General features: G+C 52.6%; 50 protein-coding genes (2 of these 50 only partly in view). 29 read left to right on the forward strand and 21 right to left on the reverse strand.

Going from position 1 to position 57,671, the window contains the following annotated elements:
* The 4 genes from U740_RS08535 to xseA form a co-directional block, all read right to left on the reverse strand.
* A protein-coding gene (locus tag U740_RS08535) for an alginate export family protein (protein WP_036860199.1) crosses the window boundary here: on the reverse strand, positions 1-603 show its 5' end (the start). 606 nt of this gene lie to the left of the window's left edge; only the first 603 of its 1,209 coding nucleotides appear in the window; its start codon is at positions 601-603; its stop codon lies off the left edge, out of view.
* A gap of 407 nt (positions 604-1,010) precedes the next feature.
* Positions 1,011-1,340: an EF-hand domain-containing protein gene (locus tag U740_RS08540; RefSeq protein WP_036860200.1), complete on the reverse strand. Its 330-nt coding sequence runs from the start codon at positions 1,338-1,340 to the stop codon at positions 1,011-1,013.
* 116 nt (positions 1,341-1,456) lie between these two features.
* A complete protein-coding gene (pepF, locus tag U740_RS08545) occupies positions 1,457-3,352 on the reverse strand; it encodes an oligoendopeptidase F (protein WP_036860201.1) in 1,896 nt (631 codons plus the stop codon).
* Entirely contained in the window at positions 3,349-4,692 is a 1,344-nt protein-coding gene (gene xseA, locus U740_RS08550) for an exodeoxyribonuclease VII large subunit (RefSeq protein WP_036860202.1), read from the reverse strand. Before xseA ends, pepF begins: the two co-directional genes overlap by 4 nt.
* A gap of 215 nt (positions 4,693-4,907) precedes the next feature.
* On the opposite strand from xseA, the gene guaB reads away from it, so the two are divergent.
* Both guaB and guaA read left to right on the forward strand, forming a co-directional pair.
* Positions 4,908-6,377, forward strand: a complete 1,470-nt coding sequence (gene guaB, locus U740_RS08555; RefSeq protein ID WP_036860203.1) for an IMP dehydrogenase — start codon at positions 4,908-4,910, stop codon at positions 6,375-6,377.
* Between the two features lie 73 nt (positions 6,378-6,450).
* Positions 6,451-8,025 (forward strand): glutamine-hydrolyzing GMP synthase, encoded by a 1,575-nt coding sequence (gene guaA / locus U740_RS08560; RefSeq protein ID WP_036860204.1) that lies wholly within the window; start codon positions 6,451-6,453, stop codon positions 8,023-8,025.
* Positions 8,026-8,237: 212 nt separating this feature from the next.
* Here the strand turns inward: guaA and U740_RS08565 are convergent, their stop codons facing one another.
* From U740_RS08565 to U740_RS08575, 3 genes are read right to left on the reverse strand one after another with little or no spacing between them, the layout of a single operon-like run.
* Positions 8,238-9,203 (reverse strand): DMT family transporter, encoded by a 966-nt coding sequence (locus U740_RS08565; RefSeq protein ID WP_051921333.1) that lies wholly within the window; start codon positions 9,201-9,203, stop codon positions 8,238-8,240.
* Positions 9,203-10,225, reverse strand: coding sequence for a cyclase family protein (locus U740_RS08570; RefSeq protein WP_081890893.1), 1,023 nt, complete (start codon positions 10,223-10,225; stop codon positions 9,203-9,205). The genes U740_RS08565 and U740_RS08570 overlap by 1 nt, the downstream gene beginning before the upstream one ends.
* A 30-nt stretch (positions 10,226-10,255) precedes the next feature.
* Positions 10,256-10,897: an NAD(P)-dependent oxidoreductase gene (locus U740_RS08575; protein ID WP_036860205.1), complete on the reverse strand. Its 642-nt coding sequence runs from the start codon at positions 10,895-10,897 to the stop codon at positions 10,256-10,258.
* A 119-nt stretch (positions 10,898-11,016) separates the two neighbouring features.
* Here U740_RS08575 and U740_RS08580 point away from each other — a divergent pair, with 119 nt between their 5' ends.
* From U740_RS08580 to drt3b, 7 genes are all read left to right on the forward strand, one after another.
* The gene (locus U740_RS08580) at positions 11,017-11,940 is read left to right on the forward strand and encodes a LysR family transcriptional regulator (protein ID WP_036860206.1); all 924 of its coding nucleotides are present in this window, start codon (positions 11,017-11,019) and stop codon (positions 11,938-11,940) included.
* Between the two features lie 664 nt (positions 11,941-12,604).
* Entirely contained in the window at positions 12,605-13,240 is a 636-nt protein-coding gene (locus tag U740_RS08585; RefSeq protein WP_036860208.1) for a hypothetical protein, read from the forward strand.
* Between the two features lie 324 nt (positions 13,241-13,564).
* Positions 13,565-13,966 (forward strand): MbcA/ParS/Xre antitoxin family protein, encoded by a 402-nt coding sequence (locus U740_RS08590; RefSeq protein ID WP_036860209.1) that lies wholly within the window; start codon positions 13,565-13,567, stop codon positions 13,964-13,966.
* Entirely contained in the window at positions 13,963-14,667 is a 705-nt protein-coding gene (locus U740_RS08595) for an RES family NAD+ phosphorylase (protein ID WP_036860210.1), read from the forward strand. Before U740_RS08590 ends, U740_RS08595 begins: the two co-directional genes overlap by 4 nt.
* A 5-nt stretch (positions 14,668-14,672) precedes the next feature.
* A complete protein-coding gene (locus tag U740_RS08600; RefSeq protein WP_036861718.1) occupies positions 14,673-15,269 on the forward strand; it encodes a 3'-5' exonuclease in 597 nt (198 codons plus the stop codon).
* Positions 15,270-15,602: 333 nt separating this feature from the next.
* Positions 15,603-16,949 (forward strand): antiviral reverse transcriptase Drt3a, encoded by a 1,347-nt coding sequence (gene drt3a, locus U740_RS08605; protein ID WP_036860211.1) that lies wholly within the window; start codon positions 15,603-15,605, stop codon positions 16,947-16,949.
* The gene (gene drt3b, locus U740_RS08610) at positions 16,942-19,008 is read left to right on the forward strand and encodes an antiviral reverse transcriptase Drt3b (protein WP_051921336.1); all 2,067 of its coding nucleotides are present in this window, start codon (positions 16,942-16,944) and stop codon (positions 19,006-19,008) included. The genes drt3a and drt3b overlap by 8 nt, the downstream gene beginning before the upstream one ends.
* A gap of 617 nt (positions 19,009-19,625) precedes the next feature.
* Here drt3b and U740_RS08615 read toward each other — a convergent pair.
* The 6 genes from U740_RS08615 to U740_RS08640 form a co-directional block, all read right to left on the reverse strand.
* Positions 19,626-20,987, reverse strand: a complete 1,362-nt coding sequence (locus tag U740_RS08615) for an NAD-dependent succinate-semialdehyde dehydrogenase (RefSeq protein ID WP_036860213.1) — start codon at positions 20,985-20,987, stop codon at positions 19,626-19,628.
* A gap of 7 nt (positions 20,988-20,994) precedes the next feature.
* Complete coding sequence (gene doeA, locus U740_RS08620; RefSeq protein WP_036860215.1) at positions 20,995-22,251, reverse strand: ectoine hydrolase; 1,257 nt, start codon at positions 22,249-22,251, stop codon at positions 20,995-20,997.
* A complete protein-coding gene (locus tag U740_RS08625) occupies positions 22,248-23,525 on the reverse strand; it encodes an aspartate aminotransferase family protein (protein ID WP_036860216.1) in 1,278 nt (425 codons plus the stop codon). The genes doeA and U740_RS08625 overlap by 4 nt, the downstream gene beginning before the upstream one ends.
* Positions 23,526-23,543: 18 nt before the next feature.
* Positions 23,544-24,728 carry a N(2)-acetyl-L-2,4-diaminobutanoate deacetylase DoeB2 gene (doeB2, locus tag U740_RS08630; RefSeq protein WP_036860218.1) on the reverse strand — a complete coding sequence of 395 codons (1,185 nt, stop codon included), beginning with the start codon at positions 24,726-24,728 and terminating at the stop codon, positions 23,544-23,546.
* A gap of 222 nt (positions 24,729-24,950) precedes the next feature.
* A complete protein-coding gene (locus tag U740_RS08635; protein WP_235189847.1) occupies positions 24,951-26,447 on the reverse strand; it encodes a phospholipase D-like domain-containing protein in 1,497 nt (498 codons plus the stop codon).
* A gap of 258 nt (positions 26,448-26,705) precedes the next feature.
* Positions 26,706-27,953, reverse strand: a complete 1,248-nt coding sequence (locus U740_RS08640) for an MgtC/SapB family protein (protein ID WP_036860224.1) — start codon at positions 27,951-27,953, stop codon at positions 26,706-26,708.
* 452 nt (positions 27,954-28,405) lie between these two features.
* Here U740_RS08640 and U740_RS08645 point away from each other — a divergent pair, with 452 nt between their 5' ends.
* The 16 genes from U740_RS08645 (at position 28,406) to U740_RS08720 (ending at position 44,151) form a co-directional block, all read left to right on the forward strand.
* Positions 28,406-28,930 carry an Rrf2 family transcriptional regulator gene (locus U740_RS08645; RefSeq protein ID WP_081890894.1) on the forward strand — a complete coding sequence of 175 codons (525 nt, stop codon included), beginning with the start codon at positions 28,406-28,408 and terminating at the stop codon, positions 28,928-28,930.
* Positions 28,931-28,934: 4 nt separating this feature from the next.
* Positions 28,935-30,371 carry a Fe-S cluster assembly protein SufB gene (gene sufB / locus U740_RS08650; protein ID WP_036860226.1) on the forward strand — a complete coding sequence of 479 codons (1,437 nt, stop codon included), beginning with the start codon at positions 28,935-28,937 and terminating at the stop codon, positions 30,369-30,371.
* 43 nt (positions 30,372-30,414) lie between these two features.
* On the forward strand, positions 30,415-31,164 hold the full coding sequence (gene sufC / locus U740_RS08655) for a Fe-S cluster assembly ATPase SufC (protein WP_036860228.1): 750 nt from the start codon (positions 30,415-30,417) through the stop codon (positions 31,162-31,164).
* A complete protein-coding gene (gene sufD, locus U740_RS08660; RefSeq protein WP_036860229.1) occupies positions 31,164-32,489 on the forward strand; it encodes a Fe-S cluster assembly protein SufD in 1,326 nt (441 codons plus the stop codon). Before sufC ends, sufD begins: the two co-directional genes overlap by 1 nt.
* Positions 32,490-32,493: 4 nt before the next feature.
* Positions 32,494-33,750 (forward strand): aminotransferase class V-fold PLP-dependent enzyme, encoded by a 1,257-nt coding sequence (locus U740_RS08665; protein WP_036860231.1) that lies wholly within the window; start codon positions 32,494-32,496, stop codon positions 33,748-33,750.
* A 68-nt stretch (positions 33,751-33,818) separates the two neighbouring features.
* Entirely contained in the window at positions 33,819-34,184 is a 366-nt protein-coding gene (locus U740_RS08670; RefSeq protein WP_036860233.1) for a HesB/IscA family protein, read from the forward strand.
* Positions 34,181-34,720 (forward strand): putative Fe-S cluster assembly protein SufT, encoded by a 540-nt coding sequence (gene sufT / locus U740_RS08675; RefSeq protein ID WP_036860234.1) that lies wholly within the window; start codon positions 34,181-34,183, stop codon positions 34,718-34,720. The genes U740_RS08670 and sufT overlap by 4 nt, the downstream gene beginning before the upstream one ends.
* Before the next feature lie 30 nt (positions 34,721-34,750).
* Positions 34,751-35,212, forward strand: a complete 462-nt coding sequence (locus U740_RS08680; protein ID WP_407674731.1) for a SufE family protein — start codon at positions 34,751-34,753, stop codon at positions 35,210-35,212.
* Positions 35,213-35,311: 99 nt separating this feature from the next.
* Positions 35,312-36,562 (forward strand): hypothetical protein, encoded by a 1,251-nt coding sequence (locus tag U740_RS08685; RefSeq protein WP_036860236.1) that lies wholly within the window; start codon positions 35,312-35,314, stop codon positions 36,560-36,562.
* Positions 36,540-37,580 carry a substrate-binding periplasmic protein gene (locus tag U740_RS08690; protein WP_152556814.1) on the forward strand — a complete coding sequence of 347 codons (1,041 nt, stop codon included), beginning with the start codon at positions 36,540-36,542 and terminating at the stop codon, positions 37,578-37,580. The genes U740_RS08685 and U740_RS08690 overlap by 23 nt, the downstream gene beginning before the upstream one ends.
* A gap of 2 nt (positions 37,581-37,582) precedes the next feature.
* Complete coding sequence (locus U740_RS08695; protein ID WP_036860240.1) at positions 37,583-38,158, forward strand: CBU_0592 family membrane protein; 576 nt, start codon at positions 37,583-37,585, stop codon at positions 38,156-38,158.
* 220 nt (positions 38,159-38,378) lie between these two features.
* Complete coding sequence (locus U740_RS11875; protein WP_051921338.1) at positions 38,379-38,852, forward strand: GtrA family protein; 474 nt, start codon at positions 38,379-38,381, stop codon at positions 38,850-38,852.
* The gene (locus U740_RS08705; protein ID WP_051921339.1) at positions 38,849-40,015 is read left to right on the forward strand and encodes a sulfotransferase; all 1,167 of its coding nucleotides are present in this window, start codon (positions 38,849-38,851) and stop codon (positions 40,013-40,015) included. The genes U740_RS11875 and U740_RS08705 overlap by 4 nt, the downstream gene beginning before the upstream one ends.
* On the forward strand, positions 40,012-41,166 hold the full coding sequence (locus U740_RS08710) for a glycosyltransferase (protein WP_235189848.1): 1,155 nt from the start codon (positions 40,012-40,014) through the stop codon (positions 41,164-41,166). The genes U740_RS08705 and U740_RS08710 overlap by 4 nt, the downstream gene beginning before the upstream one ends.
* On the forward strand, positions 41,163-41,867 hold the full coding sequence (locus U740_RS08715; RefSeq protein ID WP_036860243.1) for a polysaccharide deacetylase family protein: 705 nt from the start codon (positions 41,163-41,165) through the stop codon (positions 41,865-41,867). The genes U740_RS08710 and U740_RS08715 overlap by 4 nt, the downstream gene beginning before the upstream one ends.
* 397 nt (positions 41,868-42,264) lie before the next feature.
* Positions 42,265-44,151 carry a cytochrome c/FTR1 family iron permease gene (locus U740_RS08720; RefSeq protein ID WP_235189849.1) on the forward strand — a complete coding sequence of 629 codons (1,887 nt, stop codon included), beginning with the start codon at positions 42,265-42,267 and terminating at the stop codon, positions 44,149-44,151.
* A 36-nt stretch (positions 44,152-44,187) separates the two neighbouring features.
* Here the strand turns inward: U740_RS08720 and U740_RS08725 are convergent, their stop codons facing one another.
* Both U740_RS08725 and U740_RS08730 read right to left on the reverse strand, forming a co-directional pair.
* Positions 44,188-45,990 carry a cation:proton antiporter gene (locus U740_RS08725; RefSeq protein ID WP_051921343.1) on the reverse strand — a complete coding sequence of 601 codons (1,803 nt, stop codon included), beginning with the start codon at positions 45,988-45,990 and terminating at the stop codon, positions 44,188-44,190.
* A gap of 359 nt (positions 45,991-46,349) precedes the next feature.
* On the reverse strand, positions 46,350-47,564 hold the full coding sequence (locus tag U740_RS08730) for a lytic murein transglycosylase (RefSeq protein ID WP_036860244.1): 1,215 nt from the start codon (positions 47,562-47,564) through the stop codon (positions 46,350-46,352).
* 561 nt (positions 47,565-48,125) lie between these two features.
* On the opposite strand from U740_RS08730, the gene U740_RS08735 reads away from it, so the two are divergent.
* Positions 48,126-49,322 carry an EAL and HDOD domain-containing protein gene (locus tag U740_RS08735; RefSeq protein ID WP_036860247.1) on the forward strand — a complete coding sequence of 399 codons (1,197 nt, stop codon included), beginning with the start codon at positions 48,126-48,128 and terminating at the stop codon, positions 49,320-49,322.
* Between the two features lie 392 nt (positions 49,323-49,714).
* Positions 49,715-51,199 (forward strand): sensor domain-containing diguanylate cyclase, encoded by a 1,485-nt coding sequence (locus U740_RS11880; protein ID WP_051921345.1) that lies wholly within the window; start codon positions 49,715-49,717, stop codon positions 51,197-51,199.
* A 165-nt stretch (positions 51,200-51,364) separates the two neighbouring features.
* Here the strand turns inward: U740_RS11880 and U740_RS12125 are convergent, their stop codons facing one another.
* The 4 genes from U740_RS12125 to U740_RS08760 form a co-directional block, all read right to left on the reverse strand.
* Positions 51,365-51,652 carry a hypothetical protein gene (locus U740_RS12125; protein WP_152556815.1) on the reverse strand — a complete coding sequence of 96 codons (288 nt, stop codon included), beginning with the start codon at positions 51,650-51,652 and terminating at the stop codon, positions 51,365-51,367.
* A 59-nt stretch (positions 51,653-51,711) separates the two neighbouring features.
* Positions 51,712-53,352, reverse strand: a complete 1,641-nt coding sequence (locus tag U740_RS08750) for a BCCT family transporter (RefSeq protein WP_081890895.1) — start codon at positions 53,350-53,352, stop codon at positions 51,712-51,714.
* Between the two features lie 87 nt (positions 53,353-53,439).
* Positions 53,440-54,150, reverse strand: coding sequence for a gamma-glutamyl-gamma-aminobutyrate hydrolase family protein (locus U740_RS08755; RefSeq protein WP_036860249.1), 711 nt, complete (start codon positions 54,148-54,150; stop codon positions 53,440-53,442).
* Complete coding sequence (locus tag U740_RS08760; RefSeq protein WP_200877071.1) at positions 54,135-55,367, reverse strand: amidoligase family protein; 1,233 nt, start codon at positions 55,365-55,367, stop codon at positions 54,135-54,137. Before U740_RS08760 ends, U740_RS08755 begins: the two co-directional genes overlap by 16 nt.
* Before the next feature lie 38 nt (positions 55,368-55,405).
* Here U740_RS08760 and U740_RS08765 point away from each other — a divergent pair, with 38 nt between their 5' ends.
* The gene (locus tag U740_RS08765) at positions 55,406-55,600 is read left to right on the forward strand and encodes a hypothetical protein (RefSeq protein ID WP_036860251.1); all 195 of its coding nucleotides are present in this window, start codon (positions 55,406-55,408) and stop codon (positions 55,598-55,600) included.
* A gap of 22 nt (positions 55,601-55,622) precedes the next feature.
* Positions 55,623-56,114 (forward strand): tRNA adenosine(34) deaminase TadA, encoded by a 492-nt coding sequence (tadA, locus tag U740_RS08770; protein ID WP_036860253.1) that lies wholly within the window; start codon positions 55,623-55,625, stop codon positions 56,112-56,114.
* A gap of 14 nt (positions 56,115-56,128) precedes the next feature.
* On the opposite strand, the gene mltF is transcribed toward tadA, so the two are convergent.
* Together mltF and U740_RS12130 are read right to left on the reverse strand one after the other, a co-directional pair.
* Positions 56,129-57,589, reverse strand: coding sequence for a membrane-bound lytic murein transglycosylase MltF (mltF, locus tag U740_RS08775; protein WP_051921347.1), 1,461 nt, complete (start codon positions 57,587-57,589; stop codon positions 56,129-56,131).
* A protein-coding gene (locus U740_RS12130; RefSeq protein ID WP_152556816.1) for a hypothetical protein crosses the window boundary here: on the reverse strand, positions 57,590-57,671 show its end. The gene runs 164 nt beyond the window's last position; only the last 82 of its 246 coding nucleotides appear in the window; its start codon lies beyond the right edge, outside the window; the stop codon is at positions 57,590-57,592.

Raw genomic sequence — 57,671 nt, forward strand, 5'->3', positions numbered from 1 at the left:
AGAGTCAGAGTCGTAGCGACGCGGTTGTGCACCACCGGTATCGGGTCCAAAAATTCGGTTTACATCCCAGATATAGCTGTAATCCAGTGTGACTGGCCCGATGGGCAATTGCACTCGTACTGAGTCATAGGTCTGTTCGTTCTGGCGCCAGCCCACGCCGCCGATAAACCGCTGGCCGGAATGGAGAATGCGTTGGCGACCAGCTGTACCGGTAAAGCCATCTTGTTGATACTTGAGATAGACCTGATTGATATCGGTACCATCCGGATCGGCAACAATGGGATATTCACCGACTTTCCCGTTGGAGGGTGTCGCGTAGTTTTCGCCGCCAATATGGCTTACGTCATCGACTTCCAGTAAGCCGGAAAAGCCATGATAGCTGGCCGAAGTCCAGGTTATGCGGGACTTTAGTGTGGATGCATTGGCATTTTTCTCGGCATTTTCATCATCCACATGCTCAAATCGATAACGAAAAGTAAAACTGGTATCACTCTTGGTGAATATTTCTGAAAGACTGGTGGCCTCTTCGGCATTTACCATCAGAAAAGGATGGAGGCCAAACAGTAATGCAAAAGCTGAAAGTCGAAAAGATCTCGGTTTCATGTGAAATTCCTCGAGTTTGTTTTCCCCAAAACAAAAATAAAAAAGCCCGTACGCAGGATGGTGCGTACGGGCTTCATTACCCAGTAGGATGTAGTGTCAAAAAGTTATAAGCATAACGCGTGCCATATATCGAATAATGGCTATTTCAGTTGTTATGGGTGGCCTGTAGGGCGTCGGGCGGGGAGTTTTTGTTTGAATTTGGTGCGATAAAGATGCGGGTGCGGAGTAATTTGGGGCAAGAAGCAGCCTCTGATCTTTGGTGCTTGTCCGATAGCAACAGCGGAGAATTTGGCGGGATGATACATGTACCCATGGTTGCCATGGGTGAGGCATGGCCGAGTTAACAATGATGGGCTATAAAACAACCCCGGCTATCTGATAACCGGGGTTATCGGGCACTGGCAATCCTATTTATCGGTTTTGTTGCAATGCAGGCGACGTTTTTCCTTCCATTCTGCTTTCATTCGCGTCCTGGCTTCCATAGCTTCGGTTTTGCTCACCAGTCCATTGCCATCGGCATCCATTGCGTTGAAGTGGGCCATGCGTTCTTCCATTTTTTTCCGGAGGCCCGCTTCATGCTCTGCTCTTGATATATTGCCGTCCTGGTCAGTATCCATTTTTTGAAACATGGAACCGGTATAACTTTTCCTGGTATCGGACTGATCGGATTTTATTGTTGTCTCGGCGAAGCTGGATGTGGCGAGAACAATGCCCGCCAGTAATACTAGTCGTCGCATGGTATTTCCTCATTGGTGATTAAAGACGTGATGCTTTTAACGCCAGCATAAGGATTCGGTTGACCTGCGGGCTGTATAAATTTCGAAGAAAGGGTTTCGTCGATACAACAGTATGCTCATGGGGACGTGTTCTTTGTATCCTGCCGGTCGAGAATATGCTCAACCTCGTCCATCAACCGGGTCATTCGTTGAATCATGGGACGATACGTGGCTGGATCGGCCAGATCCACTCCCGAATTTCTGAGTAGCTTGTAGGGGTAGTCAGACCCGCCCGCCTGGAGAAGGGCAAGGTATTGTTGTCGTGCGTCTTCGTCACCGGTTGTAATGCGATCAGCCAGATTGTAGGCGGCAACCATGGAGGTCGCATACTGGTATACCGAAAAGTTGCGGTAGAAATGTGGAATGGAGGCCCACTCCACCGTATAGGGTTCACTAACTTGCATGATACCCATGCTGTGGCCGGCATGACGTTTCTGGATAGACCCATACAACGTATTCAATTTATCGCCCGACAGATTGCCGCCGCTCTCAATCTGCTCATGGATAGCCAGTTCGAATTCGGCAAACTGGGCCTGTCGAAAAAAAGCACTTCGCAGAAGATTCAGTTCGCGAAACAGGTAAAACAGTTTTTCATCGTCACTTGATGCGTTGTCACGTAGATAATCAAAAAGCAGTAGTTCATTAACCGTCGAGGGGATTTCCGAAATAAAACTGGAATAGGCCGACTTGCTGAAGGGTTGATGACTGTTGGCCATCAGGGAGTGTATGGCGTGCCCCCATTCGTGAGCGTAAGTGCTGACAGAGTCAAAAGTACCCTCAAAATTCAACATCAGGAAAGGGTGGACATCATAAGCGGCACCCATCACATAAGCTCCCTTGCGCTTGCCTGGTGCGGGATAGGCATGTAGCCAGTGTTGTGTCAGCGCCTTCCTGAGGGCTTCACCATAATTCCTGCCCAGGGGCTTGAGCGCGGCCTGTGTCAGGGTGGCGGCCTCCTCCAGTGTAAATTCTCGGGGCAGAGTGACCACGGGTGTGTATAGGTCGTAGTAACGGGATTCCCCGAGGCCGAGTATTCGTTGACGCAGCCCAAGCAGGCGGTGGAGAGATGTGAGGTGCTCATTGGCGGTCGACAACAGTGTCCGGTAAACCGCTTCAGGGATGTTGTCCTGGGACAGGGCGCGATCCAGGGATGAGTCGAATCCGCGGACCCGGGCTACCATCGCCTCTTTTTTTATCTGCCCCTCCAGGGTAATGGCAAGGGTCTGACGAAAATGCTGGTAGGTACCCCAGAAGCTCTCAAATACCCGTTTTCTGTCGTTGCGGTTTGCCGATGCCCGGTGGACTTCATAGGCCATCGGGTCGAGAGTGACTTTTGCGCCATTTGACAGGGTGATTTCCGGCCAGGGGATGTCGTTGTTGACCAACACACTGTAGGTGCTTGAGGTGGACTGCAGCGCGTCTGAGGCCGCTCTGAGGACGTGTTCCCCCTCTTCACTTAGAATATGTTCAGATTGACGCAGGGTATTGCGGATAAAAAAATCGTGCTCTTGAAGTCGTGTGCTTTCATTGAGGTAGTGGTTAAGGGTTGCTTCTCCGATATGGCTGAGTTCCTGCTTTACAAAGCGTGTGGCTTCTGTGAACTCGAGAAGCAACTCCTGGGCAACCGATGCCCGTTCCTGATGCTGGATATTGCCCTGATTGGTGTCTTTGTTCAGAAAGGCATAAACGTAAAGCCTGAGCAGGGCTTTGTAGGTGTCGCTAACCTGGCTCAGGCAATCAGCCAACACACTCGCGCTGTCATCGAGAATACCTTCGCACTCACCGATGGCGCTTATTTGTGCGGTGGCATAATCCCGTGCGTCATCCCAGCTGGCGATATCCGGATACAGGTCAGAGATATCCCAGACAGAAGCAGTGGGTTCCGGCTGGGATAACGGCAGGGGTTCATCAGTTGATTCAGCCGGTGTCTGCATCGTAATCGCGAGCAGACAAAGACCGAGGTATCGTTTCATGATTGTGAATCCGGAAAAATTTTATCGACTTTGCATTCCAGGGAACCGTTCGCCAGCCGTGTGGTAATGCTGTCGCCGATTTGTACGGTTGCGACGCCCCGCAATATGTTGTGCTGCTGGTCTGTAACAATAGCATACCCGCGTTCCAGCGTTTTCAGCGGGCTCACGGCGTTGAGCAGTTGTAACGCGTTGTGCCACCGGATTTTCTTTTGCTCGAGCAGGCTACCGATGGCGCGTTCCAGCCGGTGAGTCAGCAAATTCAGTCTGTCGTTCAAATAGTCGATTCGATAACCGGGGCCCGCTTGCTCCAGGCGTGCACACAAATGCTGCAGGTGCATATCCAGCTGTTGATGTTGTCCCCAGGTGGTTCGGACCAGTCGCGCTTGCAGGGCCTGCAGCTGTTCCTCCTGCTGCTTGAGGCGCTCTCCGGGATCTCGCAATTGACGAGTCAGGCTGTCCAGGCGTTGCGAAGTAGATTGCAGCCGCCGCGAAATGGTTTCGCAAAGTAACTTTTCATAACCGCGCAATTGGTCGAGCAGTTTGTTGCCGTCGGGACTCAATACTTCGGCAGCAGCGGAGGGGGTTGGCGCGCGGTAGTCAGCAACGAAGTCGCTGATCGTGAAATCAATCTCATGACCCACCGCGCTCACAATCGGGATCCGGCTGCGGTAGATCGCTCTGGCAACGATCTCTTCGTTAAAAGGCCAGAGATCCTCGATGGAACCACCGCCACGGCCGACAATCAGTACATCACAATAATTATCGTCATTGGCCAGCTCAATGGCCGCTGCGATCTGTGCGGCAGCGGCTTTTCCCTGAACCAGCGCGGGGTAAACCCTTACTGCGATGGCCGGAAAGCGCCGTTTCAGCACCGAAAGAATATCCTTAAGCGCCGCGCCGGTGGGGGATGTGATAATACCCAGCCGCTGCGGTTGAGTTGGCAGTGGCTGTTTGTGAAAGTCGTTAAAGAGTCCTTCGGTATACAGGCGCTGCTTCAGTGCATCAAATTGACGCTGCAATGCCCCGAACCCGGCTTCTTCGAGGTGCTCAACAATCAACTGGAAGTCACCCCGGCCTTCATACAGGCTGACCCTGCAGCGTGCCAGCACATGGTTGCCATGCTCGGGGCTGAAACGGACATGGGTATTTCGATTGGCAAACATCGCACAGCGAACCTGGGCCTGTTCATCCTTGAGCGTGAAATACCAGTGTCCGGAGCCGGGACGGGAGAAATTTGATATTTCTCCCTCGACCCAGACCAGAGGAAAATGGGTTTCAAGCAACTGTCTGGCGCGACGGTTCAGTTGGGTAACGGTCAAAGTGGTTGGAATGTCAGGCATAGCGCATTGTCCATCACCGGCGAATCGAGTCAATTTAAATAATAGCTATTGGCTATAACCGATGGTCACCAGACCTATTGAAAAAAGTATTTTTTAGCCGACCATGCCTTTATAATAGCGCGCTTACTTTTATCCTTGAGCTATGGCACGGTAACGATCCGCTGTCTGATGCACAAGCGCTGAAATCCACTCCCCTGACGAGGTAAGCCATCCTGATGTTGCGAATCGCAGAAGAAGCTCTCACCTTCGATGACGTATTGCTGGTACCCGGTTATTCCGACATTACCGCAAAAGATGTTTCTCTTAAAAGCCGCCTGACGCGGAACATTGGACTGAATATTCCGCTCGTCTCTGCCGCGATGGATACCGTTACCGAGGCGCGACTCTCCATCGCGCTCGCCCAGGAAGGTGGTATCGGTATTATTCACAAAAGCATGTCCATTGAAAAACAGGCCCTGGAAGTGCGCGCCGTCAAGAAGTTCGAAAGCGGTGTGGTCAAAGACCCGATTACCATAGATGCTTCCGCCCCCGTCAGTGCATTGCTGTCCCTGACCCGTGAACACAATATCTCCGGTGTGCCCGTGCTGGATAATGGGGAGCTGGTGGGTATTGTCACCCGCCGCGACGTTCGCTTTGAACCCAGTCTGGATTTGCCGGTATCGGCCATCATGACCCCCAAGGATCGACTGGTAACCGTGCGGGAAGGGGCCAACGCAGACGAGATCAAAGCACTTCTGCACAGGCACCGTATTGAAAAAGTACTGGTCGTAAACGCCGATTTCGAGCTGCGTGGACTGATTACCGTCAAGGACATCGACAAGGCTGAAAAATACCCCAATGCCTGTAAGGATGATCAGGGCAGGTTGCGGGTAGGGGCTTCAGTGGGTACCAGTGCCGATACCGATGAACGTATTATTGCCCTGGTTCGGGAGGGGGTCGATGTGCTGGTGGTCGATACTGCCCACGGCCACTCTCGCAATGTGCTCAATCGGGTACGTCAGATCAAGGCCCAGTTCCCTGAGGTCGATGTGATCGGCGGCAACATTGCCACGGCCGAAGCCGCTTTGGCGCTGGCCAAAGCCGGTGCGGATGGCATCAAGGTGGGTATTGGCCCCGGGTCGATTTGTACCACGCGGATTGTAACCGGCATTGGCGTGCCACAAATTTCTGCCGTCGCGAATGTGGTTGAAGCATTGGCAAGTTATCAGATACCTGTTATTGCCGACGGGGGTATCCGTTTTTCAGGTGATATCGCCAAAGCGCTGGTTGCCGGTGCCCATGCGGTCATGATGGGCTCGATGTTTGCCGGCACAGAAGAAGCGCCTGGTGAGATAGAGTTGTATCAGGGGCGAACCTACAAATCCTATCGTGGCATGGGATCCATGGGGGCAATGTCCCAGACCAGCGGTTCCAGTGATCGTTATTTTCAGGACGCAAGTCAGGGTACTGAAAAACTGGTACCCGAGGGCATTGAAGGCCGTGTTCCCTACAAAGGCCCGTTATCGGCGATCATCCACCAGTTGATGGGCGGCGTGCGGTCAGCCATGGGTTACACCGGCAGTGTTGATATTGAAACCCTGCGCAGCAAACCCAGTTTCGTCAGGGTGACCTCTGCGGGTATGAGCGAAAGTCACGTACACGATGTATCAATCACCAAGGAAGCTCCAAATTACCGGCGCGAATAGCCCGGTTTTCCGGTGTGTTGAAAACGACCCGACAGGGCTGCCTAGAGCAGCCCTTTTAGATTGGTAACTGACTATGACAGATATTCATTCTCACAAAATCCTGATACTGGATTTCGGCTCCCAATATACGCAGTTGATTGCCCGCCGTGTACGCGAAGTCGGGGTCTACTCGGAAATCCGCGCCTGGGACATGGATGAAGCCGAGATCATTGCCTTCGATCCCAAAGGCATCATCCTGGCGGGGGGGCCGGAGTCGGTTACAGCCGGTGAATCGCCCCGGGCTCCCCAGCTGGTTTTCGAGCTGGGTATCCCGGTTCTGGGTATCTGTTATGGCATGCAGACCATGGCTGCCCAGCTCGGTGGCGCCGTGGAAGGCTCTTCGATTCAGGAATTTGGCTATGCCCAGATCAAGACCCACGGCAACAGTCGCCTGTTTCAGGATGTGGCAGACCATGTGGATCATGACGGGGGCACACTGCTCGATGTCTGGATGAGCCATGGCGATAAAGTAGTTACCTTGCCGGCGGGTTTTGAGCTTATGGCATCGACGGGTTCCTGCGCCATTGCGGGTATGTATTGTCCCCAAAAAGACTTTTATGGTGTCCAGTTTCACCCGGAGGTGACACACACCCTGCAGGGCATGCGGATGTTTGAACACTTCGTGCTTGATATATGTGGCTGCGAGGCACTCTGGACACCCGCCCAGATTATTGAAGACAGCATTGCCAGGGTGCGTGCCCAGGTCGGCAGTGACAAGGTGTTGCTGGGGCTTTCAGGAGGCGTCGATTCCTCAGTGGTCGCAGCGCTGCTGCACAAGGCCATCGGCGACCAGCTTACCTGTGTTTTTGTCGATAACGGCCTGCTGCGCAAGCACGAAGGCGATCAGGTCATGGACATGTTTGCCAAAAACATGGGGGTGAAAGTCATCCGTGTGGACGCAGAAGAACAGTTCCTGAGTAAACTGGTGGGGGAGGCTGACCCGGAGAAAAAGCGCAAAATCATTGGCAACACGTTCATCGATGTTTTCGATGTGGAGGCCACTACCCTCAAAGACGTCAACTGGCTGGCCCAGGGCACTATCTACCCCGATGTCATTGAATCGGCGGCGGCCAAGACGGGCAAAGCCCATGTGATCAAATCCCACCACAATGTCGGCGGCCTGCCCGAGACCATGAAAATGGCGCTGGTAGAACCCCTGCGGGAACTGTTCAAGGACGAAGTCCGCAAAATCGGGTTGGAACTGGGTCTGCCCTACGACATGGTGTATCGACACCCATTCCCTGGACCGGGGTTGGGTGTGAGAATTCTCGGTGAAGTAAAAAAAGAGTATGCCGACATTCTTCGCGAAGCCGATGCCATTTTTATCGAAGAACTCCACAAAGCCGACTGGTACCACAAAACCAGCCAGGCGTTCGCAGTCTTCCTGCCGGTCAAGTCCGTGGGTGTGGTGGGCGATGCCCGTCGCTATGAATGGGTGATTGCCCTGCGCGCGGTGGAAACCATCGACTTCATGACGGCCCGATGGGCGCATTTACCCTACCAACTCCTGGAGCAGGTATCCAATAGAATTATTAATGAAATCAGTGGGGTATCCAGGGTTGTTTATGATGTTTCGAGCAAGCCGCCAGCCACGATCGAGTGGGAGTGATCGGTACCCGAAGGCAATGTCTGGCACTGGCTATCCAGCCAAAAGATTTTGACGGAGGTTTTGTGCCGCCATGAGTACCGATCCTTGCCATCTTTGGTGATGTGCCAACCGCAAGAAAAAATCGGCTGCGCTTGCGGTACGGGAAATCGAGCACAGCCCAGGTGAGCTAGAGGTGCAGCTTCAACTTTTTGTCTGGTGAATGCATTGAATTATTAACCTCTATATTCTGCAGCTAATGTGGTATGTCCTTGACAGGCTTTTGAGCCATGCAACATACAGATAATCCCAGCAACCACAAATAAAGCGCTAACGAGAAACACAGGAGCTATTGCCTCATCCAACAGAATCACTGCGATGGGCACACCAAATATGGCACTCACGCCACCCATAAGGCTTAGCAACACGGGGCCACCGAGTTTTTGCAGCGTAAACAATAGCAGGAACTGAGCGGCAAAAATGATGGCCTGAATGCCAATCAGTGACATTGCATGGGGAGCTTCATTGGGAATATTGAGATTCTTGCCGGGTAGTAATGAGAAAATAATTAGTATTGTCAGGGCGCTCAGCAGCATCCCGGGAGCCAGTGATTCAGCACTGGCCCCCAGAGGCCAGCGGTGTGTACGGTAGAGGTTGCCAATCGCCAGCAGAATGGGGCCAGTCAGGGTAATTAATATCCATGCTGGATCAGCATTCGGGGAGATCCATTTCTGCATCACCAGAACTACGATTCCGATCAGCGCCAGGCTTACGCCCATCGCCCGCCACCAGCAGAATTGTTCTATGCGCAATAACAAGGCTCCGACATAGGTCAGTAACGGGGGCAATGCCATCATCAACGCGACAAAACCCACGCCCATATGCCTTACGGCAGAAAAAAAGATCAGGTTTGACGCCGCAGTGGTAAGAAAGCCCGAGACGATAAAATATTCGAGGGTTTGTCGGTTTAATTGAATCGATTGTCCTCGTAAATAGCTCATGGTTGTCAATAGGAATGAGGCGCCAGCCAGTGACCAGACAAGGTAGGAAAGGGATGTGAAGCCGATTCCCAGGGCTACTTTTGCCAGGTTGGTTGATATGGCGAGTGATAGTCCCGCCAGCAGTAAAATCAGCGGTGCAACATAGCGCGGGTGATAGGGCAGAAGTTGCTTGTGTGATTCTGAGGTGGGGAGGATATTCATCAGTCAATACTCCCAAATCCAGTTATTTCTTGTGACTTTTCGAGCGGTATTGCGATGGGCCGAATCGGAGCGGCATCAGCCCCACGCAATTTTAGCGATCCACCGATAAAGGCGAATTCATAGACTTTGTCACGGGATAACTCCTCCAGAAAGACCAGTTCGATAATCGGCGTACCCTGTTCCGCCAGTAGATAGGTGTGCACGGGCACATAATCCGTTTCCAGTTCAGAGGGGAAAGACTCGAAACTCAGATTATCGGCGCCCACCACCATGGCACCGTTTTCTTCCACTAGAAAACGTGCCGCCGCCAGTCCGAGTCCAGGAGGGTTCGCCATATAGGCTTGAGTATCGTTGTAGAGTTTCATTCGACCTGTGCGGATTAACACGATATCGCCTTGATGGAGTGTGGTGTTTTGATGTTTCAGTGCATGAATCAGGTCTGGGCGAGTGACACGATAGCCTTTGGGTAACATCTCCAGTCCTTTGGCACCTGCGACATCGATCAGCACGCCGCGAGCGATGAGTGTTGGAATATTCTCGGCACCGCCCACACGCCAGCCGCGATCACCAAGATGATCGGCAGCACTGAATCCATTCCAGATCTTTCCATCCAGGCCAAAATGCACCAATGCATCGATATGAGTGCCCGTATGGGTATACATGGAGACAGCTGCGCCGGTATAGCTGACGTGTTCGTTCATTCGGGTGCCAACCCCCATGGGATCATCGATGACAGTACCGTGAGGGGTATGCGTCATCCAAATGCGGTAGTGTGGGTCACCGGCAGCCTGCCAGCTCGGCATGCCCATGAAATACTCCACAGACAAATCATAGACTGGGCCACCCGTTACTCGTGAGAGGATATCCGCTTGCGATGCAGCAGTGATTAGATTTAAGCGGCCAATTTCATCATTCGGCCCCCAAGGGCTGGTGCCGGGTTTTCTCTCTATAGCCTGTGCGCCGAAAGCCAGGCTGGTCAGAAAGGTGGCAGCAATGATTGCTTGTGAGACGATGCGTTTCATTTTGCGTGTCCTCGTTGGTTGGATTGCTGATCAGTAGGCAGCGGTAAAGCGGGTTTGGTGATGCCCTGGTTGTTCAGCTTCATCCAGAACGACAATCGCGAGATCCTCAATGGATATTGATGAATTGCCTTGGCTATCCACTATCAATTCATCTCGCCCTAACCGGTATTTGCCTGTGCGATTTCCGGCTTTTAGGTCGGCCGGTGGGCTCAGATAGCTCCAGTCGATTCGCACCTCCTGGAGGCAGGCTTCGTACTGAGCAAAACTGGCTTCACCTATGTGTCGCAGGGATGCGGACAGGAACTGAGGGGAATCAATGACTTTTTTGCCGTTAGTGCCAGGTACTGTAAGACTTGCTGCACCACCAATAATCATTAGTCGGACTCCTGTACGGGCCAGCCCTTCCATAATGGTTTTTGTCACCATGACCACTTCATCAACATTGCTGATGGCAGAGCGGGTCGCATTGATCACCAGATCCTGACCAACGCTTAGTCGGACAATGTCGTTAAGATTGCTGGCGTTGCCGATTTGGACATTGGTACCTGCCGGTAACTCTTTAATACGCTCTGGACTGCGAACGACGGCTGTGACTTCATGACCTCTCGACAAGGCTTCATTGACGATACGGCGGCCGACATTTCCGGCTGCACCCAATATGGTAATTTTCATCGTATTAAGCTCCTTGGTTTGAACAATTACTGAGACTTCATACTACTGATTTACTTTTGTTCTATAATCTCGCTAATTGGAACAATATTGTTCACAAATATTGATTAATGAGGCGGGAAATGGATTCACTGTCGGATATCGCGGTGTTTATTCAGGTGGTGGATAGTGGCAGCTTTACTGCGGCCGCCGAGCGACTGTCATTGTCGAAGTCGGTGATCAGCAAGTACGTAACGCGGCTAGAAGACCGGTTGGGTGCACGGTTACTGAATCGCACGACGCGAAAGCTCAGCTTGACCGAGGTGGGACGGGCGTTTTATGAGCGCAGCGAGCGGGGTCTGCAAGAAATCGCCGAAGCAGAAGCCGAAGTTTCACGACTGCAGGGGGAGCCTCGAGGGACTCTGCGCATCAATGCACCGATGTCTTTTGGTGTGCTGCATATCGCGCCTGTCTTACCAGAATTTCTGGAACGATATCCCCAACTCACCGTGGATATGAATCTCGACGATCGAAAAGTTGACGTCATAGAGGGCGGCTTTGATGTCTCTGTGCGCATTTCAGATCTTGGAGACTCGTCCCTGGTTGCCCGGCGAATAGGGCCATGCCGCCATGTAGTGGTGGCATCACCAGCCTACCTTAAACGCTATGGAATACCTCGCACTCCCGAAGATCTGGAGGATCACAATGTGATTACCTACCAGTATCAAGACTCAGCAAAAGAATGGGAGTTTCGGTTACCTGGTCAAAAACCGAGCATGGTTTCTGTGTCTGGATCAATTCAAATGAACAACAGCCTGGCACTGCGGGAAGCATTGTTAAATGATGCGGGAATCACGAGAACGCCAACATTTGTCGTTGGCAGGGATATACAGGAAGGGAGATTGCAATCTGTTTTGACAAACTACGAATTACCCGAAATATCAATCTACCTTGTATTTCCACAACGTAAGTATCTTTCACCAAAGGTACGGGTGTTTGTGGAATTTATGAGAGAGTATATTTCGGATACTCCGAGCTGGGATCAAAAAACTAAAGTAGACCGGTAGCTGAGATTGTCAGGTATCTGATTATGTTTCTGGTTTTGCTTATGAGAGTGCGTGTTGATTTCCGAGCGCTCAGTTATCCGAGAATAGTAAAAGAATTTTAAGAAATTTCTGAGCATGGCATTTTTCATGGTATTAGCGATTATAAGGAAAATAAGCTATTGAAAATAAAAGATGAAAAATGCGTATTGATAATAGAGTGAGAGTAGGCGCGCAGTACCGCCAGCTTTGGTCAGGTCGCCGCCGGCTAAGTTGAGACTCAGGATGACCTTACAAAGATGCGAGCATTTTGCCATTGGCGGCTGGCCGTTTGACTGGCATGGCTCGAAACAGTGCGCTGGCGCGGGAGGCCATTTCGGTGGCAAGGACTGAATGGAGCAGGATTTAGACGGGCTAGTGGGCCCGCCTCCACCCGTGAATAACCGGTTGACCGGCTCGGAAAAGGGTGTTTATCCTACTACCCCCAACTCAACACAAGACCAAAATCCTTTTGCCTTTTTTGCATTATTAAGCGCCTCAAGCCTAGCTACGAAAAAAGACTTGATTTTACGCCAGTGAAGGATAAAGACCGCGCTTTTCGCCTTCAACTAATAGGCCACTTCGCGTTATTTGGTACGCCTACCGGGTTTGATTCAGCTATAGTTGAAATTTAATAGAGGAGTCCTACGTGTCAAAATTTTTTCCCCAACATCTTGCAGCATTTACAATTGCCGTTTTGTTGATGACAACATTTTCGTTCAGTGCGTTTGCAGAAAACCCGCAATGTTATAAAAAGATCGAAGGGATTTCACTTGATCAAAGCGTTGGCGACATTACAAATAAGTTGCAGCAATTGGGACTGCAAGACATTACCTGCAAACAAAGATCAAAGATGCCTTGTGCCGCCAGAAAAAAACAAATGCAGACTTATGCCACGAACGATCAAGGTTCTCTGCATAAGGTCGGTGATAAACTGGCGAGACTGACATTTGATAATACGGGAAAGCCAAGAAGCTTTGCGTATGAATATTATACTGACGGCCCTTCGACGCTACAGGCACATGATGAAAACAGAAGCTGGGAAGGCTGGACATATAAGGATACGATCGAATCCCGCATCAATGAATATTGCAAAGGCTCCACACCAGAGGGCGTCAGAGTTGGCTGTAAATACGGCAGCGCACTTACCATTAATGTTATATACGGCGAACCACGCGATAAAGATTGCTCGTATAAGTTCAACGTCATGTTCAGTGCTGTGAGAGGAAAGCCGGAAGCCCCGACAAATCATAAAATTATCGAGACGATAACGCTCAATAAATAAGGATTATTTTGATGCATTATCTTGAATATTTTTATGCACGTTCTTACTGCTAAGCCCGTTTACAGTTGCCTATGCGGATGTTCTGAGTGAGCAGGGTGCAGAGAACTGGCTTGGTGCCAGAACCGACCTAGCTGGGCTTTTCTTTTCCTGACCTCGCAATAAGCTGACATGCGCAGGTAACGAATATTTACCTTCCCTGTTACCAGTACTCTCACATTGATTTTGAAAAAGTGTTTCTGAGTTAATTGACTGTACTATTACAGTCTGCTAGGCTGCATTTAAGCACTGTAAAAATACAGTCTTAATGCTGCTTAGGAGGAAATCATGAGCGCTCAGGCCGAACAACTACTGCAACGGGGTTCCAGTGTCACCCGTTCACTGCTGCCGGCGATTTTCAATATCTTCAGCCAATGGCGTCTGACCGGCGCCCAGCAGATGACCCTGCTGGGGCTCAGCAACGAGAAGACCCTCTATAACTGGAAGAGCCAACCCGAGAAGGCAAAGCTGACGCGAGACCTGTTGGAGCGGACCAGTTACATTCTGGGGATCTACAAGTCCCTGCAAATCCTGTTGCCCGATCAGTCGCTGGCCGACAAATGGTTGGACACACCTAACGACAATCCGCTGTTCAATGGCACCGCACCGCTGGACCGGTTGCTGGCTGGCCATGTGGTCGACCTGGCGGTGGTTAGGAATTTCCTTGATGCGGAGCGGGGTGGCTGGTGATTGCTATTAATACGCTACCCAGTAGCGAGGTCAATGAACCGGTCTATCGGGTCATCCTGGCGCGCTACCCACAGATTCACCTGTTTGAGCGCGTCTCCAATCCACAGGATTGGGAGGTGCTCTATGCCGTGGAGTCCCTGACCAACCCCCGACTGCGCGATGAAGTCGGCGATATTCGCCTGGTGCCGCCGGAAGACAGGGTCTATGGCGACGGTGCCTCCTGGATCATGGCTACCTTCACTCATCTTCCGGTGGACAGACGGGGCGGTCGCTTCAACCGGGATTTCGGTATCTATTACTGCGCTGCCGATGAGGCGGTCGCCATTGCTGAATCGTCCTTCCACCGGGCGCGCTTTCTGCGTGAATCCCGAATCGACAAGACCACCCAGGAGATGCGCGTGATTCGCGCACAGTTGGGGCCGACCACCCTTCACGATGTACGTCACCTGGCCGGAGACGGGATCTACGATCCCGACCAGTATGGCGAAGCTCAGCAACTGGGTTACGCATTGCGTGATGCCAAAAGTTTTGGTGTTCACTACCAAAGCGTGAGAGCGGAAGGGGAGTGCTACGGAGTGATGCGTGCCCGAGTGTTGTCCGATGCGATCCACTGGCGCTATCTGCGCTACCACTATGACCAGGGGGCAGTCGTCAACGTTGAATCCCTCGATGGTAATAGTGGCGGCAGTGGCAGGAGGTGATGGCAATGTATAAAGAGCTGCTATGGATCTTCACGCAACTGCCGGACGATTACATCGTCCTTGATACCGAAACCACCGGGCTCCCCGACGAAAATGGCCTACCGGATATCGTGACACTTGGCCTCACCGTGGTGAGGAACCGTGAGATAGCGGAATCTGTAGAGTTTAAAACACGACCGCAAAAACGCATTTCAGAAGAAGCACAGTCGATACACGGCATTACCAACGAACAGGCTGTCGAATTTGAATCCTTCAAATCCCAGTGGGATAAGGTCGCCGAATACCTGAAAGATCAGCTAATCGTCATTCACAATGCCAGTTTTGACTGGCCAATCCTACTGGATCATATCGCCCGATACGGTTTGCCAATGCCGCCAATTCAAGGTGTATTTTGCAGCCAAAAAGCGGCCATTCCCTGGGCGCAGGCATTGAATCTCCCATGCAGCCACAGAGGACCGTCGTTAGATACGTTGACGGAAGTGTTGGGCGTTGAAAACCTCAGAGAAAAGAGCAGTGGAATACATGGAGCAGAGATAGATAGCCAGCAAGCTGCTCAAGTTACAGAGATAATGAGACGCAATGGCGATATGGATTTACTTTAAATCTTGAGTCATTAGGATTGAAAATCACTCAATGTGTCGGGTTACGACTACGAAGCAGATACTAATTGAGTAAGGTACCGCGAGAATACCCACAAATGAGTTCCGAGTGGCGATAGAAATTATTTGTGGTGTGCTTTGCTTTGGGATACATGGTTTGTGTAGTGCTGTTTGATACTAATTAGTCGATTACAACATCAAAAGAATATCTGTGTGTGACAATACGGCTTAGTGAGAATTGGTGTTGGGCAGTTCTCGGAATACTCGCAGGCCAAACGGCTAGGGCGCATGTACATCCTAGACAAAGGGTGGCTTATTAATGGAGGCAAGCTGTAGATGCTTGATCAGATGTTCACTGCGGAAAATTTCCGCCGTATCTATGATAGTGAAAACCGGAAGGGTCTTGATCTTGCAGGTCTCTATTTCCCCGATCTTGAGCCCCATACTCTTGCTGTCCGCAACAAGGTGCAGGAGATTCGTGCGCATCGATCAAGGGAATCCAGCCTCAATGCCGAAGATTTCAAGCAGCAACTAGACGATCTAAAGGCTGAACTCGCTCATTTGAAAGCAACAAAGTCCGCTGCGATTGACGAGAAAATGAATGAAATTAGCCTCAAAGTACTGCAGCCTAGCTTCAAAATCGAACTTAGCCAAAAGGGCGGGCCCAAGGGAAAGCCCGTTTATTGTATAGACTCGAAGCCAGAGACCTTTTTTGTCATCAAACAGCTTCAGCGTAATATCTACCGGATTTATGGCGTCAAACAGGCCAATCGCCACGATCTCGTATGCCAAGTGCGTGATACCGTCGGGACAAAATTTCCTTTTGAGATGGTTCGGACAGACATCTCAACGTTCTACGAAAGTATTGACAGAAAGAGGCTCACCAAGAAACTTGATAAGGATCAGCTCCTAAGCCCTTCCTCAAAAAAGTTCATTAATCAGGTATTGGATTCCTACGGGGTTCTATCCGGAACATCCACCGGTATTCCTCGGGGTGTAGGCATCAGCGCTTATTTAGCTGAACTCTACTTGCGTCCAGTTGACAAGGCAATTCGCGCCATTCCAGGGCTTATTCTTTACTGCCGTTTTGTCGATGATGTAGTGTCAATCTTTGCACGTCCTCCCACTGGCACGGATCTTGGCTCATATAAAGATCACGTCATCAAAGTTTTTGCAGAAAATGGTCTGACACACAATCTGGACAAGACTTATGAGTTTGATTTGAAGAGGCAGGAGCCGAAGAAGTTCGAGTACCTTGGCTATCGATTTCTGGTCCAGCCTGGCCAGTGCCAAATTAAAGCCAGTTCTGCGAAAATTCTGAAGTATAAGAACCGCATGAACGCTGCATTTGAAGACTACTGGAAAAACTGCTCCACTGACTCCAGGCGGGCTTATCGTGTTCTTGTATCGCGAATAAAGTTTCTAACAGGTAACACTCGCCTTTCGAATAGCAAGTCACGGGCGGTAACGGGGATATATTACAACAACTCCATTGCAAACGATCTCTCTAGTTTCGAGATGCTGGATAAACTACTGAAGAAACGTGTGGCGAAGATTAAGCGTGCAAGTCTTCGGAAGCGGCTCAAAACTTACAGGTTCACGGATGGTTTTAAGACTCGGCGTTTTCATAATTTCAATTCGCGTGAGCTGCAAACGATAGTAAAGGCTTGGAAATATGAGTAAACGACGAGCCACTCTCACCCATAGAAAGCAGCGATCTGTTCTAACAGATATGCTGCCGTTTGAGGTGCCTCCGACCTTCTCCAATCGAGGTTTTTACCGATTTTTAAGAGATCACGATATAGAGATTGATGATGGATATATTCGCTGGGTTTCAGATGCCAATGATCTAGATGCAACAATGCAACTGTTATTTGGCATCGAAGACGTGGGCTCGATTAAAACCGAAATTTTAAGCGAATGGGGGAGGACGAAGACGCGTAGGTATGTTCGTTTGAAAAAATGCAATATGACAACAATACCTTTTAATTTCCAGATTTCTCACAATCTCGACGGTCGAACCCTAAGTGTCGTGCATCCTCGCAATCAGGTTGCGGTCGCGAGTTTCTATGCGGCGCAAAGCGCGCTAATTGTTTACTACACTTCTGTAAGTGACTTCTCGATTCGGCGGCCGGTTTCGGTATCTCGCCATGCATATTTCAATGACAGATTGCATCAGGAAAAGCTGGATTCCGTCGCCGGTGTGGAAGAAGAAGACAAGGAATATGAACAGCTTGGCTCTTATTTTGTTTACAAAAAGTACCGCAATATTCACCAGTTCTTTGAGTCGTACAAATATCATCGATGTGAGAAAAAATATGACGCGATGGTCCAAATAGACGTAAATAAATGCTTTGACAGTATTTATACTCACTCTCTACCTTGGGCTGTGCTCGGCAAGTCGCAGACAAAGTTCAGTTTATCGGAATCCAAACATACGTTCGGTGGATTGTTCGATACATTGATGCAGAACCTTAATCACAATGAAACCAACGGGATTGTGATCGGGCCAGAATTCTCCCGAATTTTTTCAGAGATTATCCTGCAGGCGGTCGATGTCGAGCTTTCGAAGCGTCTGTCCGAAGATTCTAATCTTACGCATAAAATTGATTATGAGATTTTTCGTTACGTTGATGACTACTTTGTTTTTTACAATGAGGAGTCTACACAGTTAAAAATTATAGAAACGCTGCAAGTTTTTTTGAAGGTCAATAAGTTAAGTATTAATACCTCCAAGATTAAGCACTATCAAAAGCCCATCATCACCGAAATCACGATTGCCAAGAATCGCATATCAACGCTACTGAATAACGAAATCAATCCGGCCACTGAAGATGTTGTAGAGGGCCCTGAGGAGGCAGGGGCTATAAAGCTCGCATGTCCCGTAAATTCAAATCGGCTCATCATTCGCTTCAAGACGGTAATTAAAGAAACGTCTGTTACCTACGGCGAGCTACTGAATTACACTCTCGCTATTACCGAAAACAAAATCGAAAAACTCTTTCAATCCTATCTGGCGTGTGACAAAACAATACATGATCAAAAGCAGCTACTTAAATCGCTTTTGGCTATTATGGAGTTCGCATTTTTTGTGTATTCTGCAAACCCGCGCGTAAATCATACGATTCGGCTTTGCCGGATGATTACAGCCTCAATTGACTTTCTTTGCGTTAATTCACTTCCTTATGAATTGAAGCACTTGCTGTTCAAATATGTCCATGACAATGTATTGCAACAGCTGGAAAAAAACGCGATGAAAGCTCATTGTGAAGTCGAAAGCTTATATCTTCTCATTTCTTTGTCGCAAATCGGGCGAGAGTATTGGCTACCTGAGTCAGTCTTGCTGCGGCATTTTCTCATTACGGAGGAAGAGGCTACGCACAAGTATCAGCGTGTCGGATTCATGAGTCATTTTTCCATTACGGTGCTGTTGTCTTACATAAAGGATAAAGTCCGCTATGCGAAACTTAAGGCCTTCACTGAAGAGCACATCGTTCGTAAGCTCGAGTATATGAGAGCGCATTGCCACAATGATGCGGAAGCCATGATCCTTCTATTGGATTTGATTGTATGCCCCTACATTAGCATCGCTACTAAGGACGCGATAGGCCAGATTTTCGGGCTGGATGCCACAACACTTGCAGCTATTCAGAAGACCAATGACCACTGGTTTACGGCATGGGGAGACAAATTCGATCTCGGTAAAGAGCTAGACGCCAAGCGCAGTCGTGAAGTATATTAGGCGTGGCGCACCGCTCTACCCTTAATGGCTGTTGGCAGCCCACACACAAGCGCCTTCACGACTCCTATATCAATTGGGGGTTGGGTAACCAGACGTGCAGGAGCGGGCCGTCTTCCCCACCCACTCTGGCGCCACAAAAAATGCAGTTTTACTGATGACCAAGCTGGTTTCGCTTCGAGACTCGGTTTGTCAATGGCGTTGTAGCCGGTACTACCCCAGTGTCTTGATCACATTTGTATTCAGAATTCCGGGGACAGTTTACTTAATTAAATGTCTGTTATTGGCCGACTGCGAACTAAAGCCTTGATTAATCTCGGGGTTTTTTCTATTCGCTCTTCCTCCGTGCGCAGACTTGAAATAACAACTAGAAAACCACCCCACCCACCGAATAGATTTCCCATCGTCTACCGCCTCTAATTCTTGCACAATGCCCCCCGTAACAACTTGCGGGAGCAGCAGTGCCATAAAACGCCAATTTTGACCATCGACTTTTCTGATCCTAGGCTTGCCTGTCACGTCAGTGGCTTTTACGGATACAGACACCGCCCATGAGCACGGCCTTTTTTACCAGATCGTTTAGCAGCACCACTTGGTATTCACCGCCGGTTTTGGACTATTCACTTAATCCATATCTGCTTGGCATTAACAAATTCTTTTATGCCTTGCGGCCCTAGCTCACGGCCATAACCGGAACCTTTAATGCCGCCACTGGGTAGTCGTGGATCGGTTTTAACAATGCCATTAATGGCCACCTGGCCGGAGTCGATTTGTAAAGCCAGTGATTTTGCCAGCGAGGCGTTTTCTGTCCAGATCCCGGCCCCCAGGCCATATTCAGTGTCATTGGCCATTTCAAGCGCATGATCGACATCATCTGCTTTGATGATCACCATCACGGGTCCAAAAGTTTCCTCCTGAAAGGCGCACATGGTGGGTGTCACACCAGTCAGTAATGTCACCGGATAGAAAAACCCGGCCTCTTCCGGCAAGTGACCGCCAAGCAGACATTTGGCGCCGGCGGCGATCGTTTCTTCGACCTGGCGGTGCAAATTCAGTTGTAAATCCTCACGGGCAATTGGACCGATATCCGTGTCGGCCTGCAGGGGGTCACCAAGCCGTAACTTGCCAAGTCGCTGTTCGACCAGCTCGATAAAACAATCATGGACATCCGCCTCAACGATTACCCGTTTGGCGGCAATACAGGACTGGCCGGCATTAATGATCCGCGACAGGCAGATAATATCCGCCGCCTGTTCGAGATTGGCATCGTTTAACACCAGTACTGGATCCGAACCGCCGAGTTCCAATACACAGGGCTTAACTTCACTACCGGCTATGGCTGCCACTTTTTTGCCTGCGCTGTTGGAGCCGGTAAACGACACTGCCGCTATGCGTGGATCGCGAATCGCCAGTTCCACTTCCGGTGTTTCCAGTGGCAGGTTGACCATAATATTATCCGGCGCACCGGCCTTTAAAAATGCGTTGGCAATTGCCTGGGCAGATCGCGGCACATGCGGGTCATGTTTCATCACGCAGGTATTGCCAGCCATCAGTGCCGGCGCCAAATAGCGAAAGGCCAGCCATAACGGTGCATTCCACGGCAAAATACCCAGCAGGGTGCCGAGTGGCTGGTAGGTCACATAACTCAGGCTGGCATCGGATGGCAGGGTCTCGTCGGCCAGATAGGCCTCGGCATGGTCGGCGTAATACTCGGCGCAGGTCGCGGCTTTTTCGACTTCTGGCATACCTTCTTTGATGGGTTTGCCCATTTCCAGTGCCATTAACTCGGCAATGTCCTGTTTTTCGGCGCGCAATTGTTTGGCCACGGCTTGCAGCACTTTGGCACGCTCGGCAAAACTCGTGGTACGCCACTTCGCAAAGGCGGCACTTGCATCGCCAATGCGAGCGTGCATTTGATTTTTATCAAGCGAGGGGAAACCTCCGAGCTGTTGTCCGTTATAGGGATTGGTTGCTACTAGCATAATGTCCTCAGGAAGGGTGTTTGGTGGTGGTTTTTTTAACGTCTGTGGTGGCCTCGTTGTGACGCGCGCTATCCAGACTCAGCAGTTTTTTACTGCTGTTTGTCGGTTTGACGCTAAAATCCCGATCCATTGTGAAGAAAGACTCACAGCCATCCTCGGTAATGTAGATGGTGTCAGAAATACCGCAGGTTTTATCGCCATCGACACCCCACATCCAGGGAATAATGTGGAAGGTCATGCCGGGTTTTAGTACTGCGGATTCACCTTGCTTAAGGCTGACGATATAGCCCTCATCCCAACTGGGTGGGAAGGCGATACCAATCGAATAACCAGAGCGGGTCACCAGCCGGGCACCCACATCATTTTTGGTAATGATATTGCGGATCATGTTATCGGCATCGGACACCGTCATACCCGGCTGAAATTTATTGTGTACGACATCCAGAGCCATTTTCATGATCTCCTGGGCCTTGTACATTGATGTACTGAGTTTTCCCAGCACAACGGTGCGCATCATCGCTGTGTGATAACGCCGGTAACAGCCAGCGACTTCGAGAAACACATGTTCGCCGGGTTGCACCACGCGACCTTCCCATGTGGCATGACCAATCATGGTGCGCGGTCCGGATGTCACGTAAGGCATCACGGCCGGTGGTTCTCCGCCAGCTTTAAACATGGCAGAACTTATCGCCGCACCAATTTCATTTTCAGTGACACCAGCTTCCGTGGCATCGATACCCGCCTGCATGCCCGCTTCGGTAGCTCTTGTGGCATTTTGCATGACAGCAATCTCTACCGGCGACTTGCAGACCCGTCCCTCTTCAACAATGCCAAAACAATCCAGCAATTTACCATCGGTCAGTGTGTTGTGAATGCAATCCTGATGATACGCCGGGAAGAAGTAGCTGTTGCGCTCATAGCCGATACGTTTTTTATCAAGACCAAATTCACGCAAGGCATCGACCAGCATTTGAATCGCATCACCGGTATCCGGATACGGCCGGGTGATTTCCACCCAGGTGCGGGCCGTGATATTCGACTCTTCCAGTTTCCGGGTGATCATAAACGGCTCATCTTCGAGTGGCACGACCAGGGCCTGAAAGAAGGAATAACCCGTCGTCTGATAATCCGTCAGATACATAATGTTTTCCGGATCGGAAATTACCACCGCGTCCATGTGGCGCTCGGCTATCCGCTCACGCAATTCGCGCAATCGTCGCGCATATTCCTCAAAAGGAAAGGTCATATCATCGCGTTTTCTCATGCCGGCTCCTGCATCATGACGTTATCGGTGGCTTTAATGAGGATTTTCAGCCCTTCTTCCAAATCAGCTTTGGGCGTGGTCAATGGCGGTATCAATTTCACTACCCGACCGCCAGTGCCGCAACTGGCAATCATCAGACCGGATTCAAAACACTGACTGACAATTTGTTTGGCGCGATCACCATTACCGACGTCGAGGCCCAGGATCATGCCTTTGCCAGTCAGGTTCACCAGCGGATGCCGATCCACCAATGGCTGCAGGCTATCTGCCATCATGGCACCATGGGCTTTAACGGTTTGCATCAGTTCATCGTCGTCAAAATACGTCAGTGCCTGATCGCCGGCGATAAAGGAAATATCCTGGCCCCGAAAGGTGCCGGTATGTTCGCCCGGCAACCAATGCTGGTCATGTTCGGGTTTGACCAGATTCATGGCCATTGGCGTACCCAGACCGCCGATACCTTTGGCAAGGCAGATAATATCGGGATCCACATCCAAATCATCGAAACTGAAAAACGAACCGGTGCGACCGACGCCGACCTGAATATCATCGATAATCAGCAGGGCGCCGACGTCTTTGGCTAGTTTGGCCAAGGCCTGTAACCAGCCTTTATCGGCGACCTTGACGCCACCTTCGGCCTGAATGGTTTCCAGTAAAAAACCTGCTGGCGGTGAAATACCACTGGAGCTGTCAGCATAAATAGCGCGCAGTTGTTCGATGCTCTGCATGCCACAACCCAGTTCACAGCCGGGACAGACGGTTTCGCAACCAAATGGGAAATGTTGAACATGGGTCAGTGGCACACCGGCCGCGTTACGGAAATGCTGGTTAGCGGTGGCACTCAGCGCTCCCAGGGTCATGCCATGAAAACCATGGCTGAAAGCAACAATATCCTGCCGGCCGGTTACCCGACGGGCCATTTTCATGGCGGCTTCAACGGCATTGGTGCCGGTCGGACCCATAAACTGCATTTTGTGCGGCATTTTACGCGGTTCAAGAATGGTCTTGGTGAAATGTTCCATAAATTGCCGCTTGGCAGTGGTGTGCATATCGAGACTGTGGGTGACACCGTTCGATTGAATGTAGGCAATCACCGCTTCGGTCATTCGCGGATTGTTGTGGCCAAAATTCAGCACCCCGGCACCGGCAAAAAAGTCGATATATTCCCGGCCATTTTCATCAGTTTGCCGGGCATTCAACGCCTTATCAAAGACTACCGGATACACTCGGCAATAAGCCCGAATTGCCGATTCTCTTTGTTCAAATATGCTCATCTAATTCTCCTTACGTATTTACGCCTTGCCGACGTTGGACAGATCCTCCGGAACAGGTGCGCCACAAAGGCGTGCAAACAGGGCCGTGACCAAAGGAATCAACCGGTCGTTAAAATCATAGTATGGACTGTGGCACGGTGCCTGATGTTCAGGGCCATCATCGCTACCAATCAGCGCAAAAGCGCCGGGGATTTCCTGCAGGTAATAACTGAAATCTTCGGAGGCCATAATTGGCAAGCGAATATCGCTATACAGGGCATCAGCGCCGAATAAGGTCTTCCACTGTTCACGTATCTGCAAAGCGGGCAGGGCGTGATTGGTGGTCGCTTCATAGCGCGGATAAATATTGACCTCGCAATGCACGCCATAGCTGATCGCGGTTTGTTGACTGATTTCAGTGATAAGGCGGTTGAGTGTTTCGCGCGTGGCTTTATCGGGAACGCGGATGCTGCCACCAATTTTGGCCTGTTGCGGTATAACGGTCGGTGCGCTGGGCGCCTCAATAGACGTAACACTTAATACTGCGGCCTGTTGCGGGGGTAGACGCCGGCTGATGACCTGCTGCAAGTTTAAAGTGATGGCACTGGCGGCCAGCACTGGATCCCGGCATAACTCAGGCTGACTGGCATGACCGCCCAAGCCGTTAATAATCAGCTCAAATGTGCCATTTCCAGACATGACAATGTCATCGGGGCAGACCAATTTGCCAAATGGTATCGCCGGCCAGTTGTGCCAACCATAAATCACATTAATACCGTCTAACGCGCCATCATGGATCATTTCCCGCGCACCATGACCGCCTTCCTCCGCAGGCTGAAAAATCAAGGTCACCGGTCCTGGCAATACAGATTCCTGCATTTTCAGCCAGTGGGCTGCGGCCATAAGCGTTGCGGTGTGACCATCATGCCCACAGGCGTGCATGCAGCCGGGCTGTTGGGAAGTCCAGTTTTTTTGGCTGTTTTCACTGAGAGGCAGCGCATCAATATCACCGCGCAGCGCAATATGCGGGCCTTTGCCTGTCGAGTTCAGCCAGGCCAGGGTGCCGGTGCCGGCACAAGCGCGCCAGGCAATATTCAACCTGCTGAGCGTCTCGCGAATACGATCAGCGGTACGGTATTCCTGCCAGCCCAACTCAGGATGCGCGTGTAAATCCCGTCGCAACATTTTTGCGTTGGTGATGGTTTCCTGCCAGCTATCTGACATGGCCCCCCCCTATTGTGGCTCGCACATCACGGTTTGGTGATAATGCAACTTCACACTGTAAAAAAAATCGGCGCATTGCAAGAAAAATCATCAGCTTTTCAGTCATGTTGATTGATTGACATGAAAAAGCCGTTTTTTTGCAATAATAATTGCCCGCTATTGTGGGTTGAATTTAACGAAGATGATGAAGCTGTGGCTTTAGCGAGGACAGCTGAATAGGTCTCAGAACGTTGATAGTCCGCTTGCTTCCATCATGCGATAAAGCCAGTAGTTGAGGGCGGATTCATCGGCGTACGCTTCATACGGCAGGCTGTGAAATTGCTCTCCAGTGTTGTTCCATTGCTGATCGAAAAAGGCCAGAGCGCGTTGGGCGGCGGGATGTTCGGAATCGGTCTGCAGGGCGACCTGGGTTTCGAGGTTGTAATTGTCAAGATTGCGCCGGGTGAAATTGGCGGAACCCAGCATTAGCCAGACCGGCTGGTCGTCACCACCCCGGTGCAGCATGTATTTAAAGTGGCATTGCTCGCCACTTGTGTTGCACCAGCGCAATGGAATGCCGGCTGCGTGCAACTCGCTGGCAACCTGTCGGTTGGGTACACCATTCTTCTTGCGCCCGAAGGCATCCTCATTGGGATCGAGCAGAATGCGCAACTGTACGCCGCGCTGGTGAGCCCGAATCAGGGCCTCGATCAATTCGCGATGGGCCAGGTAGAACATGGCCACGTCCAAGCGGTCACCGCTTGCGGCCCGTCCGATCTGTTTTAGCGCTGCATCGCGAATAGCCGCCTCCGTCAGGACCTGTATCGTCGCTCCGGAGGTAGTGGATTCACGGGGCGGTGTCCATTGATTTGGCCAGTTCGGAACCTGACCGGACAGCATGACTGTGGCACGCATGCTGGCCAGCAGATCAGCCGCAGCTGCGCCCGAGAAAGTCAGAGCTACGTTGCTGTGTCGGCTGCTGGCATCATGGGCGTTACCGGACGACACCCAGCCTCGAAGCTGCCCGGCCCGGTCGACGACCAGCGCTTTGCGGTGATTGGCTTTGAAATTGGGCAGGGTTAGCCAGGTCCTCAGGCTAACCGGTTTTTCGCCGACCGGGTTGGGCAGCCAGCCCCCCGGAGAGTTGCCGAACCACTGACAGCACATTCGCCAGGCCGCTGACCACAGTGGATTGGAGTCGCGCAGCATCGAAAGATCGGTTTCGACAACGTCGATTCCCGCGGCCTTCAGCGCATCAAGACGGTCGGATTCGACGCCGCCGTAGAGCCGGTTGAAGGGGTCGATAATCAGTATAATCTGCATATCGGGGCGGGCCTGCCGTCGGGCTAGCAATCGCTCGAACACCTGGCCGGAGAGTGCGCGATATCCGTCGTCAGTGCGGCCGGCGAAATCGTTGATTAAAAACATCTCCAGCACAATCAACTGCTCGGCGTTATCGATCAGGGCTAACAATGTATCGAAGATCTCGCTTCGCTGATGCTGCTGACCATCGGCGTCGAGCCAGGTGCTATCGATCAGAAAATCGACATCATTTGCCTCGCGCTGCGGATAGCCTGTATCCAGGCCGTATGGCAACGGCTTGTAAACATGCCAGACGAACGTGCCTGAGTAGACGATCAGCAAAATGCCAATCAGCCAGGCCACCGGGTGTAATTGAAGCAATTGCATAAAAGCTATCGATTTGGCTGGTAGTGCCTTGTTCAGTATGTCTTTAGGCATTTGTGGCTCAGGTATGGCGGCTGTCGGAATGAGGCCCCCATGGTCGGGGTGGCGGTTTGATATTACGTTAGCCTTGAGGGTTCGGGCAATAATGAGCGTTGCCAAGCGCCGAATCGTCGATGGTCAGGGCAAACTGGATAGCATCCAGTCCACGCCGTTGTCCCGCCGCTTCTTCAGTACCACGACGATGCTGTGTTCGGGTTCAGTAAGTCTTCTTGGCAGCCAGCTTCCATGATTTCGAATTCAGGTATTGTGGAATCAGAGTATCCATAGGGTTAGTAGTGCCAGCGCAACGGCGAGCAATAAACCGGGCCAGAGAGGGCGGCAAAGAGAGGCATGTCCTGCAAACAGGGCCAAGCCACCTTTGACCAGTGTGTTGGTGATCGCGGCCAGCGTGATACCGGTTACGGCGGTATCGGTGCCGATGCTGTCTTGTGCCATGCGGGCCAGAGTCAGGGTGATCGCATCCACATCGGTCAGGCCGGCCACAATCGATACCAGCCAAAGACCCTGTTCTCCCATGTGTTCTTCAATACCGTGTGCGATGAGCAGAATTCCGGCCAGCAGGATGCCGAATTTTAGCGCAGGAATGAGCTGGAAAGGTTGTGTAGCCAGCTTCCCGGTATTTATTGCTGCACTGGATTCACTTTTGCGCCATAGCAAGAAAGCGCCGAGCACACAACCCAGTGTCATAGCCAGCATGGGGGGCAACAGAGTCGGCAGAAGTGCGGGGTTGATTACGGCGACTTCCAGCAAAATTCGCGGGTACATGATTGCCGAGGCCAGCAGAATGCCACAGGACAACAGGTGTGGCATCGGGACACGGGCGTTCATGCGTGCCAGACTGAGGGTCAGTGCAGTACTGGATGCCAGGCCGCCGAGTACACTGGTGATCAATACTCCTTTGTTAGGGCCTGTCAGACGCATGGCAAAGTAGGCTGCCAGGCTGATGCCAGCGATCAGCACCACCATCAACCAGATTTCGTAGGGATTAAGCGCACCCCAGGGGCCGTAGCTCTGGTTGGGCAATACCGGCAACAACACGGCTGAAATCAGAGCCAGCTGCAGAATACCGCGCATTTCACTGTCACTCAGATGTCCCATTGCCTGATGCAGGGTTTGTTTGAAGTGCAGCACGATGGTAGTGATTACAGCTACGGCGACCGCAAGGCTAAGGTCGCCGAGGATGGTAAGCAGTCCTGTGAGATAGGTTACGACGCCAGCTACAACGGTAGTGATGCCGTAGTCGTGATCATTATTGGAATCGAGCCAGTGGGCCAGCCCGAGTAGTAGAGTGACCGCAAGACCCATGGCGATGGCAATACCGGAGCCAAGCGGTGTCGTCAGCATGCCTGCCAGTGCGCCACTCAGTGCCAGCAGACCGAAGGTACGGATTCCGGCAATGCGGCCGCCTGCCGGGGTGTCGCGTTCGTGCCAGCCACGCTGAAGTCCGATTAGCATCCCCAGTGCCAGCGCCACCAGTAACGGCAATAGTTGCGTGTCCATTAAGTATCCTGCAGGGCTGCCTCAGCCCGATTGACTGACTTACAGGGTAACAGATCTCTATGACAACTGGGCTCTGACAGTCGGTGCTAACAGACAAAGAAAAGGTGCATTGGGATAGGTGCCCGGCCCTAAAACTAAACTGCCAGTTAACCGAATGGGCGGGGGCGGTATTTTCACAGAGGCACGCAGTGGCCTGGGAGGTGGGTCGATAAGGTGTTCCAATAGCTTGTGATTAATGGTGTCATTCCGCACGCAGACTTCAGCTCTGTGATCCTGTGTAGTTTGGTATCCGTTGAGCCATGCACTCACTGACAGAGCAAGAACCTGCGCATTCGAGCAAGTCCCATTATCCATTCATTAACCTCCTGGCAAACCCTCTTTAAATACTTGACTAAATTACTAGGATTTGAGACAGTACAGGCCTAGGATTCAAAGCGTTCCAGGAGGTTTCATTGCGGGTAACAAGTAAGGCACATTATGCTCTCCGGGCTTTACTGGATTTGGCCAACCATGAGCCGAACCGTTGTGCAGTGAGTCTGGCTGCGATCGCCGAGCGGCAGGATATTTCCCTTTCGTATCTGGAGCAACTATTTGCCGGGCTGCGCAGGAAAGGACTGGTGGTCGGCATTCGGGGACCCCGGGGCGGGTATCGCCTCGGAGGGCGGCCGGAAGACATCAGCGTAGCTCAGGTCACGGCTGCTGTGAGCGAAAATATGGACACCACCCGCTGCCGGGGGGAGGGCAACTGCCAGCATGGAGCAATCTGCTTGACCCATCATCTGTGGGAGGCACTGAACGAGCATATACGAAACTATCTTCAGGGCATTACTCTGGCAGATGTCATGGCTCGCGAAACCGAGTCCGGTAGCAGTGGTTCCCGGTGCCCGTCGGCTTCCGGCAAGGAAGAAAGGATTGAGGCCGTTGAGCAATTGCAGGGTTCGGCATCAGCATTTAAAGAACAGACAGAGAGTAACTAACATCATGTCGGAACAGATCAATGATCTTATCAAAAGCCATTATGCGGCCGGCTTCGTCACCGATATAGAATCGGACACCCTGCCACCAGGATTGAACGAGGACGTTATCCGCTTCATTTCGGCCAAGAAAAACGAGCCGGAATGGATGCTGGAGTGGCGACTGAAGGCCTATCACGCCTGGCTGGAAATGGTCGAACCCCACTGGGCGCATGTGAACTATCCGGATATTGACTTCAATGCCATGTCCTACTTCTCTGCGCCCAAACGCGATGAAGACCGACCCCAGAGCCTGGACGAGGTGGACCCAAAGTTGCGCGAGACCTACGACAAGCTGGGCATTCCCCTGCATGAGCAGGAGATGCTCGCCGGCGTGGCCGTGGATGCTGTGTTCGACTCGGTGTCCGTGGGTACCACTTTCCGCAAGAAGTTGTATGAGGCGGGGGTCATCTTCTGTTCTATCAGCGAGGCGCTACAGGACTACCCGGAACTGGTGCGCCAGCATCTGGGTACAGTAGTGCCACAGAAAGACAATTATTATGCGGCGCTGAACAGCGCGGTCTTCAGTGATGGTTCCTTCGTCTACATTCCCAAGGGCGTGAAGTGCCCCATGGAGCTGTCTACCTATTTCCGCATCAACGAGGCCAAGACGGGCCAGTTCGAGCGCACCCTGATCGTGGCTGACGAAGGCAGCGAAGTCAGCTATCTGGAAGGTTGTACGGCACCCATGCGGGACGAAAATCAGTTACATGCCGCGGTGGTGGAACTGGTGGCCCTGGACAACGCGAAGATAAAGTATTCTACGGTACAGAACTGGTATCCCGGTGATGAGGAAGGCAAGGGTGGCATATACAATTTTGTCACCAAGCGGGGTCTGGCCCATACCAATGCCCATATTTCCTGGACGCAGGTGGAAACCGGTTCCGCCATCACCATGAAATACCCCAGCTGTATACTCAAAGGCGACAACAGTATCGGTGAATTCTATTCGGTGGCGCTTAGCAGCAATTTCCAGCAGGCTGATACTGGCACGAAGATGATCCATCTGGGCAAGAACACACGCTCGACGATCATATCCAAGGGTATTGCCGCCGGACATGGCTCCAACACGTATCGTGGTCTGGTGCGAATGAATCCGGGTGCCACCGGTGCACGCAACTACACGCGCTGCGACTCGCTACTGATCGGAGATCAGTGCGGCGCGCACACGTTCCCCTATATTGAAAGTAAAAATCCGACCGCCATCATTGAGCACGAGGCCTCCACCTCCACGGTCAGTGACGAACAGTTGTTTCTGTGTCTTCAGCGCGGCATTAGCGAGGAAAAGGCGGTATCCATGATTGTCAACGGTTTCTGCAAGGAAGTGTTCCGGGAATTGCCTATGGAATTTGCGGTGGAAGCCGGCAAGCTACTGGAAGTTAGCCTCGAAGGCGCTGTCGGTTAATGGTCGGTCTCATAGAATTTTATACAGGAGAGTCAGAATAGCGATGTTATCTATCAAGAATTTGCATGCCACCGTCGAGGGCGAGGAAATCCTGCGTGGTATCAACCTGGAAATCGGCGCAGGCGAAGTGCATGCCATCATGGGTCCCAATGGCTCGGGCAAGAGTACCCTCGGCCATGTACTGACGGGCCGTGAAGGTTATGAGGTCACCGCTGGTGAGGTCACCTTCATGGGTCAGGATCTGCTGGCCCTGGCACCGGAAGAACGCGCTCTGGCTGGTCTACTCCTGGCTTTTCAGTACCCAGTGGAAATTCCTGGTGTCAGCAACATGGAATTCCTCAAAACCGCTGTGGATGGGATTCGCAAGTATCGCAAGCTGGAAGCGCTGGATTCCGTGAGTTTTATGAAACTGGCACGTGAGGTTTGCAAGCGCGTGGATCTGGATCAGAATTTTCTCAAACGCGGTGTTAATGAAGGTTTTTCTGGTGGCGAGAAAAAGCGAAACGAGCTGATGCAGATGATGCTGCTTGAGCCGCATTTAGCCATTCTGGATGAAACCGACTCGGGCCTGGATATCGACGCGCTACAGGTGGTGGCAGCCGGTATCAACAGCATGCGCGACGGCAAGCGTTCCTTTGTACTGATCACCCATTATCAGCGCCTGCTCAATTTCATCGAGCCAGACCATGTTCATGTGCTGGGAGGCGGTCGTATCGTCCGTTCCGGTGACAAGTCACTGGCACTGGAGCTTGAAGATAAAGGCTACGGCTGGCTGGAAAGTGAGGCCGTGTAATGAGTGATTTTATTGCCGAAGCCCTGCAAAGGCTCCCCACCGAGACGCCGGGTTGGCTCAGTGAACAGCGTCGCAGGGGCAGGGCTAGCTGGAAGTCCAGCACCATGCCTACCCGCAAGACCGAGGACTGGAAATATACTCGGTTGAGAGTCCTGGAAGAGGGCGCTTACCTGAGTTGGGCTGAACGCCAGGATCCTTCGTCGCCAGCGCTGAGGGCCCTTCGTGATCAGGTCAAAATCCCTGAACTGGACGCCCGTATGCTGGTGTTTGTGAATGGTTTCTACAGTCCCGAGCTGTCAAGCGCAAAAGCCATGGATGCTATGGAAGTCGTGCATTTCAGTGATGCCGATGAGACACAGGTGGAGAACATACGCACCCACCTGGGCACAGCTGCCAATCGCGACAAATACATGTTCACAGCCCTCAACGATAGCTGGCTCGATGATGGCGTATTCGTGCACGTAAAACAGGACAGCAAGGTCACAACGCCACTGCACGTTGTCTGGTTGACGGTGCCCCAGCGCGAGGCTTTCAGTCTGTCCCAGCGGCTACTGGTCGTTATGGAGCCTGGCAGCGAGGCCACGGTAGTGGAACACTTCGCCAGCGACGGGGCCCAACAAAACAGTTTCACCAACGGGGTCACTGAACTGGTATTGAGTGCCAATGCCCGTCTGTGTCACTACCGATTGCACCTGGAGGAAGAGCATGCCCTGCATATCGGCGGTGTGCATGCCCGGCTCGATCGCGATGCCAGACTCAACAGCTTTCACCTGGGGCTGGGCTCGACACTCAAGCGTCTGGATGTGGTGGTGCGCCATGAAGGTAATGGTGCCCACTGTGATCTCAACGGTATCTACCTGCCACGGCACAGCCAGCATATCGATTACCATACCTGTATTGAGCATGCTCGACCGCACTGTACGACCAACGAGGTTTTCCGGGGTGTTATCAGCGATAACGCACGGGCGGTGTTCAACGGGCGCATCCATATTCATCCGGATGCCCAGAAGACAGTGGCGCAACTGAGTAATAAAAATCTGCTAACCAGCAACAGGGCCGAGGTAGACACCAAGCCGGAGCTGGAGATTTATGCGGACGATGTCAAGTGTACCCATGGGGCCACGGTCGCACAGCTCGATGACTATGCGCTCTATTATTTGTGCAGTCGCGGCATTGCCAGAGAGCATGCACAAGTGATGCTCAGTACCGGTTTTATCAACGAACTCATCAACAACCTGCAGCACCCCACCCTGGGCGAGTATCTCAAGCCCGTACTGAGTGACATGTTTGTGCAGCAGGTGACACAGAGAGAGAGGACAGAATAGGCGCATGGAAACATCGGCAAAAAACATCAGACAGCAAGAGCGGGTTTTCGATGTGGAGGCCGTACGCCGTGATTTCCCGATCCTGCAACAGCAGGTCAACGGACATCCATTGGTGTATCTGGACAATGCCGCTACATCACAGAAGCCCAATGCCGTGATCGACGCCATCAGCGACTATTATCGCGGCTACAATGCCAACGTGCATCGCGGTATCCACGCTCTGGCGGAAAAGGCGACGACCGCGATAGAAAATGCGCGTCAATCGTTGGCAAATTTCATCAACAGCCCGGCTCCGGAGCAGGTGCTCTGGACACGTGGCACCACAGAGGCCATCAATCTTGTGGCTTACAGCTGGGGCCGGAGCAATCTTAAACCGGGTGACCGGGTGTTGGTCCCGATACTGGAACATCATTCCAGCATTGTGCCCTGGCAGATGGCGACTGAATCCACCGGTGCCGAAGTGGTGCCGGTTCCGGTAACTCCAAGCGGCGAGATTGACATGGTGGCGCTGGATGCGCTGCTCGATGAACGCGTGAAGATGGTGGCTGTCAGTCACATCTCCAATGCCCTGGGAACAGTGAACCCGGTGGCAGACATTGTGGTGAGAGCTCATCGGGTGGGGGCAAAAGTCCTGATCGACGGGGCCCAGGCGGTGGCGCATACCCCTGTTGATGTGCAGGCGCTGAATTGCGATTTTTATGCTTTTTCGGGGCACAAGATGTTCGGCCCCACGGGTATCGGTGTGCTCTGGGGGCGCCGGGAACTGTTGGAAGCCATGCCGCCCTGGCAGGGTGGCGGTGAAATGATAGAACAGGTCAGTTTCGCCGGCACCAGCTATCAGGGGCTGCCGTATCGCTTTGAGGCCGGCACCCCGGACATAGCCGGTGCCATCGGTCTGGCCGCAGCGGTGGACTACCTGCAGCACCTGGATCGAGTGGCCGTGGCCGCACATGAGGCCGATGTGCTCGAATATACCCTGGCACAGGGGGCGGCCTTTGATGGCCTTACCCGTTTCGGTGAGGCCGACCATGTGGCCGGTGTGTTCAGCTTCCTGCTGGATGGCATACCGCCATCCGATGTGGGTATGCTACTGGATCAACAGGGCATTGCCGTTCGCACTGGTCATCATTGCGCTCAGCCGATCATGGCGCAATACGGGATACCCGGCACGGTCAGGGCCTCGTTTGCCCTGTACAATACCCGCGCAGAAGTCGACCGTCTGTTCGAGGGGCTTGCCAAAGCCCGACGGATGTTGGGCTAACAAAATTTCATACGGTAAGCGGCACCGTATCCATTCAGGATAAGATTGCCGCAGGAAGGTGAAGCATTATGAGTGTAGAGAAATTTGATCTTGCACAGACAATTACCATTACGCCGGCTGCCGCGTCACATTTTCGCGAACAACTGCAGCGCAACGGTGGTGCCGGTGTGCGCATTGGGCTGAAAAAAAGCGGCTGCACCGGCTTCAAGTATGTTATCGAGGAGGTGCCTGCTCCGGAAGAAAACGATGTAACCCTGACGCTGGATAATGGCGTGGCCATCTATTTTAGTCGTGAAGGTGCCATTGCCCTGCGCGGTATGGAAATTGACTATACCCGCGAGGGCGTCAATCAGACACTGAAGATCGAAAACCCCAATGTCACCGATATGTGTGGCTGTGGCGAGAGCTTCGATATCAAGACACAAGAAACATGAGTCAGGAACGCAGTATTGTCAATGTTGCACGTGACTGCCCGGGGCGACTGGTTCCTGTGGGTGATTCCGTGACCATCCCGGCCGGATCCTTCGTCACCATCGTGCAGTCCCTCGGCGGCAACTATACCGTTGTGCATCAGGGCAATATGGTGCGGGTGGATGGTGTGGATGCGGATGCGCTGGGTCAAAAAAAGTTAGAGCTCAACTTCGCCGATCCTGGCAATGACCGCATCGATGAAGATCAGGTCTGGCAGGCATTGGAGACTGTCTACGATCCCGAAATCCCCGTTAATCTACGCAGCCTTGGGCTGATCTACGATCTGGATATTGATCAGGACAGCGGCAGGGTGGATATCCAGATGACCTTGACAGCCCCGGGTTGTGGCATGGGTCCGGTACTGGTGGGCGATGTGGAGCAGCGGGTGAAGCTCGTGCCGAACGTAAAGAGTGCTCATGTGGAGCTGGTCTTCGATCCACCCTGGAGCCGGGAGATGATGTCCGAAGAGGCGCAGCTCGAAACCGGCATGTTTTTCTAGTTACCGGAAACCCCATCCATCATGACGACAATCGAGAACATTCCCAGTAATCCTTTCGGAAGCTCTATCCGCGCCGAGGACATCAAGGAGACACTGGCCTTCTTCGATACCTGGGAAGATCGCTACCAGTACATCATCGACCTGGGTAAGGAGCTGCCACCCATGGATGATGAATTGAAAACCGATGAGCGGCTCGTGCGTGGTTGCCAGAGCCAGGTTTGGCTCAACACTCTGCAGAAAGATGACCGCCTCTTCTTTGAGGTGGACAGCGATGCCTTCATCGTCAAAGGCCTTCTAGGCATTATTCTTGCCGCCTATAATGGCAAAACCACCCAGGATATTCTCGATTTCGATATTGAGGGCTACTTCGAAACTCTTGACCTGATACGTCACCTCAGCGCCACTCGCGGCAATGGCCTGCGTGCGCTGGTGCAGAGTATCCAGTCCGCAGCTCGCCACTCAAATCACTCTGAACCCAATGCAGTGAAGTAGCTTCCCCAAGTTCTAGCCGGGTTAATTGGGCTTGTTCCTCCAATTTACTGTCGCTGTTGCGTATACTGACCCGACCAGTGTTTCAGGGGCAGTCCGGAGATGCAGATCACCACAATCACACCGGTTCACTATCCACTGTCAGTCAGGGCAGGTGTGAACGAATTCTCTGCTGCCTACGGCGAACTTGTGCAGCGTATAACCGCACTGGGCGACGGGCAGGTACTATACGCCCCAGACTGGCATTGCCCCGCAGAGGCGGGCGATCAGGCAGATCGGCCCGGCTCCACTGCCTATTCGGATATCACCCGTGACGACCGCGATATACGGCTGGGCTACTGGCGGGGTCGAACCGTCGACGGCTTTGAACTGACATTGCACTGCTTCAACAGCGAGCTGGCCGTGGTCGAACTGGTGCTGGAGCCGGCGTCGGATATTGCCGCCCATGCACTGAAAGAGTGGGCCGAAGAGCAAACTAAACTCGCCATAAGTCAATTTGCCAACCGGGAATTTGCCCGCATTATGGCTGCCCTGCGCGAGGCAAATATTGAAAACCTGCAATTGCGCGAAGAATGCAGCGGTCTGAAGTGTCTCTGGGTCGGCAGTATACTCAACCTGTCATCAGATGACGTGCAGCACAAAGACACCCAGATTCTGCTTCATCAATGGCTGGATGCGACCATCCGGCCCGAAGATGCCGATGATATTATCAACGGACGGCTGCGCCATTCGTTGCGCTGGCTGAATTATGTGATAGTCGCACAGGAACACCAGACGGATCGCCAGAAAGTTGAAGCCATGATTCTGGCCCAGTATTTTTATGCGGTACAACACTATATCAATCGCGATCTTCTCGCGGATATTTCCGATGTGTTTCTCGAGAAGAACCTGAAAACCAGCGAGCTGAAACTGCAACGGGTAAGGGCCCGCACACAGCTTCACATTACGACCTATTACGAAGCACGCAATCACCTGGTGCGGGCAAAAAAACAGTGGATGGAAGAAATACTGCAGGCCTGGGATTTCGACGACCTACTGGAAAATGCACAGCGGATGGTGGATGTCTGTTCGACCCGCATTAACGAAATCAATAATAAAAAGCGCTCCCTGGCCTCTATTCTTACCGATAGTCTGCTGGCACTGATTGGCCTGTTTGCCATACTTGATCTTGCGCTTCAATTCGTTACCTACAGTAGGGAGATGGTGACTTCGCCAACACTGAATTACTACGACGAGCAGACGTCGGGACTGCTCAGTGTACTGGCGACCTGGAATATTGATCTTTTCATGGGGGTTAATTTACTGATTGTGGTTTTGTTGGGAGCGTTGTATGCGGTTCTCAAACTGCGTTAAAAGCGCACTGTTGTGTTCTCTGCTACTGTCGGGTCTTGTTGCTGCAGGACCTTTCACCGCGGTGGAGGTCTACACAGACGCGTGGCCGCCTTATGTGAACCGGGAGCCAGACAAGGAGCCGGGGGCTATCACACGTATTGTCGAACTTGCTTTGCGCAATATGCGCCTTGATCCGCAGTGGCAACGTGTGGATTTTTCGCTGGCCTACGAAATGGTCAACAATAACGAAATTCGCCTGTCCTTTCCGTATTTCGAGACGGCTCGCCGCAAACAGCTCTATCCCGATGTGCGCTTTTCTGCACCCCTGATGACAGTGGACAATGTACTCTACTACAGCCGGGAGCACTGGGATTTTTCCTCTCCACCGGATTCCATCGGTGATCTTCGACTCGGTCGTGTAGCCGAGTATGCCTACGGTGAGAAATTCGAGGCATGGCTGGTAGGTGCTACGGAGTATCAGTCGGAAGTACTCGCCCTGCGCGCTTTGTTCAACGGTGATATTGATCTGTTGCCCATGGCCAGGCGCGTAGGACAGGCATTAGTCCTCGAGTATTTTCCCTGGCAATACCGTTCCTTTCGCCACATCCCTGGCGATGACTATTTATCACAGGATACGGTTCATCTGGTAACGCATGACGATCCTCAGGGGGAAGCATTTATCAAGGCCTTCGATGAAGCACTGGAAAAATTGGCTGGCGTGAAAAAACAGGATGAGGTGTGGGAAACCTCGCTGGATGCCGGGCGCAGTACCGGCTATGTGCGTCTGGTGGTGGGGGAGGGGCATCCTGTGATCATCGGACAGACTCAGCGGCAGGGAGAGCACCCCGACAACCACTACGTGATGATTCCGCCGGGCAGCCGCGGGCTGGTGCTGGACTGGAGCGATGCAGTATTTAAAGAGTTCAACTCCCCCAAACTATACGCTGCCATGGTGGCATTATCGAAAATCCGTATCGTCGACGGTCCCCACGTTGGTCGTGAACTCTACGTCAAGAACCTGCACATCGAAATTGAGTAGCTATGACCGGTTTTGAATTACTGGGGTGGTTCGGCACTCTGCTTTACCTTGCCAATTATGCTTACCTCGCCTTTTATCGGCGCTGGCGTCGACCAGTGTATTTCTCGGCCAATGGCGTTGCCGCCCTGTCCCTGGTGGTATCTTCTGCAGCCATCGCCTCCTGGCAGGCGGTGGGCATAAATTTTTTCTGGGCGGCAATCAGTGTCTGGTTGTTAATAGGAGGGAGTTTCAGGTTCGTAAGGGTAGGGCCAGGCGTCCTCGCAGTCGGTGTCGGATTGTGTTGGGTGGCCGCGTTGCCCGCGCTATTCTGGCAATGGCAATGGCAATGGCAATGGCAGTTGGCAGTGGCGATCATTGGCTGGAGCTCAACATTTGCCTTCAGTGCCGCCTATCTGTTATTCGCTGCACGTCGCCTGACTATTGGCCCCTACCATCTGTGGAATGCCTATGCGGCATTCGTACTGTTGCCACAGCTATACCTCGACGCCAACTGGCCGGTGCTGGCGATGGAGGTTTGCTGGTTTGTCATCTCACTATCGGCACGTTTCAACCTGCATCAACCTGACGAACCGCGCTAGGGATGCGACTGGTTCGATGCAGCAAACGAAGAGGACGGACGGTGGCGCCGGTGAATTTTAAAGTGGGCGATGAAGAAAAAGAATAGCTCTGTCGTGTCGTTCTGGGATCAGCAAATGGTGTTTTATTTATGGCCAGTGTCTGAAAGGCGCTGATTGACACCGCCTGTCGGCATCCGATAATGTCCGTTGCACTTCTCATAATTCTGGCAAACAGTTCCCGATGAAGTGGTACCTCCGTCGTTATCTGCATTCGCACAGCCGCCTCGCGCAGTTTCTGCGTTTCGCCACCGTTGGAGTGAAGGTTTCTTTGATTGACGCCGGCGGTACTTACCTGCTGCCCTGGCTGTTCGGCATGAATCTACATGTCGCCCGTGTCATTTCGCTGACCACGGCGATCATGGTGGGCTATCTGCTCAACCGTTACTTCACTTTCGGACGCGACCAGCGCGGTAGTTTTCATCGCCAGATGGCCGGACATTTCGGCCTTCATGCCGCCGGAGGTCTCCTCAACTATGCCGTGTTCAGCGGCGTAATTGCACTGGGTTACAATCATCTGATCCAGCCGCAGGCACTATTGCTGTTGCCACTGGTTGCTATCTGGATCGGCGGGCTGGTCGGCCTGGCATTCAACTTCTCCGTGTCCAGTAAGCTGGTGTTCAGCCACAGGGCCGAAACCGCCCCTATGCCTCCATGAGAGACGCGTTCCTGCTCAGTGTGCGACTTCACGTGCGATGGTTTATAGAGGCTTTTGGCGTTGAAGGTCGCCGTGCTGGGCCATTGGGTCCCCGGCGGCTGGTCGTCCTGCTGATACTGTTTCCGCTGTTCCTGTTGTTGCAGGCCATACACTGGCTGGGTTTTCTGCTCGACGAGCTGTTTTTTTCCGGCTGGCGCCGCGTCAAAATCCACCAGCCATTGTTCATCAGTGGTGTGCCCCGTAGCGGAACAACTTTTCTGCACCGAACACTGGCCCGCGATACGGCCAGTTTCACCACTTTCCATACCTGGGAAGCTCTGTTCGCTCCATCGGTTTCCGAGCGGAAATTGTTTGGTATGTTCGCCGCTCTGGATCGGTTGATCGGCAAACCGCTGCAGCGGCTCGGCGATGCGCTTACCCGTCGTGTGACCGGGGGATTTGCCCATATCCACGAGGTCGGCCTGCAGGCTGCCGAAGAGGATTACCTTGCGCTGTTGCCCGTGGGCGGTTGTTTTATCCTCGTGCTGGCCTTTCCCGCCAGTGAGTCGTTGTGGTTACTGGGACGATTGCGAGAACTGCCGGATTGCGAACGCTCGGTGCTACTGAATTTTTATCGGTCCTGCCTGCAGAAACATCTCTACGTCAATGGCAGAGGGCGTCGACTATTGTCGAAGAACGCTGCCTTTGGTTCCTGGCTGCCCGAACTCGCTGAAAGTTTCGATGACTCGCGCTTTCTGGTCTGTCTGCGTGAGCCGGGTGGTGCACTGCGCTCCCAGCTCAGTTCCATTCGCAACGGCCTGGTTTTCTTTGGCACGACGGCGGCAGCGGATCTTGTCACGCATGAGTTTCAAGTGAGCCTGGAACAGGTCTATCATCAACTACGTGAGCAGCGCCGTTGCCTACCTGCGGCACGTTTCGCCGTGGTTGATCACAGTCAATTGCGGGAGCGGGCACAGACCGCCATTGCCACAGCACTGCGCCAACTGGATATTCCCCTCACCGATGTACTGCAACGGATACTGGAGGACGCCGCCAGGGAAGCCCGCGACTATGGTAGCGGTAGCGTGCACGTCCACTCGCCGCTGTCAGAAGCCATGGCGCCGCAACCTGACCTGGTAACCATTTACCGTGAGATACTCGAACCACCGGCGGACTCCTTATGAGTAACGATATCAAGGTTGAGGCTGCATCAGATTCTGAAATGGGCCACCGACAACGGGATGCGAGTCGCTTGCGGGTGGCAATTTTTTCAGACGCACTACCCGCACGCAATGGGGCCGGGGCCTATTACGATGACCTGGCCGTGCAGCTCGGACCGCAGCTCGGTGAACTGACACTGTTTCAACCGGTGGCAAAAAAACGTTTTTTACGCTTTGCCCTGCCTCTGCCCGGTGACTCTACCCAGAAACTCATCACGCCCAATGTACTGCGTATCTGCCGCGAATTCCGGGCGCTGCAGCCCGATCTGGTGATATCGGTAACGCCTGGGCCATTCGGGTTGTTGGGGCTTTGGCTTGCCAGACGCAGTGGTGTTGGATTTCTGACCGCGTTCCACACGCATTTCGAAGGGCTGGTGAAACTTTACGGCAATACCTGGTTTTTCCGCCTGGCGCACTGGTACCTGGAGCAGGTCAATCGTATTCTTTGCCGGAACAGTGACTCGGTGCTGGTCAACAATCCCGGCCTCAACGCCACGGTGGAACGCCTTGGTGCGCGGCACGTGGATGTGATGGGGACTCCGTTATCGCGAGCATTTCTCGATACCCCGATTGTGTCTCCCACAGAGAATCTGCGGCAGGTACTGTTCGCCGGACGTCTGGCGCCCGAGAAAAACCTGCCCGTTATCCTCGATGCTGTGAAAGCACTGCCGGACATCCGCTTTGTCATAGCTGGCGACGGTCCGCTGCGTAGTGGACTCGAGCGTGAGGCACAATCGCTGCCCAATCTGCGGTTGACCGGCTGGCTGGAACGTGACGCCCTGCGCGCGGAAATGGACGCCGCCGGGTTGCTGATATTGCCCTCCCATATGGAGACTTTTGGTACGGTCGCACTGGAAGCCATGGCGCGCGGACGTCCTGCACTGGTGGCCGCCAACGCCGGCATTCACGATTGGCCATTGCTGGAGAGTTCGCTGTTTACCCTCGGTGAAGGCGAGTCGCTGGCGCAAGTGTTGCACCAGCTGAGCGAACTTCCGGCAAGTATCTGGCAGGACAAAGCTGTCGCTGCACGCGGGGCCGCCGAAACCCTGAATAACCAGACCATTGATCAGTGGCTGGGTTTTGTAGAACGGTATGCACGCAAAAAACCGGTATGAATAGCCAATCCCGAGCAGTGCTGTCGATGCATGACGTCATCCCCGAGACACTCTCGCTGGTAGAAGATTTCCTGACACTCTGCCGCAGTTACACCATCCCCCCTATGACCCTGCTGGTTGTTCCCGGATGCGACTGGCGTGACGTTCAACTCGACCGGCTACGGGAACTTGCTGGACTCGGTCATGAGCTCGCCGCACACGGCTGGCTGCACCGAGTGGGGACACCGCGCGGCCTTTACCACCGACTTCACTCGGCTCTATTGTCGCGCAACGTGGCCGAACACCTTGCGCTTGACTGTGAAGGCATCCTGGCGCTGATGCGCCGCTCACACGCCTGGTTTGCCGAACACAACCTGCCTTCACCGTCACTGTACGTACCCCCGGCCTGGGCGCTGGGCGCAGTTGCCAGGCACTCGCTGACATCGCTGAATTTCGAGCGGGTTGAGGTTCTGCGCGGTGTATTGGACCTGCGTACCACCCATCTGCATACACTGCCACTGGTGGGTTTCGAAGCCGATTCAGGGTTTCGTGCGGCGAGCCTCCGGCTATGGAACAGCAGCCAAATCGGGATGGCCCGCATCTCCCGGCGAACCCTGCGCATCGGTGTTCATCCGCAGGATCTGAATCTTCGCCTGGGTGACTCGTTGCGCGAGTTGTTGCAAGAGCACTGGCACTTTATCAGCTATGGCGACGCGCTCTGATCAGGCTAACAGGGTGGTAGCAATAACGGCATTTTAGACATGCTTTCACCCGTCTGGTGCGGGATTTAGAACTTCCTGTTTTCTCACCGAACCCATTCACTTGACTCTCCAGAAACTGGCCGCTAGTGCGACAGGAAAGGGGGATGGGACGCTAGTCAGGGAAGGCCGGAAGTTGTGACCTTCCTCATTTGGGAGAAACCGTTCGCTCGCTTGACTCCAGGGATGGTAGAGAGGTTACAATTAAGACTAATTATCATTATCAAATAATCAATCAGAGATCTCGTAAATGCAGACTCACTGGGTAGGCCGTTTTACACATCAGAAGCAACTGGTTCTGAATATCTCAGTAATACTGGTGACCCTGGCCTGTTTGTATCCTGGGATTAGCCAAGCGTCTGTGAATGACAGCTTCACCCAGGTGCGTCAGTTGGCACAGCTGGCCGAATATATTGCTGTGGATTACGTGGAAGCCGTTAGGGACGGGCAGGTGATCAATGGTGATGAGTATCAGGAAATGCTCGAATTTTCCCAACTTATCGTGACTAAGGTTTCCGCGATTCAAAATGAACAGACTAGGGGTGCCGAGCTGGCGACCCAGGCAAATGCATTACAGGACGCCATTCAAAAGAAACAAGATACCGAGACGATTCGGCAAATGAGCAGCAGCCTGCGAGGCACTTTGTTGGCTCTGATGCCACAGTCGGCTCTGCCGGATCGGCTTTTGCCTAAAACGAGTATCAAACAGTTGTTTGAGAATCAGTGCGCCTCTTGTCATGGTGAGTCCGGTGGCGGCGATGGTGTGCTGGCAGCGCAATTAAAGCCAGCCCCAACCGATTTCTCTGACAAAGAACGTGCCCTGAACCGATCACTGTTGGGCCTGTACGATGCCATCTCTCGTGGTATAGATGAAACCGCGATGCAGGCTTTTGACCAATTGTCAGAACAGGAGCGTTGGTCTCTGGCCTTCCACGTTGGCAGCTTGGCATTTCAATCCGGCTCGCCTGTGGCGGGTGAGGCATCCAATGTCACTTTGCAGCAATTGGTCAACCATACCCCGGCGCAACTGGCCGCCGATCTCCCCGAGGTCACTCTGCAGACGGTGCAAGGCTTGCGAGCCAATCCGAAACCGCTATTCGAAGTATCAGACGATCCCCTTAAAATCACCCGTGACCAGTTGCTGCTTGCACAAGCGGCGCATCAGCGAGGCGATTACCAGGTCGCACAGACATTGGCGGTCAGCGCCTATCTGGATGGTTTTGAGTTGATCGAGAACAGTTTGGACGCGCAGGATAAAGCACTGCGACGGTCCCTGGAGGTCGATATGATGGCTATGCGGCAACTGATGAAACAGCCGCAAGCCGCGGGCGAGGTAGAAGGAGCTGTGAGCCAGATACTGATACAGCTGGATGATGCGGATCGATTGTTATCCGAGTCCACGCTGTCCAATGTCACACTGTTTAGCGCCAGTCTGTTTATCCTGTTAAGGGAGGGGCTTGAAGCGTTACTGGTGGTTATTGCCATGGTCACCGTGTTAGTGCGAACCGGGCGCAAGGATGGGCTTCGCTATGTGCATTTGGGCTGGGTTGCGGCATTGCTGGCCGGCGTTGCCACCTGGGCGGCGGCACAGTCACTGATCAGTATCAGCGGCGCCAGCCGGGAAGTTATGGAGGGTGTAGCGGCGCTGTTGGCGGTGTTGGTGTTACTCTACGTCGGTATCTGGATGCACAGTAAAACCCATGCAGCGCAGTGGCAGGCCTATATCCAGCAGCATATCAATACTCACCTGACGTCGGGGACACTGTGGGGCCTGGCGTTACTCGCATTTATCGTGGTGTATCGCGAAGTGTTTGAAACTGTGTTGTTTTATCAGGCGTTGCTGACACAGACGGCATCCACTCAATACCCATCTGTTATCGGCGGCTTCTCCCTCGGTGTTGCTTTTCTGCTGTTACTGGCCTGGGTATTGGCCCGTTATTCGGTAAAACTGCCTATTGCCAAATTCTTTTCCATTACCACCTATCTGTTACTGGCTCTGGCGTTTATTTTGATGGGCAAGGCGGTGTCGGCACTGCAGGAAGCAGCTCTCCTTGGTATTACCCCATTACCTGTCAGTTTCGAAATCGACTGGGTTGGTGTCAAGTCCAACTGGCAGGGAATACTTGCGCAACTTTCAGTCTTACTGATTTTTATGATGGTGACAGGGTCGAGAAAGAAAGCTTCCTGCCCGACATCCCGTACAGGCGATTTTAAAAATCCAGGTATTGCCCCTTCGAAGCCGGACTAATCGGAAGATTTTTTAATCTACCTACTCAGCCGTCCTCTAGTTTGAGCAATCGCTGGCATCCCCTGGGCAAAAATAGATTAAGGTCCAATCAGTGGAGAACTTAAAGGGCTGTTCGCTCGAACAAATCCGTAATTTACCCTGTGGAGACAGACTGCCGAGCAATAACCAGTCAACGCCGGATTCACCCAGCCGGCTTTTCAACTGGTCGAGATTGAAATCCTCGCTCAGGCGTGTTGATTGTATTGTCCAACCATCGTTCAGGCGTTGTTGGAGGGTATAAAAATCTGTTGGTGGCTCAAAGGCGAAATAGCCGCGCTGCTGCAGGGTCAGACGTTTCTGTTCCTGGACTGACTCTTCGTGAGGGCGCAGCTGAAAAGTACGGTGGTGTCCGAACTGGGCGCCCTGTGCCTTGCAGACCAGCGCGTTGTAGTAATGATTGTCGGTAGCGCACAGCAGAAAACTCAAATGTTCATCATCTAACTCATGCTCGGCATGTTCGGAGAGAATCTCTCCATAGTAGACCTTGATGCCATCCATGCGGATTGGTTTAAGGCGTTGATAAGATCCATCGGTGACAACCACGTCCACCTCGAGATCCTTGAGGGCCTTTGCTAGGGCCTGAGTCCAGGGAGAGGCTCCTACGATCAGCAGACCGTTTTCTTCCTTTGCCGCCAGAAACAATTTTCGCGCCAGCGGCCCCAGCGTGAGACCGTGTGCCAATACGGTCACGATAATGATTAGAAAAACGATCGGTAGAAGCAGTTCAGCGTCCTGATAGCCGGCAGCAATCAGTGCCGGGCTAAAGATGCCCGCAGTGGCTGCGGCGACGATACCTCTCGGCGCAATCCACGCCAGCAGCAGTTTGTCCTTGCCGCGCATGGGTGCACTCAGCGTTGCCAGAAAGATAGACAGCGGCCGCACCAGCAACAGGATAGCCAGCACGAAGGCCACCACTCGCCAGTTCAGCAGCTCCAACTGATCGATTCTGAGCTGGGATGGGATGACGATAAACAGCACCGATACCAGCACAATGGTAAGATTTTCCTTGAAGTGACGCAGTGGCTCACGCTCGACCAGTTTCATATTACCGATGACCAGACCCATCACCGTCACGGTCAGCAACCCCGCCTCATGCTGGACCAGATTGCTGGCCCAATAAGCCGCCAGCACCAGCAACATCAGTAGCGGTGGCTTGAGGTGAGGGGGGACCCCTCCGCGACGGTAGAACCAGCCTATCAGCCATCCCCCCACACCGCCAAACAGCGCTGCTGCGGCGATTGCCGCGCCGAGTCCTGTGAGCACCTGAGACCAATCGCTCCCAGCGAGGGTGAAGTATTGAAAAGTGAGTACCGCCAGCAATACCCCCATTGGGTCATTGACGATTCCCTCCCATTTCAACAGTGAAGCCGACTCCCCGTTGAGGCGGGCCTGACGTAGCAAAGGCAGGATTACGGTCGGACCTGTGACCACCAGAATAGCGCCCAGTACCCAGGCGACCGGCCAGCTCAGTCCGGCAACAAAATGCGCGGCCAGTGCACCGAAAATCCAAGCCAGCGGCGGGCCAAGAATTGTCAGGCGGCCAACGCCGTGTCCAACACGTCGGATTTCGCCAAGCTTTAAATCCATACCGCCTTCGAACAGGATAATGGCGACCCCCATACCAATGAGCTCCGTCAGTTCGGTTTGAGATAAACCCAGTTCGATGATGCCGCTCACAGGCCCCAGAACAAGGCCGGCTGCAATCAACACAACGATTGCCGGCAGATGGATTCGCCAGGCAATCCATTGGCTGACAAGTCCGGCGCTCAAAATAATCAGCATAAGGGTGGCGGCGTGCATTGGTGCTCCAATAAGCCATGTTGAGTCGAAAAAACTTATCAGTTATTAGGATTCTTTAAAAAATTATCAATAAAATTAAATAATTATATTTATCTATTAAAGGTATTTCGAGAAATATTCCAGCAACTGTCAAGTAGGGCTAGAAGTAATAGTTAAACGACATATTCCGTGTTCTCCATTTGATGAAACTGAATTCATAGTAATCCAGGATAAGTTTTTGAACAGCTGTAGACCAATAATTTTGCCAAACCAAGAGGTTCGGTAAATGGCTATTTTGTTACGGGCAATGCTGGCACTGTGACTGAATCAGTTGGGTTCTGGCCAAAACCCGATGTTGCTCCAGGGCACTGAAAGTTTACTTAGCGCCTGTCATGGGTGGCGATAGCCTCCAGCGTTGATGAGTTGGGATAGCCGTCCGCAACCATATTATTGGCGAGCTGGAAGTCGCGCAGCGCACTGCGGGTTGCGGAGCCCAGCACACCGTCGACGGGACCCACATCATAACCGAGCGCGTTAAGTGTCTTCTGGGCGAGTTCAATATCAGTTTTTCGCAGGGGCTCCTGGGCGCTGGAGCCATCGCGCAGTGCACCAGCACCGGCGATGCGATCGGCCAGGTGACCAACGGCAATGGCGTAGAGCTCGGACCGATTCCAGCGCATGATGATCTCGAAATTATCGTAGACCAGAAAGGCGGGACCGCGGTGTCCTGCTGGAACCAGTAACGCGGCATCCGCACTGGCGATGGGCAGTTTTCCACCATTACTCTGTTTTACCCCATAGTCGGCCCATACCTGTAGCGGGTGGCGTTGGTCGCGCTGACCGGCAAGCTGAAACGGGAAGTTGTCGGGCAACTGCACCTCTCGACCCCAGCGAAGACCAGACTGCCAGCCCAGGGATTTCAGGTAGTTGGCCCCGGATGCCAGGGCATCGTGTTCACTGCGCCAAAGGTCGATCTGGCCATCGCCGTCACCGTCTACGGCATAGTGCAAGTATGAAGAGGGCATGAATTGGGTATGCCCCACAGCACCTGCCCAGGACCCCTGCATATCCGCAGGTTCGAGGGATTCGCGCTGCATCAGTTGTAGGGCTGCGATGAACTCACCTGAGAAGAAATCACTGCGCCGCTGATCACAGGCCAGGGTCGCCAGTGAGTCGAGTGTTGGCATGCGACCGAGGTAGCTGCCGTAATTGGTTTCAAGACCCCAGAAGGACACGAGGTATTGTGGAGGTACGCCATACTGTTCCTGCAAATCCAGAAGAAACGGCCGATGCTGCTCCAGTAGTGCCCGCCCGCGTTCGACACGCTCCGGAGTGACCCGCAGATCAAGGTACTCGGAAAAGGTCTGCAGGAACTCGGGTTGCTTCCGGTCAAGACTGATGACCCGCTCCTGTTGCTGCAGGCCGGGGACGACATCCCTCAGAATGCTTTCGTTGATGCCCGCGCTGCGGGCCTGTGCCTGAAGCGACATGAGGCAAGTGGAAAACTCAGTATTTGCCGACGATGGTGCTGTGATGGCGAGTGCCCCTAAGGCGAGGATAACGACGAAGTGGCGACGTACTGCGAATGTATTCACGTTTTGCGTCTCAGGGGGCGGTTAGGAACACATCGATGATGATTATCCACGGGTATTGCCAGCTGTCCACGCCTGAGTGTAACTCCAGATCGGGTTGTAACCGTAGCAAAGTGAGGCATGAATAGAACCAATTGTTATCATCTGCACTGATTTAATCCTTATTGATATACTGGAAAGCCCGGTGCACGTACGGTACCACCGCCTGAAACAGCTTAGCAAAATAAGATGTTTGCAAGGGCAGAATACCCCGCTCGGGATGCTGCACCAGTTCTAAGGGGCAACCAGCATAGATTGTACATATGGCATCGTATACAGGCGATTGACCTACAAGATTAACTGTTTCCACCAAAGCCCCATGGGCCTGTTGTTGTGGAAGCTGGGAGTGTTGAAGTGTCGGGCGATTAACAACAAAGTTGCGTGTGGACCTGAACAAAAAGGCATTTATTCTTTGTCATTTTACGTTTGCCAAAATCTTCATAACTCAGTCTCGGGATTGGCCATTTTAAAAGTAGGTATTTTAAAAAATGGATAGTAAAATCATGAGAAAACAGGAAACAGTAGATGACAAATATAGTTGTCGGACGTCAGGAAATTCTTGATTCAAACATGTCAATTCACGCCTATGAGCTTTTGTTCAGAGGTCAGGATTTTGACCTGAGCAGCAAGGATGGTTCAAGCGAGGCCACCAATCAGATAATTACGGACACTATTCTTGAAATCGGACTTAATAACGTAGTTGGTAACTCAAAAGCATTTATTAATTTTACCGCCCAAAATCTGTTGGAAAAAATACCACTTTATTTACCCAAGGATCGCATCGTTATCGAGGTTCTGGAAAGTGTGGCAGTTGATTTGCGAATAATCAGCGCGCTTAAAGAGCTTTCTAACGAAGGGTACACCCTTGCATTGGATGACTTCCAGATGAGTTCAGAATGGCGCCCACTTCTGGAGTTCGCTCATATTGTGAAACTCGATGTGCTAGCCAACCCGCTACAGGAAACTCTGGATCTAATTAAAGAGCTCAAACCATACAACCTGACCATTTTGGCCGAGAAGGTTGAAACTCATGAAATGTTTGAGTTGTTTCGTGATGCAGGTTGTGAGCTGTTTCAGGGCTTTTTCTTCAGTAAGCCAAATACTGTTAAAGGCCGGCGAGTAGGCGTTAATCATCTCGCTGCGGTGAAGCTGTTAACACTGGTAAATGACCCTGATGTTACTTTTTCGGAGCTTGCCTCAATCGTTTCTCAAGATGCTGGTTTAAGTTATAAATTGCTTCGTTATATTAATTCCGCATTTTTTGGCCTGCGAAATAAAATGGAGTCCATAACACACGCTGTATCTTATCTGGGCCTGAACGAAGTAAGACGTTGGGTCAACGTTTTGACATTAGCGACATTGTCAGGCAAGCCCGGTGCCAGTTTCCAGCAAGCGCTGATCCGGGGAAAAATGTGCGAATTGACTGCGCTTCAGTGCGGAGAGCAGGCGGGAAATCTATTTCTGATAGGAATGTTGTCTTCTCTTGATAGTATGTTGGATATCCCCCTGGCGGAAGCATTGGAGCAGATGCCAATTGGTGAGCAAATGCGACAGGCGATTCTTTTCCAGGAAGGTCCTGCTGGAGATATCCTTAATGATGTCCTCTCTTATGAACGCTGGGAATTGGCACATGAAAACTTAACCTGCCTAAGCCCGGAAGAACTTGGCAGCCTGTATTTGAAAAGTATCGAATGGGCCAAAGACGCCTTTGGTCAACTATAAATACCGAGCAGACATATTGCTGGTTTAATATAAAAAATCAGCTGTTTTATGTGCTGATATGTGGGAACGATCATCAGGTTTTTAGCTCTCTGGTCTTGGTAGATATCCTTCGCCTCAACAACGTGTTTGTTTTCCTCGACTCGGTATGAACAGAGTTTGGAGGGTGCTTATCACCTGATGGCAAGCTAGAAAGGCAACGTAGTAATCTGGGTAATCTGGGGTATTATCTCGTCTCCAAGTGAATAAATCGGGTAAATCAGCTAACTTGAACCTTCGTTATCCTACAAACCAGACATGTTTGTGTCGGCCAATAGTAATTGAGATAATAACAAAGTACTTGTGTGCTATGCCTCAGAAGCAAGCCACCTGTCAGCCAGGATCAACCCCCATTTATGACGGATTTAAACACCAGTAGGTTTGCCAGTCTGGCAGACCATTTTCGTGAATTTCACCGGCTCAGCTTGAGCCGATATCATTCCTACAGTGAACTCTATGCTGATTATCTTAAAACGGGGATGCGGTTATTCGACATGCCGACGGGTATTGTCAGTCGAATCCGCGATGATCAATATACGATCCTTGCTATTGAACCCGATACCCCTGGCTTGATCATCGGGGATACCCTGCCACTCGGTGAAACCTATTGCTCGGTAGTAGTCAGCAAAGACTCGACCTTGGCTGTCACCCACGCAGCACAGGATGTTGCTTTCTACGGTCACCCAGCTTACCGACAGATGCGACTGGAAGCTTACCTTGCCACACCTATCCGCGTTAATGGAGAGATTTATGGCACCCTGAATTTCACAGCGCCAGAAGTCCGAGAGCACCCTTTTGATGACATTGATATAGAACTCATTGAACTCATGGCCGGGCGAATCGGTCAGGTCATCGAGCAGCATCAGGTTGATCGTGAGAGACGGGAAGCTGTCAACCGGTTGCATGACAACATCAGACTGTTTGAGAGTGCGTTCGAATATGCCCCGATCGGGATGGCTTTGGTGAGCCCTGAGGGCCGCTGGTTAAGGGTCAATCGTGCGATTACCAAAATTTTAGGTTATACGGCAACCGAATTGTTGGCTATTGACTTTCAGGCCATCACTCATCCGGATGATCTGGATACCGATTTGAAGCTTCTGCGTGAAATACTGGCGGGTGAGCGCGACACTTATCGGATGGAGAAGCGGTATTTTCATAAGGATGGGCGTGAGATTTGGGTCCTTCTGAGTGTTTCAGTGGTTCGCGACGAGCAAGGCAATCCAGAGTATTTTGTTTCACAGATTCAAGAAATCACGGCCCAGAAGCACGCAGAAGCGGAGTTGCTCTGCCGTCAAAAAGAGTTGGAGTCAGTGAATCGAAAACTAAAGCTGTTGTCCGCTACGGACCCACTGACTCAACTTGGTAATCGACGTGCACTGGATAAGCGGATGCAGGAAGAGTTACAGCGTAGTTCGCGAACTGGGGAGCCACTGTCGCTAGTGATCGTGGATGTTGATCACTTTAAACATTATAACGATACGTACGGTCATCCCGCGGGGGATGTGGCACTCCGGAAACTGGCTATCGCTCTCAAGCAGGTGGCTCGTATAACTGATACCGTTATACGGCTAGGCGGTGAGGAGTTCTTGCTCCTGCTGCCACATACTGATGAAGCTGGTTGTTATACCGTGGCAAAGCGCCTTTCCCGGTTAGTTAGTAAACTGGACAATCTGGAGGCAGCGATTACTGTGAGCACGGGAGGAGCGACACTGATATCCGCCATAGGAACGACACATATACCCGAAGCAGACGCCCTGTTAAAGCAGGCCGATGATGCGTTGTACCGTGCCAAGCAAGAGGGAAGGAACCGCCATTGCCAGTCGCCATTACTGACCTGCTGAAGTATCTCCCCCTCAAGCGCTGATTACAATTCCGGTGATCTGTCGGAGATAATAAGAGACATGGTATGTCGAGGTCTTGCAGATAGGCAGTGGCTCTACTTTTGAAAGCCCGACTCGATTGTTGAAAGTGGTTTTGTTCCTAAAATTTCTAACCACACTGGCCCTCTACGCGAGGGGCCAGAGCACTGAAAGGTAGCGCCTGAGGAAGAAGGATGAAGGCAACTGCCCAAGCCCAGGTTGAAACTGTGCTGGCCCGCCGGCAGCAATAGCAGGGCGATTGTCATCCAGAGCATTCGTAGATCTAGTATCCTCAATAGTGGTTCTCTGCCCATCAATCTGCTCCATCAGAAACCTGGCCCATAGTGCCGCCGTAACGACAATCAATACACTTACCGCCGAGCTCCGACCCAGCAAAGCGGCGATCAGACGACCGGTCAGGCAAACCAACCACAACAGAAACCCGCACTGGATTCGATGTACATGAATGGCGGAACACTGCTGCTAGGCAGTGTTTACTCCGATCGAGAGGGTTCCCCTTGACTGACCTGTTCTATCAGTTCATCTCGCAGTTCATCAAATTCTGTTGGTCGCTCCGACTCCCCAAGGTGATCGCTGCGGTCCAGTAGCCGCAGCAACCGCTCGCGAGTCATGGCTTCGTGCAACTCCTGCTGGCGACGCTCGGTGCGCAGGGAACGGAGCAAAGAGGCGGCCATAAAAATCATCAGAATCATAAACGGAAAGGCAGCCACAATGGAGATGGTCTGTAGTGCCGCCAGTCCGCCACTGAGTAGCAATACGCCGGCCACCAGCACCTGAATCACGCCCCAGGTCACCCGCGACCAGCGGCTGGGCGTGAGTAAACCCTTGCTGGTGAACATGCCCAATACAAACGTAGCGGAGTTGGCCGAGGTAATCACAAACAGAATGATCAGCACCAGCATCAGAATACTGACAATCTCCGCTCCCGGTAGAAGTGCCAGGGTGGCGAACAGGGCAGAGCTCATCTCCTGCACCACCGCATCGCCCAGGGCCGCACCTTCAAACAGTTCAAAATACAGTGCCGAGCCGCCAAAAGTTGAAAACCACAACACACTCAGCAGCACCGGCATGCCGATCACACCCACGACAAATTCCCGGATGGTGCGACCGCGGGAGATACGGGCAATAAAACTGCCCACAAATGGGGCCCAGGAGAGCCCCCAAGCCCAGTAAAAAATCGTCCAGCGCTCGACCCAGTCATCGCCGGTGTAGGGGGTCATCACCAGGCTCATGCCCATGATATTGCCAAAATAATCTCCGATGGCGTTGGTCATGGCGGCGGTAATGAAATCGGTGGGACCGGCAAAAAACACAAATACCAGCAGCGCACCCGCCAGCAACATGTTCAAATCACTAATGTAACGCACGCCGCTCTCCAATGGTGCCAGCGCACATACCAGAAAAATCATCGAGATGCCGGCCAGAATCATCAGTTGCTGGGTAGTACCAAAGGGTACATCACCCACTGACACCAGTCCGCTGTTAATCTGGATGACACCCAGCCCCAGCGTGGTAGCCACACCAAATACCGTCGAGACCACCGCCAGAATATTGATCAGATGGCCGCGAGCACCGTCCACCCTGTCACCCAGCAGCGGCCGGAAAGTCTCGCTGATCAGCCCTGGGCGCTGCATCCGGAAGCGCACATAGGCAATGGATAACCCGACCAATGCGAAATTGGCCCACTGGTGAAACCCCCAGTGAAACAGCGCGTAGCGCATGGCCGCTCCCGCCGCCTGGGGACTGCGGGGCTCGGCCTCGCCGAAAGGCGGGCTGACAAAGTGACTCATGGGTTCGGCTACTGCCCAGAAGACCAGCCCCACACCCATGCCAGCCGAAAAAATCATCCCCAGCCAGGTGAGATAGGGAAATTCCGCTGCCTCTCCCTCCGTACCAAGACGGATGTGGCCGTAATCGCTCGTGGCAATGCCGATGCAGAACAGCAGAAAGCCACTGGTGGCAAACAGGTACAGCCAACCAAAATGCTCGGTCGTAAACTGCAGACCAACCCCGGCCCATTCCGACAGCCGTTCGGGATTGGTGGCCCCCAGTCCGACAAAAGCCGCCAACAGAATCAGCGACGTGTAAAAGACCCAGCCGGGACGGTTGTTCATGACGAATAATCCAAACAGTGTGCATTGAAAAAACAGCGTGATGACGAACTTAACATAGTTGTTCAGTCCTATAGATGTATGGCTTTTTCAATACTTCAGTCCGTCTATGTGTTCTTTACGTGTTTTTGCATGCCTGACAACTTCCTTGAACAGGGCGCGCTGACGACGCATATATAACAAGAATTCAGGGTGCCATTGCACACCCAGCAAAAAATCTCGGGAAGGGTCTTCAATGGCCTGTACGATGCCATCAAGGTCGTGACCGGTGACCACAAGACCATCACCAACGCGGTCGATACCCTGATTGTGCAGGCTGTTGATCCGTGAACGACCATGTCCAAAAAGTGCGGCCAGCACACTGTTCCCTGTTTCCAGTCCAGCGGTAATACACAGTGTCTTGATCGGCAGGATGGTCCACCGGTTGGAAGTTTGCCTACGCCGGGAGCGCAATTCCTGGTGCAGCGATCCGCCCCGGCAAATATTGAGTAATTGGTTGCCCCGACAAATACCCAGCAAGGGTAGCTTTCGTTCGAGCGCATCGTTGATCACTGCGATTTCCAGCGCATCGCGAGCTGTATCGTAGTTGGGTTCAATCTCAGGTTCCGCTGCGTAAAGTACCGGTTCGACATCGTGGCCGCCGGTCACAACGACACCGTGATATTCAAGGTCCCGCTGCTCATCACCCGGACGGAGTTGTAGCGGATTCCCGCCGTAAAGGCGGATCGCCATTGCCACCAGCAACCGTGGACCAATCGCCCCATGCTGGGGCCCCGTAATGGCAATTACTGGTCGAGCCACCTGTTCTCCACCGTGGTTGCCCAGTTGCTGAAGATACGCTTGAGGGGGCTGTTGAGATATTGCAGATACGACGCACAGCAACGTTGCAGGCGGGCTTCATCCGCCGCGAGACGCTCCACCTCTACCCAGTCATTCCACGACACATAAAGCCCCCATTCGGGCTTGTCAATTTCGCAATCCGGCAGGCGGTAATGAAAGGTGGGGCGTGCCTTGATCAGGGTGTCATCGGCCCCTGAACGGACGCGATCTTCGTCGAGAAACATGAATAGCGGTAGCATATCGAGGGCACGATTGCGCGTTGGATTATCGGCGAGGTAGTCGTCAATCAGAGTTGAAAGATCGGGCCAGTAATCCGCTGCAATGACCTTTTTCACGTAGTTGGTAGGGAAAGGGTCGACGTAACTGGTGACACGGCGGGTGAAATTGATGTCGGCGCGAACGTATAACCAGTCGTAAAGGCAGAGAAAAGCTTTCAGACAAGCGGTAATAAGCCTCGGTTCGAGACTCGGAAGTTCTGGATTAAACTGCATACCAAAGGCATTGGTGGCGCGATCCGATGTACCCTTAGCACCCCTTTCGCGCAACTGAGTGATGAGCTCCTCGACTTCGCCAAGCCTGGCCAGCGGCAACGGTGGACTCACGACCTCATGTGGCACCAGTGATTCGGCAGCCCAGGCTAATATGTCCTCGGATGTCTCTTCCAGTTGTCCGCCAAAGGAATCGCTGGAACGTGGCTCCCGCCCGAGCCGTTTGAGCAGATCGAAATCAAGTTCCACCAGCCAGTCACCATCGGAGTCGCCCTTGAGGAGACGCTCGTAACGCCCTTTGGTTTCTATATCAAGTCCAAGAATTTGCGCCACACTACCAGCCAGCACATCGAGATCAAGCCCGTTGATCTCGAGCTCGACACCGACACGACGACTCTCTCCATGGCTGTTTTTTAACCAAGGTGGCTGTTTCAGTTTCTGGTATTTGTCTTGCATTTTCGTTTTCTCAGCTATAACCGGTTCCCGGTAATACAATGTTCTGGCTTCACCATCTGCCAACCGGCCACTTTCGGTATCTTCACAAACAGTTGGTGGCTGTCTGTCGAGAGGGCCAGCTGCCAGCGTATCATAGGCAAATCCGTTGAGGGGTGCGTTCGTTCTGCTTAAAGGCGCATCCAGAGAGATAAAGAATTGCGGTTTGTCTGTCTGCTGTATTATGACGGCAGCCAATTGGCTCGGAAACGCAAAACAGAGTAGGGGATCAGTGGATGAAATTCCTGTTATTGGCTCTAGTTGTACTTGGCGTACTTTATGTGGTGATGATCGGCGGCAAAAAAACGTCTGTCTCCGCTGAGCAACCGGCAGCCATTTATCAGCGGGAAGTTGAACGCGTCGAAAAGCTCGACGACTTTTTACAGGATACGGTGGACCGGCAGGGCAGTGAAATGGATGTGGTGAAATGATTGATGTCAGCGAGGACCTGTAATGATCAGCAAAGGCTACAAACCACAGGACAGGGAGTGGATGCTGGAAGCTATGTCGCTGGCAGAACAGGCTGGGGCTGCCGGTGAGGTGCCGGTAGGTGCTCTGGTGGTACGCAACGGTTCGGTGATCGGCCGTGGCTGGAATTGCTCGATAGGCGATTGTGACCCCACTGCCCACGCTGAAATTGTCGCCCTCCGCGATGCTGCAAGATCTGTCAGCAACTATCGCCTTCCCGATACGACGCTCTATGTCACCATTGAGCCATGTACCATGTGCGTTGGTGCAATGATTCACGCCAGAATTGGTCGCCTGGTCTACGGTGCTTCAGAACCACGTGCCGGTGCAGTGGTCAGTCAGTTGCAATTAACCGAACAGGCGCATTTCAATCATCATATTGATGTCGTCGGCGGCCTGTTGGCCGAGCAATGCGGAGAGCTGGTCAGCCAGTTCTTTCGTCAGCGTCGCAAACAGTCGGGCCAGTCCGGGTTGTAGCGCCTTCTTGACCGTTACAGCGACAACATGGAGCCGGTATTCCAGTCACTGGAGTTTGGTAGCTCAAGGCGATTTTCCCGTTCCAGGCGACGTTTCTCATCCAGTGTGTGCCAGTTGAGTATGGTCCGGAAATGACGCACGTTTCTGACATAGCTTACGGGCTCGTAGCCCCGTGCATAGCCGTACTTAACTGTGCTGTAATATTTTTTCTGTTGTAACAGTGGCAGGAACTCTTTGACATCGTTCCACAGGTGGGGGTTTCTGCCCGCCCGCTCGGTTAGCACCCTTGCATCTTCAAGATGACCGAGACCGATGTTGTAACCTGCCATGGCAAACCAGGTGCGGTCTGGCTCACTGATATCGTCGGGAATACGTGATTTGGTCTGGAGGAAATATCGGGTGCCGCCATCAAGGCTCTGTCTGGGGTCAAGGCGATTTTTTACTCCCATTTCTTTAGCCGTGGGCAGGGTGAGCATCATCAACCCACGAACCCCGGTCGGAGATGTTGCCTTGTGATCCCAATGCGACTCCTGATAGGCGATGGCTGCCAGGAGTTGCCACTCAAGGCCGTATTTCTGTGCTACCTCCTGAAACATTTCCTGATAATCGGGCAGTCGACTACTGACGCGTTTCATGAAGAGCTGGGATCCAGCAAAATTAAATTCGTTGGTCTGAATCAGCGAGCGTTTTTTTAATCGATCCAGCTCTCCCGATGCTGCATATTCCTCCAGAAAACGATTTGCTGCTTCCACCAGGCTATCGTCGCCGTGACGGGGAAAAGCCCAGGCGATTGGCTGTGGATCGGAGATATCAAAAGCGCCTCGAGCTCGGGGATAAATGCCCCGATCCACCTGGAAGGAGATTGAGTCCACAATGGCGTACTCCACTTCGCCGGAATCTACCATTGCCATTAAATCCAGCATTTCGAGGCCAGACGCCTCCCGCCATTCAAGTGATGGATACTCATTTTTCAGTTCTTCCAGTCGTTCGCTGTGAGAGCTCTGGGGAATGACCAGCAGTTGGCCACCGGCCAGATCCTCTATATCGCGGGGTCGCCTTGATCCATTTCGATAGATCAGCTTTTGGGTAACTTCATAGTAGGGCTCGCTGAAACGAAGCACTTTCTGACGCTGGGGTGTCACCGTTAATCCCGCTGCGGCCATATCGCCCAATGGGCCGCCGACAGCAACGATCGCGCCACTGACAGATTCCCTGGGAGTTATCTTGAGCTCAACACCGAGAGACGCGGCAAAAGCACTGGCAAGCCAGTACTCAAAGCCGCCCTCGCCCTTGGCATTTTGAAAATAGGTGGTCGAGCCCATCAGGGTGATAACACGCAATTCTCCCCGATTAATCACCTCTTCAAGTTGAGTGGGTGCGCGGCTGGTAGAAAGTGTCAGGGCAAACAAAAAGAGCAGTAGGCCATACAGGATGCGTTTTGTGGCTTTTTTCAGATGGAAGTAGAAACCCAGCACCTATACACCCAATGTGTCACGCATTCTCGGAAAGCCCCTGGCCCGGTGAATATTGTTGCTATAGATAAAGAACAACCCTGCG

The sequence above is a fragment of the Porticoccus hydrocarbonoclasticus MCTG13d genome (genome assembly GCF_000744735.1).
GTDB classification, from domain to species: Bacteria; Pseudomonadota; Gammaproteobacteria; order Pseudomonadales; family Porticoccaceae; genus Porticoccus; species Porticoccus hydrocarbonoclasticus.

Bases quoted from the DNA above. Each gene is read 5' to 3' on its own strand.
- U740_RS08540 (WP_036860200.1), bottom strand. From the start codon at position 1,340: ATGCGACGACTAGTATTACTGGCGGGCATTGTTCTCGCCACATCCAGC.
- pepF (WP_036860201.1), bottom strand. From the start codon at position 3,352: ATGAAACGATACCTCGGTCTTTGTCTGCTCGCGATTACGATGCAGACA.
- xseA (WP_036860202.1), bottom strand. From the start codon at position 4,692: ATGCCTGACATTCCAACCACTTTGACCGTTACCCAACTGAACCGTCGC.
- guaB (WP_036860203.1), top strand. From the start codon at position 4,908: ATGTTGCGAATCGCAGAAGAAGCTCTCACCTTCGATGACGTATTGCTG.
- guaA (WP_036860204.1), top strand. From the start codon at position 6,451: ATGACAGATATTCATTCTCACAAAATCCTGATACTGGATTTCGGCTCC.
- U740_RS08565 (WP_051921333.1), bottom strand. From the start codon at position 9,203: ATGAATATCCTCCCCACCTCAGAATCACACAAGCAACTTCTGCCCTAT.
- U740_RS08570 (WP_081890893.1), bottom strand. From the start codon at position 10,225: ATGAAACGCATCGTCTCACAAGCAATCATTGCTGCCACCTTTCTGACC.
- U740_RS08575 (WP_036860205.1), bottom strand. From the start codon at position 10,897: ATGAAAATTACCATATTGGGTGCAGCCGGAAATGTCGGCCGCCGTATC.
- U740_RS08580 (WP_036860206.1), top strand. From the start codon at position 11,017: ATGGATTCACTGTCGGATATCGCGGTGTTTATTCAGGTGGTGGATAGT.
- U740_RS08590 (WP_036860209.1), top strand. From the start codon at position 13,565: ATGAGCGCTCAGGCCGAACAACTACTGCAACGGGGTTCCAGTGTCACC.
- U740_RS08600 (WP_036861718.1), top strand. From the start codon at position 14,673: ATGTATAAAGAGCTGCTATGGATCTTCACGCAACTGCCGGACGATTAC.
- drt3a (WP_036860211.1), top strand. From the start codon at position 15,603: ATGCTTGATCAGATGTTCACTGCGGAAAATTTCCGCCGTATCTATGAT.
- drt3b (WP_051921336.1), top strand. From the start codon at position 16,942: ATGAGTAAACGACGAGCCACTCTCACCCATAGAAAGCAGCGATCTGTT.
- U740_RS08615 (WP_036860213.1), bottom strand. From the start codon at position 20,987: ATGCTAGTAGCAACCAATCCCTATAACGGACAACAGCTCGGAGGTTTC.
- doeA (WP_036860215.1), bottom strand. From the start codon at position 22,251: ATGAGAAAACGCGATGATATGACCTTTCCTTTTGAGGAATATGCGCGA.
- U740_RS08625 (WP_036860216.1), bottom strand. From the start codon at position 23,525: ATGAGCATATTTGAACAAAGAGAATCGGCAATTCGGGCTTATTGCCGA.
- doeB2 (WP_036860218.1), bottom strand. From the start codon at position 24,728: ATGTCAGATAGCTGGCAGGAAACCATCACCAACGCAAAAATGTTGCGA.
- U740_RS08635 (WP_235189847.1), bottom strand. From the start codon at position 26,447: ATGCCTAAAGACATACTGAACAAGGCACTACCAGCCAAATCGATAGCT.
- U740_RS08640 (WP_036860224.1), bottom strand. From the start codon at position 27,953: ATGGACACGCAACTATTGCCGTTACTGGTGGCGCTGGCACTGGGGATG.
- sufB (WP_036860226.1), top strand. From the start codon at position 28,935: ATGTCGGAACAGATCAATGATCTTATCAAAAGCCATTATGCGGCCGGC.
- sufC (WP_036860228.1), top strand. From the start codon at position 30,415: ATGTTATCTATCAAGAATTTGCATGCCACCGTCGAGGGCGAGGAAATC.
- sufD (WP_036860229.1), top strand. From the start codon at position 31,164: ATGAGTGATTTTATTGCCGAAGCCCTGCAAAGGCTCCCCACCGAGACG.
- U740_RS08665 (WP_036860231.1), top strand. From the start codon at position 32,494: ATGGAAACATCGGCAAAAAACATCAGACAGCAAGAGCGGGTTTTCGAT.
- U740_RS08670 (WP_036860233.1), top strand. From the start codon at position 33,819: ATGAGTGTAGAGAAATTTGATCTTGCACAGACAATTACCATTACGCCG.
- sufT (WP_036860234.1), top strand. From the start codon at position 34,181: ATGAGTCAGGAACGCAGTATTGTCAATGTTGCACGTGACTGCCCGGGG.
- U740_RS08685 (WP_036860236.1), top strand. From the start codon at position 35,312: ATGCAGATCACCACAATCACACCGGTTCACTATCCACTGTCAGTCAGG.
- U740_RS08690 (WP_152556814.1), top strand. From the start codon at position 36,540: ATGCGGTTCTCAAACTGCGTTAAAAGCGCACTGTTGTGTTCTCTGCTA.
- U740_RS08695 (WP_036860240.1), top strand. From the start codon at position 37,583: ATGACCGGTTTTGAATTACTGGGGTGGTTCGGCACTCTGCTTTACCTT.
- U740_RS11875 (WP_051921338.1), top strand. From the start codon at position 38,379: ATGAAGTGGTACCTCCGTCGTTATCTGCATTCGCACAGCCGCCTCGCG.
- U740_RS08705 (WP_051921339.1), top strand. From the start codon at position 38,849: ATGAGAGACGCGTTCCTGCTCAGTGTGCGACTTCACGTGCGATGGTTT.
- U740_RS08710 (WP_235189848.1), top strand. From the start codon at position 40,012: ATGAGTAACGATATCAAGGTTGAGGCTGCATCAGATTCTGAAATGGGC.
- U740_RS08715 (WP_036860243.1), top strand. From the start codon at position 41,163: ATGAATAGCCAATCCCGAGCAGTGCTGTCGATGCATGACGTCATCCCC.
- U740_RS08725 (WP_051921343.1), bottom strand. From the start codon at position 45,990: ATGCACGCCGCCACCCTTATGCTGATTATTTTGAGCGCCGGACTTGTC.
- U740_RS08735 (WP_036860247.1), top strand. From the start codon at position 48,126: ATGACAAATATAGTTGTCGGACGTCAGGAAATTCTTGATTCAAACATG.
- U740_RS11880 (WP_051921345.1), top strand. From the start codon at position 49,715: ATGACGGATTTAAACACCAGTAGGTTTGCCAGTCTGGCAGACCATTTT.
- U740_RS08750 (WP_081890895.1), bottom strand. From the start codon at position 53,352: ATGAACAACCGTCCCGGCTGGGTCTTTTACACGTCGCTGATTCTGTTG.
- U740_RS08765 (WP_036860251.1), top strand. From the start codon at position 55,406: ATGAAATTCCTGTTATTGGCTCTAGTTGTACTTGGCGTACTTTATGTG.
- tadA (WP_036860253.1), top strand. From the start codon at position 55,623: ATGATCAGCAAAGGCTACAAACCACAGGACAGGGAGTGGATGCTGGAA.